Consider the following 57,671-nt stretch of genomic DNA (forward strand, 5'->3'; position numbering starts at 1 on the left):
TTCGAAGTTCCGCAACTTCGTGGCCAACGGCGTGTTGGGCACGGCCATTGTGCCCTTCGATTATTCGGCCAACCGTCTGATCTATGCACCGAAGTTCACGGCATCGCTGGGCGCTGAATATACCCAGCCCACCAGCTTTGGCGATATTGCGGCCAACCTCGGCTGGCGCCATATCTCGCCCTATGACCAGCAGCTTTCGGCAGCCTCGCTCACCCCGGTGATGTCGGGTGGGAACGTGACCAAGGTCATCGTCAACGGCAACGATCCGCGCGTGCGCACCACCACGCAGGATCTGGTCGATGCAGCGCTGACTTTCAACTTCGATCTGAACAGCACCAAGGCTTATGTCCGCGTGTTTGGCCGTAACCTGCTGAATGAACAGACCACCACACACGCCTTCACCGTTGCAGGCCTGTGGTCGTTCGGCATGGCGCTTGAACCGCGCACTTATGGCGCAACGATCGGGTTCAAGTACTGAAGCTGACAGGACAATATAACTGATCCACCTTGCCGGGGGGACAGGGCAGGCGCTTCATGCACCCGTCCTGCCCCCCGCCCTTTTTTCAGGAGTTACCGCGCATGGCTCGTCTTTCCGGCAAAATCGCCCTCATCACTGGCGCAGCATCCGTCCCCGGCCTCGGCAGTGCCACCGCCCAGCGGTTTGCCGAAGAAGGTTGCAAGGTCTGGCTGACCGACCGCGATCTGGCAGGGGCCGAAAAGGTGGCCGAAGCCATCCGCGCAGCAGGCGGGCAGGCCAAGGCGATGCTGCATGATGTGACCGATGAAGCGCAGTGGGATGCGGTTTTTGCCGCCATCGAGGCCGAGGACGGCAAGCTTGACGTATGCGTGAACAATGCCGGCATCGCGGTGCTGCGCCCGATTGAGGATATGACCACGGCGGACTGGGCGCTGCAGAACTCGGTCAACCTCGACAGCGTGTTTCAGGGCACGAAGCGCGCGGTGGCGCTGATGCGCAAGACCGGCATCAAAGGTTCGATCATCAACATTTCGTCAGTCGCCGGGCTGATCGGCGTGCCTGCCTGCGGGGCCTATGCGGCGGCCAAAGGCGGCGTGCGCCTGTTTTCAAAGACCATCGCGGTGGAAACCGCCAAGCAGGGCATCCGCGTCAATTCGGTCCACCCCGGCATGATCCTGACCAATATTCAGGGCGTTGCAATGGAAGACAATGCGGCCAATTATGACGCCACGCTGGCGCTTGTGCCGATGGGCTACATGGGCGATCCGCTGGACATCGCGAACATGAACCTGTTCCTGGCGTCTGATGAAAGCCGCTATGTTACGGGCACCGAACTGGTGGTCGATGGCGGGATGACGGCGCTTTAAGCGGGGCTTCCAGCCCACCCCGCTGCGACTAACTTCGCCTTCGGCTCAGTAAGTCTCGCGGCCCTCCCGCCTGCGGGAGGGCTTGGATCTTGCGCTGATTTGCTCCCCTCCCGCAGGCGGGAGGGGTCGGGGGTGGGCTGCAACACAGCACGGCTCAAGCCACCCAACGAATCGCATTCTCCACCAGCCGCCGGTAATGCGGATCGTCATAGGCCGCCTGCCCATCCCCCGGCTGCAGGTAAACCAGCTTGCTGTTCAATGCCTGCTTGGCCCAGCCGACAAGGTTCGATCCCGGCGGATGCTCCCACCCCTCGCGGCTGAACATCTGCCCTTTCACCGCCAGATCGGCAGACCAGAAATGCTCCCGGTCGAACGTGGCGGATGATCGCAGCAGCGGGGTCACGCCTTCTTCAAACACCTGTCCCAGATACAGTTCATCGGTCAGCGTAAACCGCTCGGGCAATCCCGCCGTCACCGGATGATCTGCCACCACCGAAATGTCGTGCGTCACATCGTGGCAGTAGCCGCTATCGGCCACCGCCTCGCCGGCCCGCCTGCCGGGGTGATAGAAAAACTGCCCGCCCAGCCATTCGTGATACGCGCCCCATGTCGGCCACCCGGCCAGCGCATGATGCAGCGCCACCACGCCCTTGCCCTGCTCCAGCAAGGCCTGAAATCCAGACTTCAAGTCCGCTTCAGGTTCGAGGTAAAGTGGCGGATTCTCAGGGCTTTCAAAGTCCAGTCCCGGCATATCGTACAGGATCAGCACATCGAATCCGCGCATGCCATCGGGGTTCATCAGACGCGCCGCAGCGGGCTGATCCACCATCGTGGCGGAGATCCCGTCCATCGCCTGAAACACCGCGTCGAAGGCGGTGCGGTCAAACGGATGGCCGCGCACGGCAACAAGGCACTGCAACGGCGCGCGGTGTTTGATGATCGGCATTAATCCGCAACCTTTACGATCACCTTGCCAATGGCCTTGCCCGAAAGCATCCGGTCATAGGCGACAAGCGTGTTTTCCAACCCGAAAGTCTCGTCCAGATTCACCGTCAACGTCCCGGCATCCACCCATTTGCGCAACACCGGCAGGAACTCTGCCCCACGATGCAGGAAGTCTGGGATGAAGAACCCCTCGATCCGCAACCGCCGCATCAATACCTGATCGAACCGCGCCGGGCCGGGCAGGGGAGTGTCGCTATCATAAGCCGCCACCATCCCGCACACCGCCACGCGTCCATAATGCGCCATGTTGGGCAGCACGGCATCCAGCATCGGCCCGCCAACATTGTCGAAATAGGCGTGAACCCCGCCGTCGACTTCCGCCAGCCGGGTGGCCACATCCTCGTTTTTGTAGTCAATCGCCAAGTCCACGCCGATCACGTCGCGCAGATAGCGGCACTTGTCCGGCCCGCCCGCAATGCCGATCACCCGCGCGCCCAGATTGCGCCCTACCTGACAGGCCATGCTCCCGGTCGCGCCCGCAGCGGCAGATACCACCAGCCATTCGCCCGGCTGCACCGCCGCCACTTCCTTCACGCCCACCAGCGCGGTCCAAGCGTTCATCCCCAGCGCGCCAAAGTGCTGACGCACATCGGCAAGGCGTTCGTCCACCGCCTCAAGCCCGGCCAGAGCTGACATCACAGTGGCATAATCCGCCCACTGCCCAAACCCGCGCACCAATGTGCCAATCGGAAAGCCTGCGTCCCGGCTCTCGCTCACGCGGCCCAGCACGAGTCCGGCCATCTTCGATCCCAGCGGCAATGGCGGCTGATACCCGTCCGTGCGCGGACTCATCCACATACGGGTGCCGGCGTCCATTGAAAGCCAGCCGACTTTCACCCGCACTTCGCCTTCAGCCAAAGGCGCAAGCATTTCATCCTGCAAACTCAGGGCGTTGGCAAAGTCGGACCCTTGCGGATGGTGGTCCAATTGCCAGAAACGGTTCACGGTCATCGGCACGTCCTCTCATTCAAGGACGTGCCGGTCACACCGGGCAATGGCACCTGTTCAAAGAGTGAGGCGCAAAGCCCTGCGATCAGAAATCGAACCGCAGCGCCGCCGAAATCGTGCGCCCGTTGGCCGCGCGGGCAAAGCCCACCCCGTTGGCCGGAACGGCGGACTGGTTCACTTCGAAAATGCCCAGCGTATCGAACAGGTTCTGCGCGTTCAGCGTCAGCCGCAGGTTATCGGCGGGACGCAACTGTGCAAACGCACTCACCGTGGTGAAGCCGGGCATGACCAACAGGTTCGAATCCTGCGCATAGCTGCTGGTGATCTTCACCACGCTGGCACCTGCGGCCACTTTGCCGAAATCGACCTGCGGCACCGCTATGAACGTCCAGTCGGGCTGGTGGCGCGGTTCCTTGCCAGTCAGCGTCGGGTCCAGCCGGTCGAGCGTGATCTTGCCCTTGGTAAATGTCGCGCCCACCATCATGCTGAAGACGCCGCGCTGCACATTGCCTTCCAGTTCAACACCATCGGCCCTGTATGTGCGGTCGGTGCGGTTGGCCGATCCATTCAACACGTTGTGATCGTCGGCGGTCACGTGGAAAGCCGTGGCGTTTAGTGTCACGCCGCCCATGCGGAATTTGAAGCCGCCTTCGATCTGCTTGACCTTGTCGGCCTTGTCACGGTCAGTTGCCGGTTCGCCGGTGGCGTTGTTGATGACCGGGGTGAACAGGATCTTGTCGGCATTGGCCCGCGCGCCCAGGCTATAGCGCGCAAAGACCGAGAACGGCTCTGCCACGCGATAATTCACGCCCGCCGAATAATTGAGATAGCCGTAGTTGTAGCTGACCGGGGCGGGCCGGTCGAACGGCAGGAAGGCGACGCGCGTTTCGGCGGTGGAGATCACGCCATCGCGGTTGATGTCCATTGACGTCAGCCCGACGCGCCCTTGGCCAAGGTCCGCGCCGACCAGCTGGCCGCGCACGCGCCCGATGTCATACCGCAGGCTGCCGCCAATCGCGATCTTGCCGAAGTGATAGTTCACCGAACCATAGGGCGCGACCACGCGATAATCGACATCGAAGGCGCGGCGGAACAGGCTGCTGGCGCGGCCGAACGAATAGTATCCGTTCAGCGTCTGGTTGACGCCTGCCGCATTGGCAATGTTGACCATCGCGGTTTCGCCGCCGCCATTGGCGTCAATGTTCATCGCGGTGTGCAGCCAAGTGGTGTGCAGCGCCTGCGTTGCCGAATAAAGGCCAGCCGTGGTGGTCAGCTTGCCGCCCGAAAGCTCCCACACCCGCGATGCGCGCAGATCGTTGGTGAAATTGTTCAGGCTGCGCGCGCGCACGTATGACACGAAATAGAGCGCCAGCAGTCCGTTGCCGTTGATCAGGCTGCCACCCGGAATGGCCTGTCCGGCCAGTGGCCCGCTGGCATAGCTGGCGGTTGCGCCCGCGCCCGCTTGCCCTGCGGCAAAGGCCGAGACGGTGTTGGCGCTGTTGGGGAAAGCGCGGTTGAAATCGCCGGTATTGGCGGCATAGCGCGCCCGCTCGGTCACGGTCCAGCCACCCACATCGAACTGTGCTTCAAAGCCGAGCGACTTGGAAACCGCATGCTGCCCGGTATCGAGCGGCAGCGCTGCCAACTGGTTGTTCTGATCCAGCGTGATCACCGGGCCGAGATTGGAAGAAAGCACGGAATCATGGCGCAGATCGAAGCCGGGAAAGCTTTGGTATTCCGGCTTGTCGTTGGTGCCGGTGATGTTGACGAAATAGGGCGCATAGGTGGGCGAACGGTCGTCGAGATACTTAAGGTAGACGCGGACATAGCCGCCGCCTTCGAACTCGCGCGTGACGTTCAGCTTCACCTGCCCACCGCGCCAACCGTCAAAGCCGATGTCGCGCGGGCCTTCGCCCTGCCGGTAAAAGCCGCCGATGTTGAAGCGGGTATTCTTGCCCAGCTTCGCGCCGTAGTTGAAATCAAGGCGCTTTTCGTCAAAATCCAGCCCGGTGGAAACCTGCACGGTGCCGCCTTCCACATCGCCGGTGCGCGATATGAGGTTGATAAGGCCGCCGGGCGAATTGGACGCAAAGGTTGAGGCTGAGCCGCCTCGGATCGTTTCGATCTGGTTGATGGTGAAATCGTTGCGGACATAGACGTCGGTGCCGACATTGAACAGATCGCCGAACTCAAGGACGGGCAGGCCATCTTCCTGAATCTGCATGTATTTCGATCCGCCTGCCGCCAACGGAAGGCCGCGCACGGTGTAGTTGTTATTGCCCTCGCCAATGCCGCTTTCCACGCGCATCCCGGCCATCGCGCGCAGCACGTCGCCCAATGATCGCTGGCCGAACTTCTGGATTTCATCGCCGCGCAGCGCACTGGTCGAAGTGGCGCTGTCCAACCGGTCGCGGCCCTTGGCAACGCCGGTGGAGAAAATCTCCTTCGGGGGCGCAGTGGGCGCGGTCTCGACAGACTTCGCTTTGGATTCAGCCTCTTCGGCAAGCGCGGGTGAAACCAGCGCGATCTGCGCGGCGCATAGAAATAGTGCGGTCTTCTTCACAGGCGATCATCCCCTTCATGTCCGCCGCGTGGATGGGGCGGACAGCCTTTGGTATGATCGCCGGTTTAGGCCGGCTGCGTGTGAAGCTGCCTAAACCGCGCTAGGCATTATTGCGGATCAATGGCTTAGCAGCCTTTGGGTGCGTGCTGACGGTGGATGTTGCGGAAGGATCGCGTCTTGAACAGCCACTGGCCGTCCACTTTGACGCAGGTATCTTCATAGACGCCGCGATCGCGCATGGTGGTGCCGTTCTGGTCATAAACTTCGGCGGTGTAGCTGCGCATCGTGGCGGCATCGCCGGTCACTTCGATGGAACCGGGCCAGGCTTCGAACATGATGCCGGGATAGCCTTTCATCGCCTCGACCCACATCGCCTTGATCGCCGGACGGCCCGTGGTGGTGCCAAGTTCGGGATAGTCGGGGAGAGACCATTCGGCGTCTTGCGCCCATGTGGCGGCCCATGCATCGGCGTCGCAGCGGGTGACGGCATCGGCATATGTTTCAAGCAGTTCGCGGATGGCGAGGCGGTCTTCGGCGGGGCCGGTGAAGGGCATTTTGTCTCTCCCACTGTGTTTTTCTGAACTGCACCTAGATGCACCTAACAACACCTAACGCACACCAAGTGCGCGCGAACCTGCGCTTTGGGTGAGTTCAGAGGACTACGGGAAGCTCATCCATTCCGGGCGCTGCGTCGGGCACGCAAACCTCGATCACGCCGTCTTCGATCCGCACCGGAAAGCTGCGCAGATCCTTGTAGGCCCCGCCGATGCACTTGCCGCCATCCATCTCAAAACGCGCACCGTGCAGCGGACACATCACCGCCCCGCGCCGCACTCGCCCGGTTGAAAGCAGCGCGGCTTGGTGTGTGCAGCGATCATTGACCGCGAAGATCCCGTCGTCGGTCTTGGCCACCAGCACGTGCCAGCCGCCGATCTTGGCGGCGAGCTTGCCCTCGGCGGGAAATTCGGCTTCGGAAACAAGGGTATGCCAGGTCTGGGTCACGAAGGGTCTGCTTTCGTTACGGAGCGTGCCAATAGTCAGATCGATGCGCCGCCGTCCACGCGGAATTCTGCCCCGGTGGCAAAGGCGCTGGCATCGCTGGCGAGGAACACCGCCATCGCGGCGATTTCTTCGGGTTTGCCGAGGCGCCCCACCGGGTGAACATCGACGAAGCTTTGGTAAAGCGCTTGCGGATTATTGCTTTGTGCCAATACCTTGTCGATGATCGGCGTGTGGATTGCGCCGGGGTGGATGGAATTGCAGCGGATGCCGTATCCCTTTTCGGCAAAATGCAGCGCGCACGATTTGGTCATGTGCGTCACCGCCGCCTTGGCCGCGTTATAGGCGCACAAGTTGGCCGAGGCTTTGACGCCCGAAAGTGACGACATGTTGATGATCGATCCGCCGTGCGCCTTCATCCGGGGCAGCGCGGCCTGAATGCCCATGAACACGCCGAGCACGTCGATGTCGAGTTCGTGCCGGAATTGGGCGAGCGTCAGGTCTTCAACCGAGCCGAGCGTGGTGATCCCGGCGTTGTTGACCAGCACATCGATCCGATCAAACGGCGTAACCGCTTGTGCCCATGAGGTTTCCTGCGTCACGTCCAATTGCACGAAGCGCGCGCCGATGTCTGCCGCCAATGCCTCGCCGCCCGCAACGTCGATGTCGGCGATAACCACCGCTGCCCCTTCGGTGGCAAAGGCGCGGGCGATGGTTTCACCCAGGCCCGATGCGCCGCCGGTGACGAAGGCCAGCTTGCCGTTCAGCGCGCCCATCAGATCAGCACCAGCGTTTTGCCGGTGGTCGTGCCGCTCATCAGTTCGATGAAAGCTTGCGGCAGTTTCTCCAGCCCATCGCGCACGTTTTCCAGCGGCTTAAGCTTTCCTTCGGCGAACAGGCGGTCGAGCATGGCTTGCGCTTCGCCCAGCACTTCGGGATGATCGTAAGTGATGAAACCGCGCATTGTCAGGCGGTTGACGACCAGTTGCCACAAGTTGCGGTTGCCGTGGGGATTATCGGCATTGTTGTATTGCGCGATCATGCCGCACACCGCGATGCGGCCATGCAGGCGCATCAGAGGCAGCACTGCGTCGAGCGTTTCGCCGCCGACATTGTCGAAATAGACATCAATGCCATCGGGTGCCGCCTTGTGAATTGCAGCGCTGAGGTCCGGTTCAGCACGGTAATCAATCGCCACATCTGCGCCAAGATCGCGCACGATCTGCGCCTTTGCCGCCCCGCCCGCCATGCCGATCACGCGGCACCCGGCGGCTTTGGCGAGTTGCACAACGGTGCTGCCCGTGGCCCCGGCAGCCGCGCTGACCAGCACGGTATCGCCCGCCTTGGCCTTGCCGATTTCAAACAGGCCGACCCATGCCGTAAGCCCGACCGGGCCGAGCGCGCCCATGTAGTGCTGCAGGGGAACGCCGGGGGCCTGCTCCACGCGTTCGATACCCAGCGCATCTGCGCCAACGACGTAATATTCAGACCACACGGCGAACGTGCGCAGCAGCGTGCCGACCGGCCAGTCTGCGTTGTTTGATTCGACCACTTCACCCAGCGACATGCCGTTGATCGGCGCGCCCAGCGCGACCGGCGGCAGATAACTTGGCCGGTCATCCAGAAAGCCGCGAATGGCCGGATCGCAGGAGCCAACGCGCATCCGCACGAGGATTTCGCCGGGGCCGGGCACGGGGCGCGGCACTTCGACCAGCGCGAAGTCTTCTGGCACGGGAATGCCTGTGGGGCGGCGAACCAGCGTGATCTGGCGGGTGACAGGTGCGGTCATCAGGGCAAAGTCCTCTCTTTGCCCTATCCTTAGCGCGCCGTGACGCGGTGCTGCGCTATTCATATCGCTAGGTTTCGCCGCGCCCCGCATTGGTGGAACGTGCGGGCAAAGAGAGAGGGCCTGAAAATGACCATGACCGCGCAGGAAATGATCCAGTTCGTCGATGACCTTTATGGCGCGACGGCGGTGGGTGACTGGGACAAGGCAGCATCGATGCTGACTGACGACTTTTTCGTGACCGAAGCGCCCGGCCTGCCGATGGAAGGCGTCTATCGCGGAAAGAATGCGCTGCAAGAGCTGTTCGTGAAGGTGATGGGCATGGCAGATGTTGCCGCGCTTGACCGCGTGGAGACCACGGCGGGCAAGGATCATGCGGTGACAATCCTGTCCTTCCGTTTTGCCGATCCTGCGCTGGCCCCGGCTGAGCTGTGCGAGATGTTCCGTTTTCGGGACGGGAAGTGCTGCGAGATCAGGCCGTTCTATTTTGACGTGTCGGTGTTTCGTGCAGCGGCCGAAGCCAAGGCGCGCGCGGCGGCCTGAACCGCAGCGCCGCACATTACAGGCGATCAGGCGATCTTGCGCAGGACTTCCAGCAGTTGCGCGTAAACGTCCGGGCCGATCCCGGCGGCCAGTCTGGCCTCACCTTCCCGTGATGCGGCATGCAATTGCGGCATCATTGCCTGCCCTTGTGGAGACACGGTGATGCCAATGGCCTTGCCGCGCCCCGGGTTGCGTTCGATCCACCCGCGATCTGAAAGACGGCTGATGATCGGGACCATGTTGGACCGCTGAATTTTCAGCATGCGTCCGATGGCGCTTTGGCTGATGCCGGGGTTGGCCTCTATCACCATCATCACCGCCGCATCGGGATGGCGGATGGCAAGATCGCCATAGGCGGCATTGACGGTGCGCAGCCCGATCCCGGCAGTGCGGACGAGCTGAAAGCCGACAAGTTCTTCCAAAGGATTGCGCATTGCGCGCCATTAGCATCTCTGGTGCCAATGTGCATCACTGCGCACGCAATTCTATCCTATCATTCTATGCTATTGACTATAGCATAGAATCGGACTTATCGTCCTGTTTGCAAGGGCCATGATCGAAGGTCACGATTCCGAAAAATCGGACCGTGCCGTCAGGTGAAAAGATCTCAGACCAACTGGGCCGTTGCAGAGGGAGGACAGGATGATGAAACTGCTTTGCGCGGGCGCGAGCCTGCTTGCGCTATCGATTTCCGGCACCGCACTTTCCGGCACCGCACTGGCGCAGGAAGCGAACGAAACCCCGCAACCGGCCCCCACAACTGACGAGATCGTCGTTACCGCACAGTTCCGCGCGCAGAACCTGCAGGATACGCCGCTGGCGATTACGGCGGTCAGCGGTGAATTGCTGGCAGCGCGCGGGCAGACCAACGTTTCCGAAATCGCTGCGCAAGCGCCGAACGTGACGCTGAAGCCGCAGGGCCAGGAATTGGGACCGGGCATCATCGCCTTTATCCGTGGCGTGGGCCAGACCGACCCGAACTTTGCGCTGGAACCCGGCGTTGGCATGTACATCGACGATGTCTATCTGCCGACGCTGACGGGATCGCTGCTGGACCTGACCGACCTTGACCGGGTGGAAGTGCTGCGCGGGCCGCAGGGCACGCTGGCCGGGCGCAATTCGCTGGGCGGTTCGATCAAGCTTTATTCCAAGAAGCCGACCGGATCGAACACCGGATCGATCGAAGTGACATATGGCCGGTACAACCGGCTGGATGCACGCGGATTGTTCGACGTGAAGCTTTCGGACAACCTGTTCATGCGCGTGGCGGGCGTGACCAAGAACGTCGACGGTTATGTAAAGCGGCTGGATTACAACCTGACCCATCCGGGCACCAATGTGCCGACCTTTGCGCGCGGCGCAGACCCTGAACTGGGCACGCTGGGCGGCCAGTCCTATGCCGCTGGCAAGGTTTCGCTGCGGTGGCAGCCGACCGAGACGGTGGATATCAACCTCAGCGGCGATTACACGCGCGAGCGGAACGAGCCGGGTGCGAACGTGCTGTATTTTGCCAATACTTCGGCGGCGTTCGATGGCCCGAACGCCACGTTCACAGGCGGGCGTCCGTTCCTGCAGGGCACCAACGGGGCAGGCATTCCGCTGAACTGCGCCTTCGTGCCCAATGGCGTGAACAGCTGCGACACGCTCAGCGGCTATGACCGGCGCTATGTCTCCTATGCCACCTATGGCGATCCGGCGCGGCCTGACAGCCAGATGCCGTTCAAGCCGACGTTCAACGATCCGCATTCCGATCTGGACAACTATGGCGCGGCGCTGACCATCGATGTGGACCTTTCCGACGAGCTGAAGCTGAAATCGATCTCGTCGTGGCGCAAATATACCGCCGATTGGTCGTATGATTCTGACGGATCGCCCATTGCCAACAACAACCTGAACCAGACGCAGAAGAACCGGCAGTGGAGCCAGGAGCTGCGCCTTTCGGGCAAGGTGATGGATGACCGGCTCGATTTCACCGTAGGGGGGTTCTATTTCGATACGCGCGGCACTTTCACCGGGCGCATCAACCTGAACTATGCCGGGATCGATTTCCTGCACGGACCTGACCCAACGCCTGCCAAGAACAAGGCGCTGTTCGGCAACTTCACTTTTGCGCTGGCCGAAGGGGCGAACCTGACCGGCGGCATCCGCAAGTCCTGGGACGAAAAGGATTATGGCTATGCCCGCCGCAATCCCGATGGGTCTGCAATTCAAGGGCCGTGCAACTTCTTCCTCGGCGCGCCGACTGCAGGCCCGACGGGTCTTGGCAACCAGCCCAACTGCCTGTTGTTTGGCCTGAACGGGCTGACCGCCAGCTTCCGCGATAGCCGCGTGGATTGGCGCGTGGCGGCCGATTACCGCTTCAGCCCCGATCTGATGGCTTATGCGCAGGTTTCCACCGGCTATCGTGCGGGTGGGGTGAACCCGCGTCCGTTCTTCCCGAGCCAGGCGACTGCGTTCACGCCAGAGACGATCACCGCATACGAAGTGGGCTTCAAATCAGACCTGTTTGACCGCAAGCTGCGTGTCAACGTTTCGGCGTTCTTCAACGATTACAAGAACATCATCCTGTCGAGCGTGAACTGCCTTGATCTGGTCAGGGCTGGGCCGGGAGGGTCTTCGCAGGCGACACCTTGCCTGCGGCCTTCAAACGTCGGTTCTGCCCACGTGAAGGGCTTTGAAGTGGAGACGCTGATCCGTCCGGTGGAGAACTTCACCATCGACGGTTCGGTCAGCTATCTCGATTTCCAGTACCAGAACGTGGATACGGCATCGACTGGTGTGACGCTGAACGATGTGACGCCCTACACGCCCAAGTGGAAGGCGGCGGTCGGGTTCCAGTATGACATTCCCGATGTTCTGAAGGGCGATGTCGTGCTGCGTGTTGACGGTGCCTATCAATCGAAGATCTATACCGAGGCGGCGAATATCGACAGCCTTGCCGTGAGCAGCACGGTGGCTGCCGGACAGTTTGGCTTCAACAATCCCGGCGGTGGCGGATCGATTGCCACGCTGCGGCTGTCAAACCGGATCGATGGCTATATCCTTGCCAATGCGCGCATCGGGTGGACTTCGGCGGACAAGGACTGGGGCCTGACGTTTGAAGTGCAGAACCTGACCAACAAGTACTACTTCACAACGCTGCTGCAGGAAGCGTTCGGATCGGGCACCGCATCGGGTGCGCCGGGCCGGCCGCGCACATGGTCTGTCACTGCGCGCCGTTCATTCTGAGGGCGGCGAGGGTGGCGGACTGCGAAAGCTCCGGCAGACCGCCACTCTTCAATCCTCAATTCAGGCCGCCGTCTGCACCCCCGTGCAGGCGGCGGTCAGCGTTTCAAGATCTGCGGGCGTGGGCTGCCATGTTCCTGCGAGCGGGCCATTGCCGGTGAACAGGGCGGTGGCGGCATCGTGCGGGTTTGGGTTGCGGTTGACGATGGCGGTCAGCTTTTCGGCCAGCGGATCGTCTACCGGGCCGTTTGCGCCGGTCAGATGGTGGAGCCATGCGGCGATGGCTTGCAGGATGGCGGGGCAATTGCGGCCTTGGGCGGCGTTTTCGGCGAGGGTTTCGAGCCAGCGCTGGGGGATTTTCTGGCTGCCGTCCATCGCGATCTGGATGAGGCGGTGGTTCAACGCGGGGTTGGCGAAGCGGGCGATCAGGGCGTCGGCATAGGCGGCGAGGTTCTGGTTTGGTGCAGGCGTGATGGTGGGCGCGGCCTCGTGGCGCATCAGCGTTTCGGCCAGATGGTGCAGGGCGGGGTCGGCCACGGCTTCGTGAACGTAAGTGTGGCCGGCCTTGAGGCCGCAGTAGGCGAGCGCCGAGTGCGCGCCGTTGAGCATGCGTAGCTTGGCGGTTTCATAAGGGGCGACGTCTGCAACCAGTTGCGCGCCGACCGCTTCCCATTTGGGGCGGGGGCCAGCGAACTTGTCCTCGATCACCCACTGGCTGAACGGTTCGGTGACGACGCAGGCTTCATCCTGCAGGCCGCCGAGGGCTTGGGCGATGCCTGCGCGGTCCTCGTCGGTCGTGGCGGGCACGATGCGGTCGATCATGGTCGATGGGCAGGTGCAGTTGGCCTCGAACCATGCGACCAGATCGGGTTCGTGGCGGGCGAGGTATTGCCCCATCAGCGCGTGGAGCTTTGCGCCGTTGTCGGCCAAGTTGTCGCACGGGAGCAGCGTCACGCCCGGCAGGCCTGCGTTGCGGCGGCGGAGCAGGGCTTGGGTGACGAAGTAGTAGAAGCTGAGCGAATGCGCCTGCTCGAAATCGAGGTCGCCGCTGGCGGTGCGGCAATAGCCTTTCTCGGTGACGGTGAGGCTGATGATGTGCGTGGTGGGAGCGGCTACGGCGGCGATGACGGCGTCCGGCTCCTCGCTGGCGACGAGGACGTTGCGGACCGCGCCGATGATGCGCAGCGCGGAGCCTTCACCCGATTGCTCGGCCACGGTGTAAAGCCCGCCCTGCGGGTTCATCTGCCGCGCCACGCCGGGGGAGCGGAGCGAGACGCCGGTGATGGCCCAATCGCGCTCGCCCAGATTCCCATTATCCAGATTTAGGGCGGCATCGGTGTACCACGCCTGATGTGCGCGGTGGAACGCGCCGATGCCGAAGTGGACGATGCCCACGGCTTGGGCGTCACGGTCATAGAGCGGGCGGGCGACTTCGGCGGGCAAGCTGGCCAGCGTTTCGGGCGAAAGCCTCACAGCTTGTAGGCCTTCCTGGCAAGGTTGTAGGACAGGTCTTGCGCCAGTTCAGCCGCTTCCCAGTCCTCGATGCGGTGTTCCATCACCAGTTCGGCAAGGAAGCCGCAGTCGATGCGGCGGGCCACGTCGTGGCGCGCGGGGATCGACAGGAAGGCGCGGGTATCGTCGTTGAAGCCGACGGTGTTGTAGAAGCCCGCCGTCTCGGTGGTCATGTGGCGGAAGCGCTTCATGCCCTCGGGGCTGTCATGGAACCACCATGCCGGGCCGAGCTTGAGGCAGGGATAGTGGCCCGCGAGCGGCGCGAGTTCGCGGGCGTAGGCGCTCTCGTCCAGCGTGAAGAGGATGATCGAGAGGTTGCGGTCGTTGCCGAAACGGTCGAGCAGCGGCTTGAGCGCGTGGACAAAATCGGTGCGGGTGGGGATGTCCGCGCCTTTGTCTCGGCCAAAGCGTTCGAAGACGGCGGCGTTGTGGTTGCGGAAGCTGCCGGGGTGGATCTGCATGACGAGGCCATCGTCGATGCTCATGCCCGCCATCTCGGTCAGCATCTGGGCGCGGAACAGTTCTGCGTCGGCGGCTGAGCAACCGCCCGCGATGACGCGGCCAAACAGCGCCTCGGCTTCAGCAGGCGAGAGGTTGGCGGTGGCGGCGGTGGGGTGGCCGTGGTCGGTGCTGGTCGCGCCCATGCTTTTGAAGAAAGCGCGGCGGGTGCGGTGGGCGGCGAGGTATCCGCGCCACGTGAGGCAATCCTCGCCGGTCAGTTCGGTCAGCGAATCGAGGTTCGCGCGGAAGCCTTCGAAGTCCGGGTCCACCACCGGATCGGGGCGATAGGCGGTGATGACGCGGCCTTTCCAGCCCGACTGACGAATGGCAACGTGGTGTTCCAACGTGTCGATGGGGCTTTCTGTGGTGGCCAGCACTTCAAGGTTGTAGCGATCAAACAGCGCGCGGGGGCGGAATGAATCCGTGGCCAGCATCTCGGTGATCGTGTCGAAGTAAAGATCTGAAGTTTCTGCGCAAAGCTGCACGCCCATGCCGAACGCTTCGGCGAACACCCAATCGAGCCACATGCGCGAAGGCGTGCCCCGGAACAGCCAGTACGCTTGCGCAAACAGCCGCCACGCCGCGCGCGGATCGACGGTCTTGTTGCGCACGCCCAGGTCTTCCATCGCCACGCCCTGCGAATAGAGCATGCGGAAGACGTAGTGATCGGGCACCAGCAACAGGTCCGTGGCGTTGCCGAACGTCTCGTTACCCGCAAACCAGCGCGGATCGGTGTGGCCGTGCGGGCTGATGATCGGCAGGTCCCTGACGCTGGCATAAAGCTCCCGCGCCAACGCACGCACCGAGGGTTCGACCGGCAACAGGCGGTCGGGGTGTAAGTCCAGATTGCGGGGCATTAGTCAGTCTTTCGGGTAGCGAAACATTTCAGGCCGTGGCGCGGGCATAGCGGTCACGGCGGGCCTGCGTCGCTTTGCGCGCTTCGGCCAGCGCACGTTCTTCGGTGGCAAAAAGCAGCCCTTCAAGTACGGCGGACAAGTGCGCGCGCATTGCCGCGCGGGCCGCATTGGGATCGCGCGCGCGCAGCGCTTCAACCACTGCGGAATGTTCCTCGACCACAGGTTTGACATTCGCATGCCGCGCCTTTTCGTGCAGGAGAGCCGCTTCGGGCGATGAAGCGCGCAAGTCCCACAGGCGTTCGATGGCATTGAACACGGCCACGTTGCGCGTCGCGCGTGCGATCGCCAGATGGAATTCCCGGTCGGCGCTTTCCGTACCGTTGGGATCCTGATTTTCCTCGGCAATGCGCTGCACCAGCAGTTCGATTTCGGCAACATCAGCATCGGTGACCTGCGTTGCCGCCAGTGCAGCAGCCTCACCCTCAAACAGCAGGCGCGCCTCGGTCAACTCAAATGCGGTGACGTTGAAGCCCGGGCGATCTTCTTCACCCGGCAGGCGCCTGACGTATGCACCCGAGCCGATGCGCACTTCGACCAGCCCTTGCACTTCAAGCGCGATGATTGCCTCGCGCACTGTCGGGCGGCTCACTTCATAGCGGACCGCAAGGTCGCGTTCGGCCGGAAGGCGCGAACCAACCGGATAGCGCCCGCTGGAAAGTTCTACGAGCAGCGAACGCGCAAGATCCTGATAAAGCCGATCGTTCGATTTGGTTGCTGCAAGAGCCATTCGGGAAACTTTCTGGTAATACCAATTCTCGGAACTTGACAGACCGAAATCCGCGCGTCAATCGGTCTTACCACATCGTCAAAGTCAGCGCGAGTTCCTGTTCCATGAAAATCACCGCCGCCCGAGTCATCGTCACCTGCCCGGGCCGGAACTTCGTGACGCTCAAAATCGAGACGGATCAGGGCGTCTATGGCATCGGCGACGCCACGCTGAACGGGCGCGAGCTGTCGGTCGTTGCCTACCTTCAGGAACATGTGGTGCCGTGCCTGATCGGGATGGACCCGCGCCGCATCGAGGATGTCTGGCAGTACCTGTATCGCGGGGCCTATTGGCGGCGCGGGCCGGTGACCATGCGCGCAATTGCGGCGGTCGATATGGCACTGTGGGATATCAAGGCCAAGATGGCCGGCATGCCACTTTACCAATTGCTTGGCGGGCGCAGCCGAGACGGGATCATGGTCTATGGCCATGCCAACGGATCGGACATTGCCGAGACGGTCGACGCCGTCGGCCACTATATCGACATGGGCTACAAGGCGATCCGCGCGCAGACCGGGGTGCCCGGCGTGAAGGATGCCTACGGTGTCGGGCGCGGGAAGCTCTATTATGAACCCGCCGATGCCGCGCTTCCTTCGGTGACCGGCTGGGATACGCGCAAAGCGCTGAATTATGTGCCCAAACTGTTCGAAGAACTGCGCAAGACCTATGGCTTCGACCACCACCTCCTGCATGACGGACATCACCGCTACACGCCGCAGGAAGCAGCCAACCTTGGCAAGATGCTTGAACCGTATCAGCTGTTCTGGCTGGAAGACTGCACACCTGCCGAAAATCAGGAAGCGTTCAAACTGGTCCGCCAGCACACCGTCACTCCGCTGGCGGTGGGTGAGATATTCAACACGATCTGGGATGCCAAGGATCTGATCCAGAACCAGCTGATCGACTATATCCGCGCCACCGTGGTGGGAGCAGGCGGGCTGACGCATCTGCGCCGCATTGCTGACTTTGCCAGCATGTATCAGGTCCGCACCGGCTGCCACGGCGCGACTGATCTGTCGCCCGTAACGATGGGCTGCGCGCTGCATTTCGACACATGGGTGCCCAACTTCGGCATTCAGGAATACATGCGCCACACTGATGAAACCGACGCCGTTTTCCCGCACGACTACTGGTTCGACAAAGGCGAGTTGTTCGTCGGCGAAACCCCCGGTCACGGCGTTGACATCGATGAGGCGCTGGCGGCGAAGTATCCCTACAAGCCCGCCTATCTTCCGGTTGCCCGGCTGGAAGATGGTACGATGTGGAACTGGTGAGATGACGAGGACCGTATTCGTCGGGGAGGCCATGTTGGAACTGTCGCAGGATGGATCCAACTGGCGGCTTGGCTATGGCGGCGATACGCTGAACACCGCGATCCATCTGGCGCGTGCGGGGATTGAAACGGCCTATCTCACAGCGCTCGGCACTGATCCCTTCAGTGCGGATCTGAAGGCGCGCTGGGCGGCTGAAGGACTGGACACAGGCCTCGTGCTGTCGGACCCTGCGCGAAATCCGGGGCTTTATGCGATCACCTGTGACGAAGGTGGCGAACGCAGTTTCACCTACTGGCGGGGCGAAAGCGCCGCGCGGGAAATGTTCGCGTGCGAAGGAATCAAACCGGCACTGGAACGCGCGGCGAGCGCTGACATTCTCGGTTTTTCGCTGATCACCTTGGCGATCCTGCCCGAAACTGGCCGCCTTGCGCTATTGAATCTTGCCCGAACAGTGGCCGATCGCGGCGGCATGGTTGTCTTTGATGGCAACTATCGTCCGCGCTTGTGGCCAGACCGGGCAGAGGCGATGCGGTGCCGCGACGCCGCCATTGCAGCCTCGACCGTCGGTTTGCCCACGCTGGAAGACGAAAGCGCGCTTTCTGGCGAAACGTCCGGTGCCGCAGTGGCCAGCCATTGGGCCAGCCTTGGCTGCCGACAAGTGGTGGTCAAACTCGGAGCCTTGGGCGCGCACCTTCCGGACGGCACGGTCATTCCGCCGCCCGAAGTGCTCCGGCCCGTGGACACATCGGGCGCAGGCGATGCTTTCAATGGCGGTTTCCTTGCCGCACTGGCCGGTGGTGGATCAGTCGCCGATGCGGTGATGGCGGGTCATCGCCTTGCCGGATGGTGCATCATGCATCGCGGCGCGATTCCGCCGAGGCGCGATCCTGGCCGCAAAGCATTTCCCGAACGTACGGTTTAAGCCTTGCGTTCGCGCAGCAGGCTCCACAGCACCACCGCAGCCAGCAGATCCAGCGCAGCCAGCGCGACGAACAGCGGGTTGTAGCCAAACACGTCTGCGCTCTGCCCGATCAGCAGCGTAAACAGCATGCCGCCGATCCACGCCGAAGTGCCCGCCATGCCGCTCGCCGTGCCGACAGTACGGCTGTCGAACACGTCGGCGCACAGCGTGATCAGCGCGCCGTTCAGCATCTGGTGGGCAAAGCCGCCGATGCAGAACAGGGCAATCGCCATGCCCGGCGTCGTGGCAAGGCCGATGCAGGCGGGGCCGACCATGCAGATTGCACCCAGCGTCATCGTGATCTTGCGCGATGACAGCAAGGATTTGCCTCGGGCCATCAACCACGGCGGCAGCAGTCCTGCAGCAAGGCTTCCGAAATCGGCAGCAAGGAACGGAAGCCACGCCCACAGCGCAATGGATTTGAGGTCCAGCTTCCACACCGCCACCAGATAGAGCGGGATGAAGAAGTTGAAAGTCTGCCACGCCGGCTCCGCCAGAAAGCGCGGCACGGCAATGGCCCAGAAGGAACGGCTGCGCAGAACGTCGCCTTTGGTCGCAGGCTTGGTGGCATCGGGCTGGTTCATGGCTGCGATGGCGTCCCGCTCTGCTTGCGACAGCCGGGGATGAACTGCCGGATCGCGATAGCCCCACCACCACATCCCGGCCCAGACAAGGCTCAGCGCGCCGGTCACGATAAACGCCGACTGCCAGTTCCATGCAAGGATGCAGAAGGCCACCAGCGGCGGGGCAATCATGTTGCCTACGCTCGTGCCCATCTGGAACAGGCTGGTGGCCAGCGGGCGTTCCTTTGGCGGGAACCACTGCGCCACGGTCTTGGTGCCTGCCGGTATTGCCGCAGCCTCGCTTGCGCCAAGCAACGAGCGGAAAAACGCAAGGCTCATCCAGCCCGTGGCAAAGGCATGGGCCATGTTGCTCAATGCCCAGCCAACCGCAAACAGGAAGAAGCCTAGCCGCGTGCCCAGTGCATCAAGCACCGCGCCGGCAACCGTCTGCATCACCGTGTAGCTGGCCTGAAACGCCAGCACGACCCAACTGTACTGCTCGGTGCTCATCGCAAATTCGGCTTTGAGCGTGGGTGCCGCCACCGACAGCGTCGAGCGCGCAAGGTAGTTGAGGATCGTGCCAAGCGTGATCAGCGCGATGATCCACCACCGCAGCGGAAGTTTCCTGAGCATGTGTTGTTTCCGTTGCGTCAGCAGATCAGCGCAGCCGCTCAATCTCGATCATCGAGACCCGGGCATCGCCGGTGCCTGCTGTGAAATCCAGCGCAAGACCGCCCTTGGCCTTGACCGTGAAGGTCTTTGCTTCGGCCACAGCACCTGCAGCCGGTGTGGCAGGCTGGAATTTGCGCAGCACCGCCTTCCTGCCGATCGTCACGTCGAATGTGCCGGGTTTCTGCGTCGAAGGCGTCGCGAACCACAGGGTCACACGGTAGCGGCCATCCGCCACCGGCACGCGATAGGCAAAGCTGCCGGTACGAAACGTGGCCAGTGCTTCACGCTCCTGCGTTCCGGTGATCACGGCAGGAACCGAAGGTTTGCCATAGTTGGCGGGTATGTCGAGCGAGCCGACATCGCCGCCCTCGAACCAGTTGTCCGAGCCAAGCACGCGATCGTTGCCTTTCCCGGCCACAAGCGTGCCGGTGTCGATCACCATGTGGCGCTTTGTCAGCGGAGCCAGTGTCCACGCGGCGGTGTCTTCGATCTGACCGCCCGCATGCGTGCCCCGTGCGACAAGGGCATTGGCGCCTTCGTCCAGCGCCACGGCGTTCCAGACGCAGATCTTCTGCGGGCAATCGCTTTTGACGCCCATCGAACGCCCGTTAACCAGCAGTTCGGTGCTCGCCGTGTTGCTGTAAACCTTCACGTCCGTCACCGGATAGGCGCGTGCGGCATAGCGCTTCGACGTGATGTGGACCATCGGTGCCGGGTTCCAGTTCGCCTTGTAGAAATAGTAGGCGTCCTTGCGGGTCTTGTGATCGTAGGCGACAAGGCCCTTGGTGTTGATGTCCTGCGCATCACCTTCGGTGCGGACGGTTGTGGCAAAGTCGAACGAATTCCACAGCCAGGTGGCATAGAGCCAGGGCCGCGCATCTAGCTGCGCCAGTGCGGTTTCGTGGATATAGCTTTCGTATTCCTCGGGCTGCGCCGCCCCGCGTGAATCCACCGGCGCGCCCAGCACGTTGTCAGTGTGGATCGTCAGCGCACCGCCCGCGCCATATTCGGTCACGGCCAGCGGCTGGTCCGGACGCTTTGCACGCAGTCCGTCCAAATGCCCTCCAAGGTCGCCCGCCTGCCCGAAATACCAGCCAAAGTAACGGTTTGCGCCGCCAAGGTCAGCCGCCGGTGCGGTGATCGGAATTTCGATGTCCGATCCAAACAGGCGTCCCTCGCAGCAGGTGGCCAGCGCGGTCGGGCGCGAAGGGTCTTCCTTCTTCGCCAATGCGTGCAATTCGTCCAGCAGGGGCAGGGGATTGATGTCCTTGCCGTCGGCACCGCCGGTAAGGAAGGCCGGGAGGGAATTGCCGAAATCGACCTCGTTGGCGATGCCCCAGATGGCGGATGCTGCGTGGTTCTGGTTCTGGCGGATAAGTTCGGTCAGTTGTGATTTGGCATTGGCGACAAAAGCAGGATCGGCCTCGCGCTTGCCCCCCAGCGTCCACATCGAGACCAGCGGGATCTCGTCCCACACCACGATTCCGGCACGGTCGGCAAGGTCGTGAATGTCCTGCCCATGCTGGTAGTGCGTTAGCCGGATAGAGTTGGCACCCATCTCGCGGATCGTGGCGACGTCTTGCGCAACGTCACTGCGTGAAATCGCCCAGCCTTTGCTGTCGCGATCCTGGTGATAGCCGACGCCTCTGAGGCGATAGGACTGGCCGTTGAGGAAAAAGCCTTGGGCCGGGTCGAATGCCATCGTGCGGACGCCAAAGGGCTGGCGCAAGGCGTCAGTCACCTGTCCGTTGGCCTCGGAAAGCTGGACCACCAGATCGTACAGGTAAGGGTCGGTTGTACCGTGCCAGAGGTGGGGGTTCGACACGGTGAGCTTTGCGCTGACGTTGCCGACTTTGCCCGCAGCAAATGTGGCGGGGATCATGGTGGAGGCGGCTTCGCGGCCCTCGCGGTCAACCAGCGCAATCTTGATCATGGCCTTTGTTGGACGCGCGCCATCGTTGGCCACCTTCACCGCAACATCTACAACTGCCTGCTGTGCATTGGCCGATAGGGTCGTTCCGCGCACGCCCGGCCCTCCGGAATCGGCCATATCGATATGCAGCAGTGCGGTGGTGACAAGGCGAACGGGGCGATACAGCCCGCCGTGCACAAAGAAGTCACCGGTCAGCGGCAGGATGTCTGCCGTGGCACCGGCAGCCTTGGGTTGGCTGCTGTCAACGCGGACCACAAGCACGTTGTCGTTGCCGGGGCGCATTGCCGATGTAGCATCAAGCCGGAAGCGTGAGAAACCGCCACGGTGCTCTCCCAGATACGTCCCGTTGAGCCACACCTTGGCGGTGCGGCTGGCGGCGTCGAATTCCAGCCACTGGCGCTTGCCCGCGCTGCCCGCTGGCGCGGCAAAGTGCAGGCGATACCAGCCGATGCCCTGCCGCTTGTTCACGGTGGCGGGCGTATTGGCACCGCCAAGGTTGTGATGATAGTACCCCACACGGTTCCACGTATGCGGCACGGATACGGCCTCCCACGCAAGGTCACCGAAATCCGGAGCCACTGCTTCGGGAACATCGCCATTGAAGAAACGCCAGCCGGAATCCAGCTCCACAACCGCGCGCGTGTCCTGCGCAAGGACCGGAACTGCGGCGAAAGTGACCGCCAAAGCCGATGCGGCCAACAGCATCGGACGCATCACATTCCTGCGCCGAACTGACGAAAACGTAGGCATCCTGGCTTCTCCGGCGTCACCTGATTTTGGTAAGTCCGATTTGTGGAGGAATTCATGCGGCTTTGCAAGATGCGTTCGTGGATTCAAGAAGATTTGGTAAGACAGGTGGCGTTGCCCGTCGCTCATTGACCGGCCGGGGCTGGCTCTGAAAACCGATCCTTGAAGAATTCCAGCCTGTTCCTGTCCGGCCATGCTTGCTGCGTAACCGACCCGCCAAACTCGACAAGGCGGGGTCGTGACGGCGCGAGCCTTGGCCACAGCATGCCCTGCAGCGCAGGCTTTCCGGTGCGCGCGAATTCGACCAATGCCCGCACCATCGTCTGGCTCATCGCGCGATCCGCACTGGTCCATTCGCGCGTGCGGCGATAACGGTTGAATGCGTCAAGCGTCCCTAGCCAGAACGGCACTTCCGATGTGTGGTACGCCCCCGCCGTTGCAGCATCGAGATCCGGGAACGACACGCCTTCCACAAAGGAATGCGCCCGGGCGAACTCGTAAGAATAGACCGGCGCGCTGCCATAGGCGTGTTGGAGCTCTGCCCAATCCAACATGCTGACGGCCACCGTCCCGTCCCGGTCGGCCGTTCGGGCCTGCACTTTGGCCTGCGCGTCTGTACTTGCTGAATAAAGCGACAGAAACCGCTCCGCTCCGCTGCCAAACTGCGCCCTGGCCTTTTCGCGATAGTCGGCCACGCCACTGACCGCGCCGATGCCGCCAAGGGCCTCGTCACGGGTGAATCCCACGATCAGCGGGACGTCACTGTGTGACTTGCGGGCAAATAGCTCTGCGATCGGCGCGGGCAGCAAATGGCCGTCAATCGTGGGGCCGGTTGTGGGGCCACCCGGCACGCGCGGCACGACGAGGCGGTCTGCCGGCATGGTCCGCAATTGGGCGAGATATTTTGCCTTCCACACCGCCACGAGTCTGGTGCCGTCCTGCTCTGCCTGTTTGAGTGGCGGCATCCGGATGGGGCCGCCGATCATCGCGCCGCTCATGCCGAATGCGCGATGGAACAGCCCTTTGACGAGCGGGCTGGCCTGAAGCGCCAACACCGACATTGATCCTGCGGACTGGCCGACGATCGTGACGTTGCCGGGATCGCCCCCGAACTTTTCGATATTGCGCTGAACCCAGCGAAGGGCTGCGACCTGATCGAGCAAGCCATAGTTGCCTGAGCTTCCATTGGGCGATTCAGCGCTCAGTTCCGGCAGGGCGAGAAAGCCTAGCGGGCCGAGGCGGTAGTTGAGGTTTACGAAGACAGCGCCCTGTTGACCAACGGCTTCCCCACCGTAGATCCCGGTGCTGCCAGAGCCGACAAAGAATGCGCCGCCGTGGATAAACACGATGACGGGCGCCTTTTTGAGATCGGGCCGCGTCCAGACGTTCAGGTAAAGGCAGTCTTCGGATACGGTTTCCGCGCCGGAGTACTGGTTGGCATTGCTGTTGCGCAGCGGCTGGATGCATTGCGGAGCGAAAGCGGCTGCGTGGAGCACGCCGTTCCATGATGCGGGCTGCATCGGCTCTTTCCAGCGCAGGTCGCGCACCGGCGGGGCGGCATAGGGAATGCCAAGATACGCTTGCACGCCCGAAGGCAGAACAGTCCCTTCGATCAGCCCGCTTTCAATCCGGAGTTGATCGGGCGCGGTGTGATCCTGAGCAAGGACTGGCGAAAGTGATGCGGAAAATGCGGCGAGCGCGCCCGCCAACTTTGCAATGCCCACGCCGCTTCCCCTGATCTTCGATTGGACCGCTGCGTTATCGTGCGCTGCGTGTAGAGGCTGTCCAATAGCCAATATTTGGCCTTACCACAAGCCTGCGGTGACTAAGCTCGCGTCGAGGCGGCAGTGCGGATGTTTGGCTGAGCGCTTAAAAAACTGGGCTTTAGCCTAGCTATTTGATGCACCAAATGCCGCACTTTCCAACGATCGAACCTGCCCGGCACGGCTTTGGCTCTTCAAAACGGCACGCCGATCAGTGCGGCAATAAAATTCGGTAAGATGAATTTTCCGGTTGAATGGCCTCTGGTCCTGTGTAATTGGCCTGTCCAAAGCGGTAAAAGAGGGAGGTTCCTGATGTTTACGAAATCACGCCTGATTGCTGGCCTGTCGGCGCTGGCCATTGCCCAGTCTGCCTATGCGCAAGACGTGCCCGAAGGCACGCTGGACGAAATCGTTGTCACCGCGCAGAAGCGCGAACAGAACCTGCAGCAGGTTCCGGTGTCGGTTACCGCGCTTTCTGCCGAAGCGATTGCAAACAAGGGCATCACCCAATTCGAGAACCTGTCGCAAGTGGCACCTGGCCTCACCATCACGCAGGGCACGCAGCGCACCGGCAATAGCATCAACTTGCGCGGCATTGGCACTTCTGCCTTCAGCATCGGCGTGGAACCGGCGGTCGCAGTTGTTGTCGATGATGTGCCGATCCTGAATCAAGGGCAGGCCTTTGCCACGCTGACCGACATCGAGCGCATTGAAGTGCTGCGCGGGCCGCAAGGCACGCTGTTTGGCAAGAACGCTTCTGCAGGTGTGGTAAACATCGTGACCCGTGCGCCCAGCGACACCCTTACCGGCCGCATTGCCGCTTCGGCGACCACCGATGAAGAATATCGTTTCGAAGCTGGCATTTCCGGCCCGCTGGCCGAAAACGTGGGCTTTCGGCTCAACGGCTTCTACAGTGATTTCCGTGGCTACGTGAAGAACCGTGCGACCGGCAACTACCTTGGCGCTGACAAGAACTGGGGCATCCGGGGCAAGTTGGTGGCCGATCTTTCGGACAAGGTGACGATCAGTCTTTCGGCCGAACATTCGCAAACCGAGGGCAATTCGACGCCACGTACCGTGCGCAGCTTCACGCCCGGCAGCACGGTCTTCGGCGCTTCGCTGGCAAACAATTTCGCCGGTGTCCGTGTCGGGCCAGACAACTACGTGGTCAACCAGAACGACGACGGTTTTGCCAAAGGCGAGCAGACCAATGTCAGCGGACGAGTCAGCATCGACCTTGGCGGGGTCGACCTGATCTCTATTACCAGTTACCAGAAATGGGGCCTTGATACCCGCGACGATGTTGAACAGATCAACCTCCCGGTCTTCGGTTCAGCAACAGGTCTTGTGCAAAGCAGCCCTTACGACACGAAGTTCTTCACGCAGGAACTGCGTCTTGTGTCGACGGCTTCAGGCCCGTTCCAGTACATCCTCGGCGCATTCTATGCCGATGGGCAGACGGACCGTTCGTTTGATCGCGGGCCAAGCGGCCCACTGCTTTCAAAGTGGGTTTCCAATGCCGGGACCAAGACATTGGCGGCTTTTGCGCAGGGGACGTATGACCTTGCCGAAACGACCCACCTTGATGCCGGCATCCGCTATAATCATGAGAAGATCGACGTGGCCTTCCAGCGCCTGAATGGCGTTGCGGTGCCGCCTGCCAACAACGCCGTTTGCCTTGCCACCTGCACTGGGAATGCTTCGGATGACCACGTGACGGGCAAGGTTTCCTTGCGTCAGGACGTGGCCGAGCGCGTGATGGTCTACGCCTCGTTCGCCACGGGCTACAAGGGGCAGGGTTACGACGTGTCGTCCGGCTTCAATCCGGCGCGGGCGGCCAACCCGGTCAAACCAGAAACGTCGCACGCCTATGAAATCGGCATGAAGAGCCGCTTCTTTGATAATCGCGTGCAGTTGAATGTCACGGGGTTCTGGACGGATTACAACAACTTTCAGGCCCAGGCTGCCGTGGTGCAGCCGGATCAATCTGTGCAATTCCAGCTGAACAATGTGGGCAAATTGCGCACGCGCGGCGTTGAAGTTGAACTGCAGACCAAGCCGACCCGTGCACTTTCGTTCGATTTTGCCGCCACCTATCTGGATGCCAAGGTGAAGGAATATCCCTTCGCCAACTGCTACACCGGCCAGACGGCTGCACAGGGTTGTTTCGATGTTGACGGCACAGGCCCCGGCACGGCCACGGCCCAGAACCTTGCGGGCAGACCGCTGGCAAACGCGCCGAAGCTGATGTTCAACACTTCGGCAATGTACGACATTTTCATGGACGCGATGCCGTTCGATGCTTTCGTGACTGTCGATTACCGCTACCAGAGCAAGGTCAACTTCGACCTCGCGCAGAACCCGCTTTACGTGGAAAAGGCTTATGGCGTGCTGAACGGCAGCATCGGCATCCGTCAGCGTGAAGATGCCTACCGTGTGACGTTGTTCGTCAACAACCTGTTCGACAAGAACTTTGCCTCGAATGTCGGCGGTCTTGTCGGCGGTCCGGCAAGCGCAGCGAATCAGGTGCTTTCGCGCAATTCACGTCGCTACTTTGGCATTCGCGCGAACTACAACTTTTGAGTGCTTGCCTTGCCGGTCCTTGCTGAAGGGCCGGCAAGACACTTCTGCCAAACCTGCAGGGCAGCCGCACACGGAACAGCCGCAGCAGGCACATCGCCAATCGCTGAATTCACCTGCGTGCGAAAAATCTGTGGCGAGTTGCAAGGCCTGTGGTTGTCCTCCGCCTTGGCGATCTGACGGGCGTTCGCGTATCCAGAGGCGAAGGCTGGCCGGTGATCACGGGCCGTGGCTGCTCAAGCCACGCCGCCTCCCGGGCATGGATGCTACATCGCCCCGTCACCCTTGCGGATAGCTTTGATCGTGCGGATGATCAGGGCGAGATCAAAGATGAATGACATTCGGCGAATATAGCTGATGTCCAGATCGCTGCGCTGATCGAAGCCGATGTTGGCGCGGCCGGAGGTTTGCCACAGGCCGGTCAAGCCCGGCCGGACGGCAAGGCGCGGGAGATGGCGCATGGAATAGGTTCCGGCGTCAAAAGACGTTGGCCGTGGACCCACAAGCGCCATTTCGCCGCGCACGACGTTGAACAGGTTGGGCAGTTCATCAAGGCTTGTGCGGCGGAGGAATCCGCCGATCCGGGTGATGCGCGGATCATCACGCAGTTTGAAGTCGGGCGAGGAATCGCCGTGGATGTTCTGCGCCTGCAGGCTCTGCTTCAACTCTTCGGCGTTCATCACCATTGTGCGAAACTTGAACAGGCGGAAGCGCTTGCCCAGATACCCCGTGCGGTTCTGCACGAACAGGACCGGGCCACCGTCACACAGTTTGATCGCCAGCGCGACTCCGGCCAGAACTGGTAGCAACGCCACGATGGCAGCCAGCGCAACTGCGGCATCGAACCAGCGCTTGAGCGTTGATGCATACGTGGGATTGGCGACTTCAAGGGGCAGGGGCACTGCGTTCATATCGCATTCGAAACGGACGCGTCGTGGCATGTCGGTGCGACGTTCCCCGATCGGCGGTGCCAAAAGCGCGATTTCTTCCTGAATTGCCGATAGTTCAGCCTCATCAGACAGAACCTTTGGCAGCTCATCGCCCGCTGTGGGAAAGCGGGTCGAAAAATCGTTCATGTCGTCTGCTCCATCGAGATTGCGACGCTGCGCTGGCGCGTGGTTTGGTGCGTGCCGACCGTGATCTGTCCGGCTAACCGGACGATCCGGCGGGTGAGTTGCATCGCCAGCAGCACCGGATACCAATAGAGATTGCCGTGCATCGCCCCGATCAGCGCGCGCAGGGCGAAGCCTTCGGCGCGTGGGCTGGAAAATCCAAGTGATCGGTCCGGCACGTGTACGCGGGACAGAATGCTGTCTGCCTCGGCGGTGGCGTTGCGCCCTTTGCCGCCGGTGGTTGCTGCATATCCCATCTGGTGGGCTATTGCCCGCCCGGCGGCGGAGCACTTGTTTTCGGGCCAGCAGAAAATGAGCGGCTGGCGGCCCAGTTCACGCACAAAAGTTGCGTTGCATTGGTCGAGCGTTGCGCGGATGCGTGTCGCCAGATCCGCTTCGGTTTCCATGCCGTTGGCCGACAATCCCGGCGACGCGAGTGCCAGACGGGATGGAGGCACTTCGCTGCCGATTGGCACAGCCCAAGCTGTTGGGCGATCATGCCAATCATGTTTTGGACCCGGCGATGCGGCCCATTGCAGCCAGAGATGATCGCGCCAGTTTTGTGCATTCAGCCGCGCCACCGGGGGGCCTGAAACCGCAATCCGTGCGTGATCGATTCCATGCGGTTCGACTTCCAGCCCCGGGATTGTCTCGATTTCTCTCAGTTCGGCCCAGGACATGTAGCCGGGACGATCAGCGCGCGTGCGCACCTGATCGCCGGGTTCCACGAAGTTCAGCGAGACAAAGAACGTGGCGGGAAATCCGTGCTGGATCAGCAGGGGCACCGCATTGCACCAGTTATCAAAATAGCCGTCGTCAACGTGCAGGACCACGGCGCGGGCCGGAATTGCTTCTCCGCGCTGGCGCATCGCCGCGTAATCACGCGTTGCAAGAACCGGCACGGCCATTGCCTTTAGCGTTTGCAGGTGGGCGGCAAAGCTGGCCCGGCTGACGGTGATGTCGTTTGACCACGGCAACCACGCGGCGTCGTCGCTGATCGAATGATATGTGAGGATCGCCGTGCCCTGTCCAAGAATCATCCGGCTGTGGGCCAGCCCGAGCAGGATCACGGCCAGAAGGATGCCCGCCCACGGGGCGACCGGCCACAGGATTCGGCAGGCGGCCACTGCTGTAGTTGCAGCAAGTAGTGCCTGAAGCAGGCGCAGTCTTCGTTCCGTCTTGCGGCTCATGCGCATTGCCTTGCCACAAACCGCTTAACGCTCCGTAAGCGCAATCGGGCCTGCCACATGAGTTGCAGCAACCGTCCACGCCAACCCGGGGCGAACAGGATCACCCGCCACAGCAGTTCCTGCCGATCCGCATAGCGCAGCAGGTGGGGGGCAGGGCTCAATCCGTTGCCGGTTACATCGTAGAGGCTGACGGTGTCGTCGGCGCAGCAGTGACGGATATGCAAAAGAGCCAGAACATGGCCGGGCGAAAGATCCAGATGCTGCTCGCTGCATGATGTCTTGAGTGCGATCAGGCGGCTGTCCCAAAGCATGCAGAATTCGAAGGCAACAAGTTGCCCCTGACGATCATGGAGCAGTGCGAGCCGGAGCAGGCCTGCAGCGGCAAGGTCTTGTGCCAACTGGCGATAGAAGCGGGCATCATCGGACCGGTCAAGAATCGCGGTGCCTTCGCGGCCTTTCCAACTGGCTTGCTCAAGCGCAAGGCACTGTTCGACAAGCGTTTTGACTTGATCGCCGCCGCTGACGAGGGAGAAGCGAAGCGGGCCGTCGGCTTCGTCTGCCAGTCGCAACAGACGGCGGGTCCGTTGGCGTTCGCGCTTGCTGCGCTGTTCGACAAACTGATCGAAGGCAATGCTGCAGTCGGTGACGGGGATGGCGGCATGCGGCATCGCCAGATGGCGCAAATCTGTGATCTGGCGCGTATCCCTCAGCGCTTCCAAATTGGATTGCGGGAGGTATTCGAAAATGATGCCTGCCGCGCGATGGCGCTTCAGGGCAAGTCTCATGTCGGCGCTGCTGACGAGGGGGGGCAGATGCGCGCTGTGGCGCGGCGTCTGGAGATTGGTGGCGCTGTGCAGCACGCTTTGCGAGATGACGGCTGGGCCATGTCGTCGCCGCACCAGACGCACATTTTCAATGCATACTCCGCCCTCAGGAGCATAGGCAGCGAGCCAGCACTGCATCCACACGGCTTGCGGCTGCGTGTCTTGGCTGTGCGACAACTCTGATCGATCGAGAACGCAGCCAGACTGGGCCGTAGGGGCCGGTGCCAGCGGCGCTTCAACCATAACGGCCCTGCCTTTCCGGCGGCCCTGCCTGCAAACATCGCTCATCTTAAGGGTCCATCAACGGCTGCCTGCTAACCGCTAACGGCAACCTCAAAAGATTCAGTGAACAGTTCAGGGACCGATTTTAGCAATGCCGTCAGAAGCGCTTCTCCTGGACGAACTGGACAATGGCCAACGCGCTGTGCTTGACGATTTCGTCATGGCCAGCCCCCATGCTGCGTATCAGCAGACCAGCGTGTGGGCCGATATTCAGAAACGGCAGTGCGGCGCGCATTACAGGTTCTTTCTATACAAGCAGCACGGGACACTGTGTGCGACAGCGGTGATCCGCGAGGTGCGCATGTCGCCCTTCCACTGGATGGCAAAGATCGTTCGCGGCCCGATTGTCCACGATATTGCCAGGCTGGGCACGGTGGTTGCGGCGCTCAAGGAAACGCTGGCAGGGGCAGGGTGCTGCGCGATCCAACTGGCCCCGCGTGTGCGCGGCAGGGATGTTGCGATGGCTGCAGAGACAATCCGCATCGAGGCGGGCGTGCCGCTGCCGCTGAGCCAGCAATCACTGCATGTGTCGACCGGTATCGTGTGGCTGGACAAGCCTGAAGCGGATATTCTTGCAGGGTTCAAACAGCGCGCCCGGCGGCAATTGCGCAAGGCCGAGGCTTCGGGGCAGATTGTGCGCGTGGCCGATCCTGATGATCCCGCCGACGTTGCACTTTATCAGAACCTGCTCGACAGTTTTTATGCGGCCAAACCGCTCTATGCCAGTCGCGACCTGCCAGATGCTGTAGCTCAGGCCGGGCTGGTGAAACGTTTGGGCGGGGCGCTGCTGATTGCTGAAACAGATGGCGTGCCGACCGGAGGCCATTGTTTCATTCGCCAGGCTGATGAGGCCATCTGGCTGTCCATGCCAACGGTCGATCCCGGAGCGCCGGTTCCGCGCGCCTATGGGCTGTTGTGGGAAGCGATGCGGACTGCGCGCGCGATGGGCTGTGTCGGGTTCGACCTTGCCGGATTGCCGCTGGAGATTGCGCTTGACGAGAACGCCAGCGGCAGGCTGCAATTCAAGCGATCGTTCAATCCGCATCGCCGGATCATGGTGCCGGTCAATTCCATCGTGCTCAAGCCCGCGGCGCACGGACTGCTCTTCAACGCCCGCCGCGCCGCTGTGAGCGTAAGAAACCAGTTGATCCGCACGAGGCAGCAGTGGGCCTGAACGCGCCGTTTCAACGCATGCGCGCGCGCATTGCCAACCAAGGTTTGAAAGCAACGCTGGCCAAAGTGTGGAAGGATCACATCTTTCGCATCACGCATAGCGTCATGGTCGAATTCCGTTCTGAATGGCAGGGAGCAGTGGGCGAAGGCGCGCTACCCCCCGGTGTGACGTGCGTGCGCATTGCCAAAGGCCAGCAATTGCCTGAGCTTTGCGAGTGGCTGGCCCATCGCCAACCGGCTTTTGAGCAGATGCTGGACGACGGCAAGCAAGCGCTGTTCATCGCGCGAGACGGGATTGCTTATGGCTGCGTGTGGATCTCGTTGACATCGCACCGGGACCGCAAGGCACATGAATTTTATCGGGTGCTGCCGGGCGAAGCGTACCACTATTGCTGGCTGCTCGATCCCGACCATCGCAACAGCAGGCTGGGTATGCTGCTGTGTCGGCAGACCATACATCACTTGCGCGATCTGGGCATACGTCGCCAGTTCGGCATCGTCGATCTGACCAATGCCGCGTCGTATCTGGTGCAGTACTATTTCGGCTATCGCGAGTGCGGGCAAAAGGTGACGCACCTTTACGTGCTTGGGACGCAATGGACCGTCACGTCCGCTTATAGCGGCACGCTGGGACCGCAACGCAAATCACGGAATGCCGTGGCGTGAGCGGTAGAGGCAGGCAATCAGGCTCATTTGCGAAATCGACCACGGTGGTGTTTGCCATCCGCGTGGTGGATCTGCTGTTCAGTTTTGCGATGTCGACCTTGCTGGCTTCGCGGTTCGGGGCATCTGCGCAGTTGGACGCTTTCTTTCTGGCGCGGCGCAGCACCAATGGCGTTGCCGATGCCACCGGCAAGCTGGTTCACATGGCGCTGATGCCGCATCTTGTGGCGCGGCTGGATTCCAGCGCTTCGCTGCTTGGCCTGTTCCGCAATCGGCTGGCGGGCGGGGTTGCCGCGATCATCCTGTGCATCGTCAGCATTGCGCTGATCTGGCCTTCGTCGTTTGTGACGATATTTGCCCCCGGATTTTCCGGGGAACGCCACCTGCTGATGGATCAACTGGTGCGCATCATGGCACCATTAGTTGTCCTGACCACGTTGATCTGGATACTCAACGCGATGCGGCAGGCCAGTGGGAAGCATGGGCTGGTTGAATTTGCGGCCATGTCGCAGCGCATCTTGCTGGTCGGGGTTCTCCTGTTCCTTGTGCCACCGCTTGGCATCATCGAAGTTGGCGAAGTGCTGGTGGCAGGGGCCTTTCTGGCGCTGGCCATCATGGTTGCCGGATCCTTGCCGTTTATCCACCGCATGCGTGCCGAAAGGGCTTCGGATCGCGTAGACGGGCGGAAGCCGGAACAGGACGGCGCGGCGGTTCAGCCGCGTGCAAAAGCATCGGCAGCCACCGCAGGGGCCGCCGGTGGATTTGTTGCAGCGGTCGTGTTTGTGGTGTTCAACCAAGCCACCACGCTGATGGATTTCATGGCCGCATCGACTCTTGCCGCTGGCAGCGTTGCGGCGTTGGAATATGGCTCGCGCCTTGCCTCGCTAGTGCCCGGCCTTGTCATGTCCAGCGTTTCGACGGTGATGTTTCCAGACCTCGTTCGGGTAATGCAATCAAGCGATCAGCGCGAAGCGGCGCTGGGGTTTGCCCAACGTCAGCGCAGCGTGTTTGCGATCCAGACAGTGGTGTCGATCAGCATGGCGTTTTCCACCGACTTCATCGTCCGGTTGCTGTTTGGCTACGGCGCGTTTGGCGCAGAGGGGCTTTCCGCGACGATCGCGACCACCATCGGTTACAGCGCTGCCGCGATGTTTCTGACACCGCTTCTGGCAACGACGTCTGCAATCTTTGCCGATGCACGTGGCAATTCTCGCGGAGACATGATCCGTATTGCCGCAACGGGGATCGCGCTGCGGGCAGGGGCGCTGCTTGCGCTGATCCCGCTGCTGGGCGTGGCGGGGATAGCCTGGGGCGCTGCGCTGGCAACTGCGCTTAATCTTGCGCAGGCCATGCGCGTGGCCAAGGGCCGCTTTGCCGACTATCCACTGGCGGGCCAGTTCCGCGCATTTGCAAAGACGCTTGCGGCGGCTGGTTTTGGAAGTCTGCTGGCTTTTGCGCTTCAGCAACTGATGCCGTCGGCTGATACCCAGTGGCTGAGGCTGTTGCTGCTTGGCCCGACAATCGCCACTTTCGCGCTGGGGTATGCCGCTGCGGAACTGGCCTTGTTCCGCGATGAGGAATGCCTTAGCCGCCAAGCCCTTGCACTGGTTTTGCGGCGCACCGGCCGTGCCTGAACATCGCATCAAGGTGGCGTTCCTCCTTCCCCATTTGCGTCCAGGAGGCGCGGAGCGGGTGGTTATCAACTGGCTTGGCGCGCTTGATCGCTCGCGGTTTACGCCGCATCTTTTGCTGGGACGCGTAGAAGGCGCTTTTCTCGAACTGCTCCCACCCGACGTCGAGCCACTGCGCATTGGAGCCAACCGTTCGCTTTGGCGCAGCTTCGATATTGGCAGGCAACTTGATGCACTGGGCATCGATGTTGCGTATTCGGCCACAAATGCGATGAATCTGGCGCTGATGGCAGCGCCAGCCCGCAATTGTGCGCGGATCATTTCAGAGCACACGACGCCGACTGCCTATCTTGCCGGGGCCAAGTGGCCGTGGCTGCGCAAGTCTGCGATGCGGCTGCTCTATCCTTCGGCTGCAGTGGTTGCCGTGCCTACACACGCGATCGCAGCCGAACTGAACACGCTGCTGGGCCGGGAGTTACCGATCCGGTGTCTGTCCAACCCGGTGATCGACGACCATGCACCACAAGCCGCTGCCATTCGGCGAGGGTCTGTCGGGGCAGGGGCTTGGCAGATCGTCAGCGCCGGAAGGCTGGTCAGGGAAAAGGGCTTTGATCTGCTGATCGCGGCGATTGGCAGACTGGTTTTGCGCAACCACGATTGCCGATTGACGATTTATGGCGATGGCCCTGAAAAGGCGCGTCTTGAAGGCCAGATTGCCGCTGCGGGTTTGAGCGACAAGGTGCGGCTGGCCGGCCATGTAGCCGACCCCGGCAGTGCTATGGCGGCTGCCGACCTGTTCGTCCTGGCATCGCGGCGTGAGGGATTTGGAAATGTCCTGATCGAGGCGATGCATCAGGGCGTGCCAGTGCTTGCTACCCGTTGCGGCGGACCAGACAGCTTCATCACCGATGGCGAGAACGGCTGGTTGGTGCCCCCCGGCGAAGCGGAGCTTCTTGCCGCGCGCATCGAACAACTTCTGGGCGATGCGAGCCTTCTGAACCGGACAGTGGCTGCGGGCCGGACCACGGCCGCGCAATATGGCATCCAGCGTTCTACCCGCGCGTTCGAGCGCCTGCTGGAAGGCGTTGCACATGCGTGAGACAGGCTGCTGCCGGAAGTTGAGTTAACGATAAATTTAGCGAGCCTGGCCTAGGAAAACTGACGTTCAGGGGATTATCGAACCGTGTCAGACGACCTTTGCTCCTTCACAGGCAGCGCATTTGCAGCGGCAGCGCTGGCCACGCTGTTGTTGGCGGGCTGCGCCAGTCCCACTCAATATCAGCCGCAAAGCAATATTGCGCTTGTGCCACAACCGGGGGCAGCCGCGCCGCGCGCTGCACTGGGCGATCAAGTGAGCGATACGCTTAACCAATTGCTTGAACGGCCCGGTGATTTTTCGCCCAACGATCTGGTGCGCATCCGCTTCCCCTATATGCCTTTGCTCGACAGTGAGCAGCGAGTGCTGGTGTCGGGCGAAATCAGCCCACCGCTGCTAAAGCCACTGCAGACGCGCGGCTTGACCGCAACCGAACTGCAGGAGCGTTTGCAATCGCTTTATCGCCCTGTGCTGGAGCGGCCGGCGGTATCGGTTCAGGTGCTTGAATACGCGCGCCCGCCATTGCCGCCTGAAATCTTTGTGATGGGCGAAGTCGCCCGTCCCGGGGCGTTTGCCTATCGTGATGGCAGTTCGCTGTTCGAAGCGCTGGCCCGTGCCGGTGGTGCATCGCGTGATGCCGACCTTTCGCAAGTGGTGCTGCTGACCCCGGTCAAAGGGCAGCTTCAGGCAGAAATGATCGACCTGCGCGCCGTTCTTGATGGCAGCAGCGCGCAGCTGCGCGAACTGCGGCCGTTCAGCGTTATCATCATACCGGCAACGCAGGTTGCGCGCATGGCAGATCGCGCCCGGCAGATCCGCCAGATCATCGGGTTCAACGGCATCAATCTGGGTTCCAATGTCACGCTGGTGTCACCCTGATGCCCGTCGGTCTGTATTACTGGCGGCTGATCATGTCGCGCTGGCGGCTGGTCAGCGGCCTCGTTGTCGGCTGCACGCTGGTTGCCTGGCTGTTCAGCGTGGCGGTGCTGGCGCAGCGCCCGAGTTTTGAGGCGGCTGCGCGTCTGAATATCGTGCCGACCAGTGCCGAACTTGGCTTTGCCACGCGGTTTGTGCGCGGCCAGACGTTTGATGGCGGCGCGGTCATGGTCCAGACTTATGGCGAATACGTTTATACGCGCCCGGTGTTGGAGCCAGTCGTCGAGCGCTATCTGGGGTGGGAAGCAAAGCGTGCCAACGTCTCGCTCGAAACCTTGGAGCGCAATGCCTCGGCTCCCAGTTTCTTCACGCCGGGGCAGATCCTGAGCTTTTTGAACTATGGCGAAGTGGTGAAAGTGCCGCTGCGCGAAGATCTGATGCAGTCATTGATTGAGAACACGACCATAGAAATGGTCGAAGGCACTTATCTGATGAAGGTATCGGTCGCATGGGACGATCCGCAGGCCGCCGCGTGGTTGGCCAACGCGCTTTCCCAAGCCATCGTGACAAGAGCGCAGACGCAGTCTGAGGCCAGCGAGCAGCAATTGTCGACCACGCTGGGCCAGAACCTCGTGGCCAAGCGTGCAGAACTTGCCACGCTGCTCAACCAGTCCCGCCTGCTCAAGCAGCGCAGTGGCGTCGTCGATGTCGATACCCAGAAGCAGGGGCTGATGCAGGAACTGATGGCCGAGGAAAGCCGCCTCACCAGCGACCGCGTTGCGCTCGACAGTGCCGAGGCAGAAGTTGCAGCGCTTCGGCGGCAGGCGAGCGGACGCATGAGCACATCACAGCAGGCCGTGGAGCAGGCGCTGGCCATCGCGGCACCCAAAGCCGACGGTCTGCGCCAAGGCATTGCGATCCGGCAGGGACGCATCAGCGCGTTGCGCGGGCAGTTTGGCAAAGTCAGCGGCAGCGAAATGACGATCAAGGAAATCGACGACCGCATCGCTCTTGCCAGCAAGGAAGTTGAGGAACTGGCGCAGCGCGTCAGCTTCAACCTCAATGAAAACCAGTTCAATGCGCCAAAGATCGAGGTGATCGAGCAGGCGACACCACCGCTGGTGCGTTCGTCGCCGAAGGTCTTTTTCAATACACTTGCTGGTTTTGTTGCCGGTGCGGCGCTGGCCGCCATCGCGCTGTTGCTCCTTGGTCCGGGCCAATCGCTGGCAACGGCGCTGAACGGCGCAAATGCGAACGATGACGACGCTGTCGACCACCGTTCCATCGCCGGGGCGGCAAAGCACAGGATGGCTGGCGACGGGCCGGAGGACTTGCCCGAGAACATCTCGATCTTCCGCCAGCGTCCCGGCAGGTCTCCGGTAGAGTCCGCAGCGGTTTTGCCCGTGGTCGGGCCGGGCTCCGGGCCTGCGCGGCACTATGGCGCTACCATGACATCGGGTGCGAACGCGCTGGCCCGTGACGACGAGCTCGCCGGACCCGTCGCCGAACAGATGGACACGGCAACAGCGGTGCCGCAGCCTGCGCCACCAGTGGCCATCGCCGGGCTGATCCCGTCTCCCGCAGATGGCGTGCAGTACAATCTTGGCGAACGCCGTGCGGCCAGTGCCACGCTTGGCGATGCGCTTGTGCGGTCAGGGCTGACCTCCGGCGACATCTGCGTTGCGGTGTCGGTCGGTGGACACACATTTGCTCGGCTGCTGACCCAATGCGCGCTTGAAGTGGCGAAGGGGGCAGGGCGGCCCATGACGGTGGCAGATGCTACGCGCGCCAGCTTCGATCCCGCCAATGTGTTGCCGGGGACGCTGGTCTATGCCGGAGCTGTCGATCAGGAATGTCCGCAAGGCCGGCTTGCTGCGCTGGGCGGGTCAGTGCATTACTTCATCGGCATTCCCGCAAATGCTGCTGCTGATCCGGCTTGGCTGGCTGCAACCGGTGATCGCTGGAAGCAGGACATCGGCGGCGAACCGCACTTCTTCATAGGCTGATCGTGGCGTCGACCGCGCCTTTTGCAACCATGCCTCATGGTGCGCCGGACCGGCTGATGGCGATGCCGGTGCAGCACCTGCTGTTGTTGCTGGCGCTGCTTTATGCTGCGCTTACGCAACTTGATGCCGTGGGCAACAGACTTACCGCCAGCCTGCCCATCAGCGCGGGCGAGATGCTGTTTGCAGGGCTCGTGGCAGGAAGCTTGATCTGGCTCCTGACCATTCGCCTCAACATCCCGGATCAAGGTCTGCACCTGCTGCCCTACGGCGTCCGCCTCATCGCGATCCTTTCGGCATGGATCATCGTGTGCTGGACGATGAGCGCACACAAGTCCGAAGGTGTCGACTATATCATCAAGCTTTCCGGTTCGATCCTTCCGGCGCTGTGCGTGATGCTGGCCATCAGTTCACCACGCCATCTGACGCTGGTCACAGGTTCCATCGTGCTGGCGGGAACGGTCGCAGCTGTGATCGTGTTGATCGAATACAAGACCGGTACGCGCCTCGTTGCCACATCCATCGCTGCCACCACCGCCGAATTCGAAGGCGCGGCCCGCTCCTCGGGCGGATCGGATGAAAACCCGACTACGGCTGCGCAGATGCTGATGGTCAGCACGGTGCTGGCAATGGTTATGACCATTTATGCGTCGCGGCGCTGGCAGCCGGTGCTATTGGGCGCGACGGCGCTGGGCATCGTGGCGCTGGGTCTGATGTCGGCGCGTAGCGCGCTGATCGGGCTGGCGCTGGCTGCTGCTCTGCTTGGATGGCGATTTCGTGGCCATCGCGCGTTTCCGCTGATGATCCTTGCGGGCATAGCGGCCGTGATCGGGCTGATCGCAATTGCCCCGCCCGAACTGGTTGAGCGTTTCATGGCTATCGGCGATTTTGCCAAGGACCGCACGCTGTTTCGCCGCATCACCTATCTGCGCATCGGCGGTGATCTGCTTTCAGGATCACCGATATGGGGCATCGGCCCGGGCAATTTTCCCAGCTATTATGTCGGTTCGGAGTTTCGCTGGTATCCCGGCCGCATTCTGGAACCGCGTGAATTGCACAATACGTTCCTCGATACGGCGGTGGAATACGGACTGGTAGGCCTTGCGCTGTTTGCACTGCTGGTGCGGGAAGTCTTCCGCCAACTGCTGCAGGCCGCCCGTTCCGCCAGCAACGAGCTTTCCGCCATCGCGATTGCCATAATGCTGGCGCTGGCCGCTTTGCTGGCGGCATCGTTTTTCATGCCGCACAAGGATTTGCGCTACCTCTGGCTCCTGCTTGCGCTCGGCTTGCGCGCGGGCATGCTGGCACAGGTTGAGCGGCACAACAGGACTTTACCATGAAGATCGCCGTGATCGTCACCGAGTTTCCCAAGTCGACCGAGACCTTCATTTACCGCGATCTGATGAAGTTCATCGAGCTGGGCCACGAGGTGCGCCTTTATCATGTTGCGGCCTGGCGACACAGCCAGACCCTGCACGGCTTTGCCGAACCTCTGCGCGAGCGGGTGCGATCCATTCCGCTACTGGGCAGGGAAAGCCTTGTCGCCTGTGCATCAGGCGTTGCACGTCGCCCGCTGGCAATGGCGGCCATCGTCTGGCGCATTCTGACAGCCTATGCCCCCCTGCCGCGCATTGCTGCCAAGTCTCTGGCGCTTGTGCCCAAAGCGCTGGCGATTGCAGCAGATGCAAAGGAATGGGGCGCCGAGCATGTCCATGCCGAATTTGCCGGGCACCCCGCAACAGCGGCGTGGATCGGGCGGCGGATGGGCGGCCTGCCCTATTCAGTCAGCTGCCGCGCGCATGACATTTTTCGCACGCAGCGCCTGCTTGATGCCAAACTATCCGAAGCTGGAGGTATCCGAACGGTAAGCGAATTTGGTGCGGCTTTCCTGCATCGGACAGTGCCTGCAATCGCCGAACGCTCGATCCAGGTCATCCATTCCAGCGTCGACACGGCACGCATTGATCCCGTTGACGCCGCGCCCCCAACCGACCCGTTCCGCATACTTTATGTCGGCGCGCTGGAACCCAAAAAGGGCGTCGAATATCTTCTCGATGCGCTCTCCGCTGTTGGTGAGCCGCTTGGCAACTGGCAGCTTGACCTGATCGGTAGCGGTCCCAGCGCCGATGCGCTGAAGGCGAAGGCCGCGTCGCTGGGTGACCGCGTCAACTTTCGCGGTATGCAGCCATTCGAAGTGGTGGCCGAAAGCTATCGCACCGCCAGTGTCTGCGTTGCGCCCAGCGTGATCGGCCCGAGCGGTCGGCAGGAAGGCATTCCCAATGTGATGATCGAGGCTCTTGCCTATCAGCGCCCTGCGATCACCACGGCCATCTCCGGTATTCCGGAACTGATCCGCGATGGTGAAACCGGCTTGCTGGTGCCGCAACGCGATAGCGCGGCGCTTGGCCAGGCGCTGCTGCGCATCTTCTCCGATCCTGCCGCCGCGTTGGAAATGGCCCGGCGCGGGCGACGTCATGTGGAGCAGGAGTTTGATCTTACGGCCAATGCATCGCGCCAGCTGGCCATGATGGCGGCTGCTACGACCTGAACGCCTAATACGCGGTACGGTCCGGCTGGCGGCCAAGCGCCCGCTTGATACCATGCGTCACCGCCTTGAACCCGCGATGCGCGCTGACCTTGGCCTGATCGGCCAGCGGGTTTTGGCCGGGCAGGGCGGGTTGCAGGCCAAGCTTGCGTAACTGGTGGTTCACCAGATGAAGCCGCGCCTCGCCGTCGCTCAACTGCGAACGCCATGTGACGCTGAACGAAACCGACACGGTCGGGCCGTTCTGGACCCAGTGCGGAGCTTTGACCGGGACGTAAACGGCATCACCGGGGTGCAACGAAAAGGGCCGAGCCTGCGCTTCAAACTCGTCGCGGTGCGCCAGATTTCGGTGCGCGCCGCGATGGAATGCTTCATGCGCAAGTTGCGGCACCAGATCGGTGTTGTCCGCCGGATAGACGTTCATCGCCTTGCTACCTTCAAGCTGCAGCAGGATGTTGTGTTCCGGATCGAAATGAAACGGCGTGACCGATCCGGGTGCAGATAAAAACACGAAGGATTCCGGTCGGATGATCGGACCGGTCAGGGGTGTCACTTCAGCTGCGATGTCGGCCAGCAGCTCTTCCAGCAACCGGGCATAGGCGGGAATGTATTCAACCTTTTTCATCACCATCCAGCAGCGGTTGGTGTCGATGGTCCGCACCACTTCCGCTGCCGTCATCGGCACCACCCGGGTGGCCGACGGGTCTTGGTTGACCGGCACATCTCCAATCGAATGCTCGATATGGGTTGCAGGCAGGCTGGCAGCCAGTTGTTCGAGCGCCGCGCGCGTGAACAGCGGATGGCCCACAAGCCCGTGGTTCAGGCCACAGGGCAGGGCGGGGTAGGCGCAAGCGAGAGCATCGTGCCCGGTCGCTGTGAAAAGGGCGGTGGTCTTGGTCATGTTTCAGCTCGTTGCCATCTCTGGAACAGTTGCGGTTTCCGTCGGCGATTTGGCCTTGCGCCGGTCGAGCAGCGCGGTCAGCCCCACGATGCCGCGACCGACCAGTGTGGGCTGGCCGATCACCACCGAGCAGACCGGCATGCGATCTACCCATAGCCGGTTGATCATCGGATGGTCCGGGCGGGCGCAACTGTCGCACTTGGTCAGTCGGTCCCCGTCTAGCAGCGCCTGCAGATATTCCAGTTCGAGCAGCACGCCCGGTGAACTGGCGGCGTGAAGCTCGTCATAGCTGATCTTGTACTGAAAGGCCTGACCCTGCCCGTTTTCGAGGCAGGCCAGCATCGATAGCGGCGCGCCATCCAGCGTCATACGCCAGAAGTCCAGGCGGCCTTGCCGGTGCGCATTGTCCAGCAAGTGATGAACGCAAGCCTGCAACACCGGGTCGCACGCGGCGGCAACGCCATCGCGGCCCTTCCATCCTGCCGCTTCCATTTCGAGCAACTGTTCGGTCCAACCGGTCGCGGCAATTCCTGGGGCAAGCTGCTCTACGCGCAAGTCACCCCGGTCGGCCAGTCGTCGCTTCAACCGGCGATATTCCTTGAGCACCTTGCCGCGGATGTTGGTGGCGCAATAGTCTGTCGCGGATGGCCCCCGGTTCAGGACTGCCCGCTCCAGCCTCCGACTGATCCGGTGCGGCCAACGACCGTCGCCCAGAATATCGAGCAGGGCGCGCCCGACCGGGCCTTGTTCGTCCAATGTGGAAAGCCGCAACGTCGGCTGCCGTCCGTCCTGCGCGAGCATCGCCAGCATGGCTTGCCATACCTCGGTCTCGTGGCCGTTCACGATCAGCGGATCGCCCAGTGCCCGCACGCGCTGGTCCCAGTTCTGCCAGCCGATAGTCACCCCTCCCGCGCGCCACGGCATCAGCGGCAGCAATCCAGCCCATTGACCATCGCTGTGTTCAACAAGCAGCAGCTGCAGGCCAGTGCCTTCGGGTAGGGCCTGACAGGCCTCGACCGCCCAGTGTTCAAAGAACACGTTCGCATTGGCACATCCCGCCGCCAGCGCCTGCCAGCGCGATGCATCAGCGAGCGCCTCGTGCGGGTCTATCCAGCGGGCCTGCAGCATCACCGGGCTTTCCCGACAGGTGCAGCTACATTGATCTCCACATTGTCGATCCACAGTTCAGCCGGTTCAGGATTGGAATTGGCGGTCAGGCCCACTTGCACCCGATCAATCCACTTCATCCGGTTGGCCATCATCGTGCGCCCGGTGCCGCCAACGACTTCGCGCCCGTCAAGAAAGGCCCGCGCCCAGCCATCTGCTCCTGCCGAAACGTGCGTTTCATAGTCGATATGATGCCACTGGCCGTGCCTCATCTGCGGCCCGGCATCGTTCATCCACGCCCGCGCAACATCAATTTTCGACCGGTCTATCCGCAACCTTCCATGCCGCAAATAGAGGCGGACGCCCGGATTGTGCGACCACCCGCAGTCCGCGCATTCCAGATCCACCAGTTGCAGCGAATTGCCGGGGCGGCCATGCGGCACCATCATGTCAAACGACACGCGTATCACGCTGCCCGTGCCCGCAGGCGCAATGCGGGCCACCAGCGCCGCCTTGGCAACCGTCTCGCCCTGCTTCGGACCCGCCAGCGCATGCAGCGCAAGCCCGCCGCGTTCCGGGACCGGATCGGCACGAACCTCGCCATTGACGCGCTGCTGAATATACCAAGGGCAGTTGTCTGATCGGGCGCACAGGCCATTGTCGAACGTATCGGTGATGTGCTGATCGTGCTTTGCGGGCTGGGCCGATCCGGGCGCAAGCATAAGGCCGAAGCCGATCACGGCAGCAGTGCCGATAAGCGCAAATCCCCACTTCACTTTGCCGGTGTCCACTGGCTATAGCGGCGGCCCGTGGCGAACTGCCACACGCCCGTCAACTGCCCGGCAAGGTGCAGCGCAAGCCCGTGCAGCATGCGCACCGGGCGCGGCCAGCCAATGCCCTCGGCCAGCCCGGCAAGGCCGCATAGCACAAGCAGGCTGAGGCCGCTGCACGTGGCCGCCCAGAACCATACTGCAAACCCCTGCGCTTCCACTGCCGCCATCAGCGAAAGCGGCCACAGCGCGACGAGGAACAGCGGGGCCAGCCGCCGCAACAGCTTGTGAACGATAAGGCCAATGGCATAACCGCCGGTAACGAGGGGATTCATCAGCCGCCGTCGCCGCCAAAGTCCGGTCATGCCGCGCACGGTAATACGCACGCGGCGCCGGAAGTTGCGGCGGCTGCCCGCAATGCTTTCCTCCACCACGCGCGCGGCAGGTTCAAACACGATACGCTGCCCGGCGGCTACAGCGGCTGTGCTGATATAGAAATCATCGGTGACATCGCCCGGCACCACCGGAAACAGCGTGCGCCGAATTGCAAAAAGTCCACCGTCAGCGCTGCTGCATCCGATCAACTGGCTCTCTGCCCTGCGCAGCGACGATTCATAGACACGGAAAAGACTGTCGAACTGTGCCAGTCGCCGCTTTCCATCGCTCGCACGGTTGACTGCAACCGACCCGGCGACCGCACCAACGGCAGGATCGGCAAAGGGCCGGATGATCGCACCAATGGTGTCGGGCAGGAACAATGGGTCGGCGTCCGTCAGGACCACAATGTCGCCCTGCGCGATGTCGATGATCCGATTCAGGACGGATGCCTTTCCTCCGCGCGGGCAACGCACCACTGTCAGGCGCGGATCATCAATGCTTTCTGCCAGCAAAGCGGTGGCATCGGTAGAGCCATCATCACCAACTATGACGGCAACCGGCCAGGGGCTGTTGTCTGCTGCTGTCAGCACGGTCTGCAACTTGTGAAGGATGCTGGCCTGCTCGTTATAGGCGGCGATCAGCACAGTGACGGAAAAGCCGTGAGGCAACGCAAGGCTTGCGCTATCGCGGTGCGTCGGCTTGAAACTGTGCAGCAGGAAAAGCACCAGTGGATAGCCGACATAAGTCGCAGCCAGCAGAAGCACTAGCGCTGAGGAAACGGCAGCCGATGTCATGCAATTGCGTTAGCCGGGCAGAGTTGAAAAGCGCTTAACATCCGGGCGCAAACGCGCAACCTGCTGCTCCTTATTGAAAGCTGGATTTCACACGTGAAGATGAATGCCGCAACCCATCGCCTTGCCAGCCGAACCCACAAATGGCTGGCGCTTGTCATCGGATTCCAGTTGCTGCTGTGGTTTGCCAGCGGTGCCTTGATGGCGTGGCTGCCGATTGGCGAGGTGAGGGGCGAGCATCTGCTGGATCGCAATGCGCACGCTGTCCTTCCCGCCGAGATTGGCCGGATTGACCCGGCGAGCCTGATGAAAGCTGCTGCGGGAAATGCTCATGCCGTGACCTTGCGCGTCGTCGACGGACGGTTGCTGGCCGAGGCCAGCAGCCGTGATCAAACGTGGCTGTTTGATCCGCTCACTGGCAAACGCATCGGCATGGTGGATGCAGCCACGGCGCGCAAGATTGCCACCGCCGCGTGGAAGGTGCCTGTTCCGGGGGTGGCGAACGTCGGCCTGATTCGGGCCGAAAGCACAGAATACCGCGCCGCTCTGCCCGCGTGGAAAATCACCTTTGCCGATCCGGACAAAACCTCGGTCTATGTCGCGGCAGCCACCGGGCGGATTGCGGCCGTGCGGAACGGCACGTGGCGGCTGTATGATTTCTTCTGGGGCCTGCACATCATGGACTGGAAAAACCACGAAGACTTCAACTCGCCTTGGCTGCTGGCGTTTGCCGTCGGCGGGTTGGTGATGAGTATTACGGGGACGATTCTGTTGCTGGCACGGTGGCCGATACGGCGCAGGCGCAGGCCGGCGTGATCGCGATTGGCCATCGGCAATATCCGCGTTCCATCAATAGGACGCTATCGACCGAATGACTTTGATTTTCGCTTTCAAGGCCATCTACCGAAAGCCTGTCAGTCTTTGCGCAGGAGAGGGCTGCGTCGCTTGGCGTGTCAATGCTTCTGCGCTTTGCAACAGAGGAGCCATTAGTGGAACTGTCCGATTCCGGCCTGCCGCCGGTCCAGCGTGTTGTTACCGGCCACGATGCCAGCGGTCGCGCCGTGTTCAAAAGCGAAGACATCAGCCCCACGCGGATGATCCCGTCTGGCGATGCGTCTTTCCTGCTCATCTGGACTACGCCGACGGTTCCGGCTGACAACAATGATGAGACCGACGGCCGTCATCGTGACGCAGGACTTACGCTCGATGGCGGCTCAGTCATCCGGATTGTCGACATGCTGCCGGGCAAGGAAAGCCCGATGCACCGCACCAATTCGATCGACTACGGCATCGTGCTGGAAGGCGAGATCGAGCTTGAACTGGAAGATGGTGCGAAGAAGGCGGTGAGGCAGGGCGGCATCATCGTGCAGCGCGGCACCAACCATTTGTGGCGCAACATCACCGACAAGCCATGCCGCATTGCCTTCATCCTTATCGAAGCTCCGGCCTATCTGCACAATGGCGAGCCGCTGCCTGAGGATAGGCCCGAACACAAATGAGCAGCCCGTTCGACCTTGCAGGGAAGGGCGCGATCGTCACCGGCTCCACGCGAGGGATAGGCTTGGCAATTGCCGAGGCGCTGATTGCGGCGGGTGCGCGCGTCGTCATATCGAGCGAGGATGCCTTGGACACTGCGCAGGTGGCGGACAAATTGGGGATGCCAGGCATTGCCTGCGACGTGACCGATCATGCTGCGATTGCTGCGCTTGTCCACAACGGGGCAGCCGCGCTCGGCGGGCTGGACATTGTGGTCTGCAATGCCGGGATCACTGGCCAGCCGGGACCGTTCGCAGAGATCGACATGGGCGATTATGAGCGAGTTATGGCGGTGAACCTGACCGCGCAAGTGGTGCTGTGCAACCATGCCCTGCCGCTGATCGCAGCGCGCGGCGGAGGGGCGGCGATCCTTGTTTCAAGCCTGTCCGGGCTGCGCGGCAACGGGCGGATCAATGCCTATGCGCTGAGCAAGGCTGGCGTGGCGCAGCTTGCGCGCAACCTTGCGGTGGAATGGGGGCCGGAGGGTGTGCGAGTGAACGCGATTTCACCGGGCTTCATCGCCACCGAGCTATCGCGTCCGCTGCTTGACGATGCCGCATTCATGGCGCGGCGCATGGCGATGACCCCGTTGCGGCGGCCCGGAACGCCGGCCGAAGTGGCGGGGACCGTCGTGTTTCTGGCCTCGGCTGCTGGCGGGTTTGTGACCGGTCACAATCTTGTGGTCGATGGTGGGACGCTGATCACCGACGGTTCTTGACCGGATACGCGCCTCCCTTGCCAATCTTGCCGGGAAGACGGTCAGCCATGCGCGGTTTTGCGCAAGGCCAGCAGCGAGAGCGCAGCCCCTGCGGCGGCGGCCCAGCTCAGCATCTGGAAGCTGTTCATCAACCCGCCAGTGCGTAGCGCCAGGAACGTGACGACCAGCGGGCTGAGCCACTGGCCCAGCGAGAACGCCGATTGCCAGAAGCCCGTGCCACGGCTGCGGAATTCGAACGGCAGGATGCTCATTGACCACACCAGCAGCGTTGGCAGCAGCATGCCTGCGCCCAACTGGTTGATGAAGCAGCCGATAAGGAAGCCGGTGACCGTGCCGCTGCGCCCCATCAGCAGGAACCCGACGGCGAGCAGTGCAAATTCGGCCAGCAGCAGCTTGCCCACGCCAATACGGCCGATCCGCGAATAGACCAGCGTCCCCAGCGGCACGCCGATGCTGGCGACCGATGCGAGAAATCCGATGCGCGCCGCGCTTGTCAGCCCGAGTTCGGTAAGGCCGCTCGCCGCCTGAATCTGCATCGTGTAGAAGAACACCGAGCCGTAGATCGTGATTGCCACGATCATCGCCATGCGGCTCCACGGGAAGCCCTGCCACCCCAGGTTGCGCGGTGGGGCCAGCGCTTCGGCGGCGGGATGGGCGTCGTCCGAAGGCTCCCAGGTGTAGCGCCAGACCAGCACGAACATCGCCAGTGCCGAAAGGTATACCCAGAACGGCGCACGCCAGCCGAATTCCCCAAGCATCCCGCCCACGTTGAAGAAAAGCAGGGCCGACATCGAGGCGAATGCAGTCTGCCCGGCAAGCCACCGGTCACGCTGCTGGCCCTTGAAGTAATCGCCGATCATCGTGGTGGACAGCACATAGATCAGCGCTTCGGCAATCCCCACGCCCACGCGCGAAATCAGGATCGATGTAAGCCCGGTCAGGAAAACCGGTGCGACGCCGACCAGTGCGTAGATGATGAAGGACGCCAGCAGCAGCTTTCGCCGCCCGAAATAGTCGCCCAGAATGCCTGCGAACGGGCAGAGAATGGCCACGCAAAGTGCGGGCAGGGTAAGTACCATCGGCACGAGGTATTCATGGTGCGGGACGTGCGAAAATTCTGCCATCAGTTGCGGCACGATCGGTGCCAGCAAGACAATCGCCATCGTCGTCAGGGTGATCGGCAAGAGCAGCGCGATACCCGTCATGAAGCCCGGTTCGTGGTGCCTTGTCATGGCCGTATCCTCATCCCAAAGGAGGGTTCGGCCCTCCGTATTGTGTTTTGAAAAGCGCTGTCAGAACGGCTCGTTGAGACGGCTGAGCGCGCCTTCGAGCATCTTGGCATGGATCTGTGGATCGCCGTGATCGAGTTGCAACTGGCCAACCGCGACACTGGTTTCTATCACATCGCGGCACCGGCTGTAGCGGCGGTCCTGATAGGCGCGCAGGGCCGTGGATACATCATCGGTCCGGGCCAGTTCTTCGGCCAGCACGATGCCGCTTTCCACCGCCATACCCGCGCCAGATGCTAGGTGCGGCGTGGTGGCGTGAACGGCATCGCCAAGGAGCACAATGCGCCCATCAAACCAGTTCGCCGGTTGCAGGGCAGCGGCAAGCGGGCGGTAGTTGATCCAGTCACTGCGCGTCATGTTATCGCGAATCCAGCCAGCATTGCCGCCGAAATCGGCCAGCAGCAGCTTCAGTGTATCGAATAGTTCGTCATCCGACATGAAGCTCTCGCGCTCTTCATGCGCGGTGAGCATCCACATATAGACCATATCAGGTGCACAGGCGGTGATGCCGCAGGGATTGGCGTGGCCGAGGAAAAACTCGCCCATTTCCAGCCCCGGTGGCTTGCGGATCGAGATGCGCCAGCAGCCCTGCCCGGTGGGCTGCGCCTGCCCCATGTGCGGAAAGGCCAGATCGCGCACTTTCGAAAACACGCTGTCGGCACCGACGACGAGATCGTAACTGCCGCAGGTTCCGTCTGAGAAGCCGACGTTCACATGGTCATCCATGTTCTGAAGCGCATCGACAGTCAGCCCCAGCCGCACCGGGATGGCCAGTTCACGCACGCGTTTTTGCATGATGTGATGCAGCACCGGGCGCATTATCCCGCCCGTGGCGGGGAGGCCTTCCTCGATCACCGGTTCATCCAGATCGAGCATGTGCGTGCCATCATAGCGGAACAGGCGGGTCTTGCTGGTGATCGCGCCCTGCTGCTTGATTTCCTCAAGCAGGCCAAGCCGCCGGTATGCGCGTAGTGTCGGCCCGGTGATCGTGATGCCTGCGCCATAGACGCGCCATTCGGCATCAAGATCGATCAGATCGACCGCCACCCCGCGCTCGGCAAGGCTGATCGCCGTTGCCATGCCGCCAATTCCTCCGCCCACGACAAGCGCCGTTGCGATGCTGCTGATGTTCTCCCCGGTCATGGTGTCATGAACTAGCGAAAGCCGCTGCGGGCACAAATCCGAACGGTGGATAGGAACCCATCCATACAAACGGCGGGCGTTGGCCGGGTAATGGACGTAGGGCGAAACATGCAGGCTTCGCTCTTGTGGCGCATGAGGACGCACAGGTTCCGGCTATGGAAGCATAGCGAGAATGGGTGTTTTCCTTTTGGCTGAGGCTGTTCAGGTAGATGCAGTGATCGCGGCCCGGCCGGGCTGCGGTTTGGGCTGGGGTCTTTTGCCCGGCGGCAACACAGTTTGGATTATTCGACCGGCAATCGCAGGCGAACATTTGGGGAGGATCATCATGAAGTTTCGCAACACCCTTCGGTTGATGGCATCTGTCGGGGCCGTGGCGGTCGCCTGTTCCGGCGCGATGGGCCAGGCCTTCGCGTCAGATGTGGAAGCCGCCGATCAGGCCCAAGCTCGTGACGACAGCGATGCCGCCATCATCGTGACCGCACGCAAGCGTGAGGAAAACCTGATCGACGTGCCGCTGCCGGTGACGGTCGCCACGCAGGAACAGCTGCAGCGCGATCAGGTCTATTCGATCACCGATCTGCAGCGCACCACCGCATCGCTGGAAATCAGCCAGACGTCGGGCGGCGAAGTCAACGGCGGCGCACGCCTGCGCGGGCTTGGCACCGGCGTGTTCAACGCCAGCGTTTCGCCATCGGTGGCATTCGTGGTCGATCAGGTGCCGCAGGGCAACCTGACCTTCCCGCTGCTGTTCGATCTGGCGCAGGTTGAAGTGCTGCGCGGCCCCCAAGGCACGCTGTTTGGCCAAGGCGCATCGGCAGGCGTCATCAACATCACCACCGTTGCGCCATCGACCGATGCTTTTGCGATTTCGGGCGGGATCAACGCTGCGGACAAGGGCACAGCCGGTTCGGAAGTGAGCGAGTTGACCATCCGTGGCGGCGTGAATGTGCCGCTGGGTGAGAAGGCAGCATTGCGCGTTGCCGGCCAGTTCAAGCGTGAAGCCGGGCTGCAGCGCAACACCTTCCTCGATCTGGACAACCGCACCAAGGAATACGGCCTGCGCGGCAAGCTGCTGCTTGAACCTTCAGAGACGGTGACAATCAACCTGTCGGCTGAAATGACCGAACAGAAGATCAACGGCTGGAACTTCTTTGCCATCGCCATTGCCCCGTCAAGCGGCACGCTGGTCGATCCAGATGGTCCGGGACCGGCGCCACGGCTTCCCGTCTCGGTCTTTTCCAATGGCGCGTTTACCGATCCTGCCGGTTGCGGGATTCCGGTCATCAACGAACGGGCCGAGTTTTACTGCGAGGATACGCAGGCAACGATGCGCAACAGCGCAAGGGGCTTTTCGGGCGCGGTCGATTTCGAGCTGAACGACAACCTGTCGCTCACCTCGGTCACGGCTTATCGCATGCTTGATCGTGAAACCGACACGGTCAACTTCTCGCGCCGCTTGGGTGTTGCCGCCCGCAATGAGAACATCGAAAGCGAATCCAAGCAGTTCAGCCAGGAACTGCGTCTCGATTATCAAAACGAAGGCCTCAACGTGCTGGTCGGCGCGCTCTATTCGCGGTTCGATCTGGAAACGACGCCGGTCAATGGCAACACCTTTGGCAATGTCACGCTGGGCAACCGCACCGGCTTTAGCGTGTGCCAGAACCTCGGCATCTTCTGCGCGGTCCCGCTTTCATTCAGCTATGAAGACACCAACAATCGCATCTTCGCGCTGTTTACCGATGTAACCGTGCCAGTGTCCGATCAGGTCGATCTGTTCGGCGGTCTGCGCTATTCGAACTATCGCAATACCACGGGTGTCGGCGTGAATACGCTGACGGCCACCCGCACGGTCGAACTGAAGGACAACGACGTTTCGGGGCGTGTGGGCGTAAGCTTCAAGCCAAGCCCGGATTCGACGATCTTCCTGTCCTACGCCCGTGGATACAAGCCGCCCGCTGTGGTGGTGCCGACCATCGCCACTGATCCGGTGGTGCTGCTGAAGCCTGAAAAGGCCGATGCCATTGAATTCGGCGCGAAGGTGCAACTGGGCCGCGTGCAGCTTTCGGGCAATGCGTTCTGGAACAAGGTGGCGAACTTCCAGACGCAATCCAGCGTGTTCAACGCCGCAGGCGCGCTGATCTCGGTCACGCAGAACATCGACAAGGTGGTGTCAAAGGGCTTTGAACTGAACGCGCTGGGCACGCTGATGCCGGGCCTGACGCTGAACGCCGGTTATCAGTTCAACGATGTCCGCTTCCCCACGGGCTTTGTCGGCAATGATGGCGTTTCGCTTTCGAACAAGCAGTTCATCAACGCGCCAAAGCACAAGTTCACAATCTCGACCGAGTATTCGGCAGCGGTCGGCGGCAATCTGGAAGCGTTCATCAACGCCAACCTGGTCTACAAGAGCAAGGTGCTGCTGGGCCAATACGGCAGCGATGCCTACCGCTATCCGGCGCACGAGCTCATCAACACCGGCATCGGGGTGCGTGATGCGGACGGAAAGTGGAGCGCTTCGATCTTTGCCCGCAACCTGACCAAGGAGCGCGAACCGACCGCCTATCTTGCCAGCGACTTTGCCGGAACTGCCGATGGCGGCATCCGCGCATGGCCAGCAGCGGGCATCACATCGCGCGTGATCGGGTTGACGGTAGACTTCAACTTCTGATGGTGAAGCAGGGGCGGTGACCAGCCGGTTTGCCGCCCCTGTTCTTTCCTGCAAAAGCAAGGATCAAGGCTGTGCGCGTTGTCGTTACCGGTGCGGGTGGGTTTGTCGGCCGCGAAATTGTCGGGCTGTTGCTGGCGCGCGGTGACGAGGTTGTCGGTATCGATACAGCAGCGGGCGGCATTGCAGCAGGCGCGCGCGCGATTGCAGGCGATCTGGGCGATCCGGCAGCGCGGGCCGCTGCGCTTGATGGTGGGTGCGATGCGCTGATCCATCTGGCAACGGTGCCGGGCGGTGCGGCAGAGGCAGACCCGGCTGCATCGCGGCGGATCAACATTGATGCGATGTACGACCTGCTGCTTGAGGCATCGGCGCTGAAACCCGGCGTGCGCGTGGTCTATGCCAGTTCCATTGCTGTGTTCGGCGATCCGCTGCCGCCATTGGTTGATGATGCGACGCCGCTTAGCCCGAAGATGATCTATGGCGGGCACAAGGCGATGATGGAGCATGCGGTGGCCATGCTGTCCAACCGAGGCATGATCGATGGCGTCACCGTGCGCCTGCCCGGCATTCTGGCGCGGCCAAAGGGCCCATCGGGCATGAAATCGGCGTTCATGTCCGATATGTTCCATGCACTTATGGCGGGTGAGGGCTTTACCTGTCCAGTTTCAGCCACAGGCACAATCTGGGCGCAATCGGTGCGCCAGTGCGCAAAGAACTTTGTCCATGCGCTGACGCTCGACAGTGCGCTTCTGCCACCGGGCCGCGCCGTGACGTTGCCAGCGCTGCGCATCGCGATGGGTGATCTTGCGGGCGAGATTGCAAGCCAATGCGGCGTTTTGGCCGATCTGGTCAGCTATGCCCCGGATGGCGCGCTTGAAGCGGCCTTCGCCGCGCAGCCGCCCTTGCTGACGCCTGCTGCCGAACTTGCGGGTTTTGCACATGACGGAGACACTGCTACACTCGTCGCCAACGCCCTGCTCGCGATCAAAAGCGCAACGAATTGAAGGGCGAGGGAGATGGCGATGCGCTTCGGACGGCTTGACCTCAACCTGCTGGTTGCGCTCGATGCACTGCTGACGGAACGCAGCGTCAGCCTTGCGGCAGACCGGCTGTGCCTTTCGCAGTCCGCCACGTCGAGCGCGCTGGGCAGGTTGCGGGAATACTTCGGCGATGAATTGCTGGTGGTGAAGGGGCGCAACATGATCCTCACCGCCCGGGCAGAGGAACTGATCGAACCGGTGCGCACCGTGCTCGAACAGATCCGCACCACGGTGGCCGTCGCCCCACCGTTCGATCCCGCCACGGCGGAGCGCACCATCCGCATCATGGCATCGGACTATTCAACCGAAGTCCTGCTGGCGGGTGTGCTGGTTGATCTGGAAAGCGAAGCGCCCAACCTGCGCTTTGAAATCCAGCCGATGCACGATGCCCCGATCGAGGCGATAGAGCGCGGCTATATCGATCTGCTGCTGACCATCGATCTGGCGATTTCCGCCGATCATCCCAGCCAGCTCCTGTTTCAGGACGATTACGTGGTGGTGGGCGACCGCGAAAATCCGGCGATGGCAGAGCCGATGACGCGCGACCTCTATTTCAGCCTTGGCCATGTCACTGCCCGCTTTGGCAAGGCGCGCGTGGCCGCGTTCGACGATTGGTTCGTGCGCCGCCAGAAGCAGCAGCGCCGGATCGATGTGGTGGCGCCCACATTCCTTTCGCTGCCCGGCCTGATCGTTGGCACAAAGCGCATTGCCACGATGCACCGCCGCATGGCCGAGAAGGTTGTGCGCAACATGCCGCTGGTGCTGCGCGATGTGCCGTTCGACATTCCGCCGATCCGTGAGACGATCCAGTGGAACCTGACCAACAACAACGATCGCGCCCTGCGCTGGGTGGTGGAGCGGCTGCATGCGGCGGCGAGCAGCGCTCCGACAGAACCGCTGCAGGTGGCGAGCAATGTCATTTCGCTGGCTTCTGGTGAAGCCATCGGCCGGGACGAAATCGAGGTCGAATACCGGATGAACCATCCCCAACACTGACCGGCAGCATTGAGCGGCGTTCAGTCCTCGCTGCGGTCAAAACCTTCGCGCGCATGGTGGATTGCACTGGCGCGCGCGTTGATCCAGTCTATCAGCCGACGCGCTTCGCCCTGCAATTCGCTCCCCAGCGGTGTCAGCTCATAGCTAACCTTTGGCGGCACCTCCGCGCTGGCGGTGCGCGCAACAAAGCCATCGCGTTCCAGTGTGCGCAGTTTCAGCGTCAGCACGCGCTGCGAGATAGCCTGTTCGGCTGACAACTGCCCCAGCATGCGGCGCAATTCGGCATGACGCCACGTACCGGTTGCCAGCACCAGCAGGATCAGCGTGGACCAGCGGTCACCCAGCAGGCCCATCACTTCGCGCACGGGCGCATCACGCTCCTTGCCGTGCCGCTCCATATCATCGGCCAGCACGGCGATCTTGTTCCCGGGTTGTGAATTCTCGATTTTCAAGCCCGCCTAGCCCCCGATCACGGCACAAAAAAGTGCCGTCTTCCGCATTGTAACCGCGATCCTATGACGTTGCAGGAGACAATAACAGAGGGAGATGGCCGTGGCTGGCGATGCAATCCGCATGGACGGCAAGATCGCAGTGGTGACCGGTGGCGCAGGCGGCATCGGGGCAGCCACCGCACACCTTTTGACGGCGCGTGGTGCGCGCGTGGTGATTGCCGATATTGCGGCGGACCGGGCACAGGCGCTGGCCGCACAATTGCCCGGCGCGCTGGCGATTGCGCTCGATCTTGAGCAGGAATCGTCCATCGAAGCGCTGATCGCCCAGACCGTGCAGCATTTTGGCAGGATCGATGTGCTGCACAACAATGCTGCACTGCTCGGGCCAGACATTGCGCAGGCCGATGGCGATATTGAGCATATGAGCACGGCGCTGTGGGACCGCACCTTTGCGGTGAATGCACGCGGCACGATGATCGCTTGCCGCGCCGCGTTGCCGCATCTGGTTCGCACGCGCGGATGCATCGTCAACACGGTCAGCAATCTGGCGCTGCAGGGGCACCTGATCCAGGCCGCCTATTCCAGCAGCAAAGCCGCCGTGATCCAGATGACGCGCGCGATTGCGGCCAGCCACGGCAAGCAGGGCGTGCGCTGCAATGCGGTTGCGCCGGGCATGACGATGACGCCTGCCCTGCGTGAGGCGTTCCCACCCGCCTTGCGCAAGGTGGTGGAGGACGAAACCCTGCGCGATCAGTTGGGCGATCCGCAGGACATTGCCGAAGCGGTGGCGTTCCTTGCCAGCGATGCGGCACGCAACATCACCGGACAGGTGCTGGTCTGCGATGGTGGCGGGGCCAGCCACGTGCCGGGCATTTCCGGCTTCCGCAGCTTCTTTTCCGGGGAACATTGAGATGAGCCAGTACGATATCGTCGTCATGGGTGCGGGCCACAACGGCCTGGTTGCCGCAGCATACATGGCCAAGGCGGGGAAGAAGGTGCTCGTGCTGGAACGCAAGCCCCACTACGGCGGCGGCGTTTCCACGCGGGAATTGCTGCACCCCGGCTTCTGGCATGACGAGCATTCCAACGTCCACATCATGATCCAGGGCAACCCGATGCTGCGCGAGGACGAACTGGGTTTGCTGTCCCGGTTCGGGCTGGAATACATCTATCCCGATCTTGTCCATGTATCGATCTGGGAGGATGGCACCGTCATCCGGTCCTACAAGGATCTGGATAAGACGTGTGAGGAACTGGCCCGCGTGGCCGGTGCGAAGGACGCCGAGGCCTATCGCAAGTTCGTGGGCATGAGCACCACTGCACTGCCCATGCTGATGAGCGGCATGTATGCCCCGCCGTTCCCGTTGGGCGCGTTCGTGGCGATGATGGATCAGTCCGATGAAGGGCGCTTCCTGCTCGATCTGATGCAGCGCTCCGCGCTCGACATCGTGGACCAATATTTCGAAAGCGACATGCTCAAGCTGCATATCGTGCGGATGGTGACCGAGAACCTGCAGATGCCTGATGAGCTAGGCACTGGCATGGGCGCGTTTGTGATGCCGGGGATCATCCACACGTTCGGTTGTTCCATGCCCAAGGGCGGCTCCGGCCAGCTTAGCCATGCGCTGGTCCGCGCGATCGAGCATTTCGGCGGCGAAGTGCGCTGCAATGCCGAAGTGCGCCGCGTGATCGTTTCTGGCGGGAAGGCCACCGGGCTGGAATTGGTCGACGGTGAAACCTTCATGGCCCGCGATGGCGTGATCGGTGCAATCCACCCGCATGTGTTGCGCAAGTTCGTGTCCGAAACGCCAGAACCGGTGCTGCAACGCGCCGAACGCGTGACGCAATCGACCTTCTCGATCAACCTGACGCACATGACGCTGAAAGAGCGGTTGAAGCTGAAGGTCGGCAATGAATGCAACGCGATGATGACCGAACTGATGGACTTCTATTCAGTGCGCGACATGCAGCTGGAATATGACAAGCTGCGCCGGGGCGAGGTGAGCCATCGCCTGATCGCGGGTGGTGATAACACCATCTTCGATCCCACCCGCGCGCCGGAAGGGGCAGGGGTGTTTTATGGCGTGAACTTTGCACCCTACAACCTCCATCCCGGCGGCCCACAATCGTGGGATGCGTGCAAGGAGGAAGTCGCTGACAAGGCGCTGGCCCAGTACCGCAAGTTCTTCGTCAACCTTACCGATGACAACATCACCGGCCGCCTGATCCGATCACCCATCGACCACGAGCGTGACAGCCCGGCCAGCTTTGTGCGCGGCGACATCCACGGCTGCGCGCCGTTTTTCTACCAGTCTGCCGGCCACCGCCCGACCCCTGACCTTGGCTCGCTCCGCGTGCCCGAGATCGAGGGCCTCTACCTTGTAGGCCCATTCATGCATCCCGGCGGCGGGGTGTTTGGGGCAGGGCGCGCCACGGCGATTCAGATGATGGACGATATGGGCATCGATTACGACAAGGTCTGCGGGAGGGCCGTGCAGTGAGCAACGCGCGCAACAAGGTGCCGGTGGCACGCATCCTCGATGCCAATGACAAGGAACTCATGGCGATCCGCAAGATCGAGCCGGACGGCAATACGCTGGTCATCCGGGGCAAGATCTTCGGCGCGATGCCGATGGTGGCAAAGCTGACGCCCGAAGAAGCGCGTGCGGCGCTGAAGCTGCTGGATTTCAGAACGGTGATCTTCCTGCTCACTCTGCTTTTCCGCAAGAGCTGATCCATCGGCATTATCGATAGCAAGGCAGCGGAAACTTCGGTTTCCGCAAGCTTGCTGCGGCGGGCATGAGGGGGGCTTGTAGAATTCCGGGAGATTTCATGCCCTTTTCCAACGCGCCCCTTGAGGCCACACCCGCCGTCCTTGGTGTTGAAAGCGTGCTGTTCGGCGTGGCCGATCTGGCCGAACACACGCGCTTCTGGGCCGATTTTGGCCTGCCGCTGGAGAGCAGCAGCGAACACGAAAGCGTGTTTCGCCTGCAATCGGGCAGCCGAGTGGTGATCGTGCAGCACGGCGATGCACGCCTGCCTTCGCCCGATCCTTTTGCCGGTGATGGGGTGAAGGAAACCGTGTGGGGCGTTGATACAGCGGAAAATCTCGGGAAGATCGCCGCCAGCCTTGCCAGCGAAGTCCCGGTGACGCGCGATGCCGATGGCACCGTTCACTGCCTGTGCCCCGATGGTCAGCCCATCGCGTTGCGGGTGTGGGACAAGCGGCAGGTCGTTTCCAAAGCCAGCCCGGTCAACACGCCATCAAGCTGGCCGCGCTTCAACCAGCACCGCATCTGGCGCAAGAAGGCCATCCCCAGCACTATCAACCACGTGGTATTTTTCAGCCCCGATTATGTCGGCAGCTTCGAATTCTACGAACGGCACTTGGGCTTCCGCTATGTCGATCATTCGAAAGGGACAGGCATCTTTGCCCGCGCAGGCGGCACGTTCGAACACCATTCGATCTTCTGGGTGAATTGCGACCTGCCAATTGCACCAGACCACTTCAAGTTCATGCACATCGCGTTCGGTTGCGACGATATCGACGAGGTCATGCTCGGCGCGAACATCATGGACAACAAGGGCTGGAAGAACACCACCATGAACACCAGCGGCGGCATTTCCCGCCACCGCATTTCCAGCGCGATTTACTACTACTGCGAAATTCCCGGCCACGCGGGAGAGGCGGAATACCACGCAGATACAGACTATGTGGACGACAACTGGGTGCCGCGCGCGTGGGACTTCAAGTTTGGCTCACTGCTGTGGTCGCACAACGCACCTGCGATCTTCCGGGGTGACGACATTCCGTGGGACATGGCATTCGACCATGATCGCAAAAGCTTCGACCCGTTCCGCCGCGCAACGCCGGGAAAGCAGCCG

49 protein-coding genes (2 of these 49 cut by a window edge) are annotated in these 57,671 nt (G+C 61.9%); 25 read left to right on the forward strand and 24 right to left on the reverse strand.

Going from position 1 to position 57,671, the window contains the following annotated elements; all coding sequences use genetic code 11:
* Together Q8R81_RS05900 and Q8R81_RS05905 are read left to right on the forward strand one after the other, a co-directional pair.
* A protein-coding gene (locus tag Q8R81_RS05900) for a TonB-dependent receptor (protein ID WP_305616514.1) crosses the window boundary here: on the forward strand, positions 1-478 show its end. The gene continues 1,859 nt to the left of window position 1, outside the view; the window shows 478 of its 2,337 coding nt (coding positions 1,860-2,337); its start codon lies off the left edge, out of view; its stop codon occupies positions 476-478.
* 101 nt (positions 479-579) lie between these two features.
* Complete coding sequence (locus tag Q8R81_RS05905) at positions 580-1,344, forward strand: SDR family NAD(P)-dependent oxidoreductase (RefSeq protein ID WP_305616515.1); 765 nt, start codon at positions 580-582, stop codon at positions 1,342-1,344.
* A 154-nt stretch (positions 1,345-1,498) separates the two neighbouring features.
* Here Q8R81_RS05905 and Q8R81_RS05910 read toward each other — a convergent pair whose 3' ends face one another.
* The 7 genes from Q8R81_RS05910 to Q8R81_RS05940 all read right to left on the reverse strand — a co-directional run bounded on the left by Q8R81_RS05910 (position 1,499) and on the right by Q8R81_RS05940 (position 8,648).
* Positions 1,499-2,290, reverse strand: coding sequence for a ThuA domain-containing protein (locus Q8R81_RS05910; protein ID WP_305616516.1), 792 nt, complete (start codon positions 2,288-2,290; stop codon positions 1,499-1,501).
* The gene (locus Q8R81_RS05915) at positions 2,290-3,300 is read right to left on the reverse strand and encodes an NADP-dependent oxidoreductase (RefSeq protein WP_305616517.1); all 1,011 of its coding nucleotides are present in this window, start codon (positions 3,298-3,300) and stop codon (positions 2,290-2,292) included. Before Q8R81_RS05915 ends, Q8R81_RS05910 begins: the two co-directional genes overlap by 1 nt.
* A gap of 82 nt (positions 3,301-3,382) precedes the next feature.
* On the reverse strand, positions 3,383-5,860 hold the full coding sequence (locus tag Q8R81_RS05920; RefSeq protein ID WP_305616519.1) for a TonB-dependent receptor domain-containing protein: 2,478 nt from the start codon (positions 5,858-5,860) through the stop codon (positions 3,383-3,385).
* A 125-nt stretch (positions 5,861-5,985) separates the two neighbouring features.
* Positions 5,986-6,414: a nuclear transport factor 2 family protein gene (locus Q8R81_RS05925; RefSeq protein ID WP_305616520.1), complete on the reverse strand. Its 429-nt coding sequence runs from the start codon at positions 6,412-6,414 to the stop codon at positions 5,986-5,988.
* Between the two features lie 97 nt (positions 6,415-6,511).
* Positions 6,512-6,862 (reverse strand): Rieske (2Fe-2S) protein, encoded by a 351-nt coding sequence (locus tag Q8R81_RS05930; protein ID WP_305616521.1) that lies wholly within the window; start codon positions 6,860-6,862, stop codon positions 6,512-6,514.
* A gap of 35 nt (positions 6,863-6,897) precedes the next feature.
* Positions 6,898-7,635, reverse strand: a complete 738-nt coding sequence (locus Q8R81_RS05935) for a glucose 1-dehydrogenase (protein WP_305616522.1) — start codon at positions 7,633-7,635, stop codon at positions 6,898-6,900.
* Complete coding sequence (locus tag Q8R81_RS05940) at positions 7,635-8,648, reverse strand: NADP-dependent oxidoreductase (protein WP_305616523.1); 1,014 nt, start codon at positions 8,646-8,648, stop codon at positions 7,635-7,637. Before Q8R81_RS05940 ends, Q8R81_RS05935 begins: the two co-directional genes overlap by 1 nt.
* Positions 8,649-8,774: 126 nt before the next feature.
* On the opposite strand from Q8R81_RS05940, the gene Q8R81_RS05945 reads away from it, so the two are divergent.
* A complete protein-coding gene (locus Q8R81_RS05945; protein ID WP_371135313.1) occupies positions 8,775-9,188 on the forward strand; it encodes a nuclear transport factor 2 family protein in 414 nt (137 codons plus the stop codon).
* 26 nt (positions 9,189-9,214) lie between these two features.
* Here the strand turns inward: Q8R81_RS05945 and Q8R81_RS05950 are convergent, their stop codons facing one another.
* On the reverse strand, positions 9,215-9,622 hold the full coding sequence (locus Q8R81_RS05950) for a MarR family winged helix-turn-helix transcriptional regulator (protein ID WP_305616524.1): 408 nt from the start codon (positions 9,620-9,622) through the stop codon (positions 9,215-9,217).
* A 208-nt stretch (positions 9,623-9,830) separates the two neighbouring features.
* Here Q8R81_RS05950 and Q8R81_RS05955 point away from each other — a divergent pair, with 208 nt between their 5' ends.
* Positions 9,831-12,416, forward strand: a complete 2,586-nt coding sequence (locus Q8R81_RS05955; RefSeq protein WP_305616525.1) for a TonB-dependent receptor — start codon at positions 9,831-9,833, stop codon at positions 12,414-12,416.
* 60 nt (positions 12,417-12,476) lie between these two features.
* Here Q8R81_RS05955 and Q8R81_RS05960 read toward each other — a convergent pair whose 3' ends face one another.
* Genes Q8R81_RS05960 through Q8R81_RS05970 form a run of 3 tightly spaced genes read right to left on the reverse strand, consistent with a single transcriptional unit; the run spans position 12,477 to position 16,070 of the window.
* Complete coding sequence (locus Q8R81_RS05960; RefSeq protein WP_305616526.1) at positions 12,477-13,886, reverse strand: mannitol dehydrogenase family protein; 1,410 nt, start codon at positions 13,884-13,886, stop codon at positions 12,477-12,479.
* Complete coding sequence (uxaC, locus tag Q8R81_RS05965) at positions 13,883-15,283, reverse strand: glucuronate isomerase (protein ID WP_305616527.1); 1,401 nt, start codon at positions 15,281-15,283, stop codon at positions 13,883-13,885. The genes Q8R81_RS05960 and uxaC overlap by 4 nt, the downstream gene beginning before the upstream one ends.
* A 28-nt stretch (positions 15,284-15,311) precedes the next feature.
* Complete coding sequence (locus tag Q8R81_RS05970) at positions 15,312-16,070, reverse strand: FadR/GntR family transcriptional regulator (protein WP_305616528.1); 759 nt, start codon at positions 16,068-16,070, stop codon at positions 15,312-15,314.
* 104 nt (positions 16,071-16,174) lie between these two features.
* Here Q8R81_RS05970 and manD point away from each other — a divergent pair, with 104 nt between their 5' ends.
* Both manD and Q8R81_RS05980 read left to right on the forward strand, forming a co-directional pair.
* Positions 16,175-17,383 carry a mannonate dehydratase gene (gene manD, locus Q8R81_RS05975; protein WP_305616529.1) on the forward strand — a complete coding sequence of 403 codons (1,209 nt, stop codon included), beginning with the start codon at positions 16,175-16,177 and terminating at the stop codon, positions 17,381-17,383.
* Between the two features lies 1 nt (position 17,384).
* Positions 17,385-18,305 (forward strand): sugar kinase, encoded by a 921-nt coding sequence (locus Q8R81_RS05980; RefSeq protein ID WP_305616530.1) that lies wholly within the window; start codon positions 17,385-17,387, stop codon positions 18,303-18,305.
* Here Q8R81_RS05980 and Q8R81_RS05985 read toward each other — a convergent pair.
* The 3 genes from Q8R81_RS05985 to Q8R81_RS05995 all read right to left on the reverse strand — a co-directional run bounded on the left by Q8R81_RS05985 (position 18,302) and on the right by Q8R81_RS05995 (position 23,983).
* Entirely contained in the window at positions 18,302-19,540 is a 1,239-nt protein-coding gene (locus tag Q8R81_RS05985) for an MFS transporter (protein WP_305616531.1), read from the reverse strand. The two genes, Q8R81_RS05980 and Q8R81_RS05985, sit on opposite strands and share 4 nt — an antisense overlap.
* A 25-nt stretch (positions 19,541-19,565) precedes the next feature.
* Positions 19,566-22,217, reverse strand: a complete 2,652-nt coding sequence (locus tag Q8R81_RS05990) for a glycoside hydrolase family 2 TIM barrel-domain containing protein (RefSeq protein ID WP_305616532.1) — start codon at positions 22,215-22,217, stop codon at positions 19,566-19,568.
* A gap of 167 nt (positions 22,218-22,384) precedes the next feature.
* A complete protein-coding gene (locus Q8R81_RS05995; RefSeq protein ID WP_305616533.1) occupies positions 22,385-23,983 on the reverse strand; it encodes a carboxylesterase/lipase family protein in 1,599 nt (532 codons plus the stop codon).
* Positions 23,984-24,334: 351 nt separating this feature from the next.
* Between Q8R81_RS05995 and Q8R81_RS06000 the strand changes: the two genes are divergently transcribed.
* Complete coding sequence (locus Q8R81_RS06000) at positions 24,335-26,605, forward strand: TonB-dependent receptor (RefSeq protein WP_305616534.1); 2,271 nt, start codon at positions 24,335-24,337, stop codon at positions 26,603-26,605.
* 263 nt (positions 26,606-26,868) lie between these two features.
* On the opposite strand, the gene Q8R81_RS06005 is transcribed toward Q8R81_RS06000, so the two are convergent.
* From Q8R81_RS06005 to Q8R81_RS18370, 3 genes are read right to left on the reverse strand one after another with little or no spacing between them, the layout of a single operon-like run.
* Complete coding sequence (locus Q8R81_RS06005; protein WP_305616535.1) at positions 26,869-27,678, reverse strand: sugar transferase; 810 nt, start codon at positions 27,676-27,678, stop codon at positions 26,869-26,871.
* Positions 27,675-28,904 carry a polysaccharide deacetylase family protein gene (locus Q8R81_RS06010; RefSeq protein WP_305616536.1) on the reverse strand — a complete coding sequence of 410 codons (1,230 nt, stop codon included), beginning with the start codon at positions 28,902-28,904 and terminating at the stop codon, positions 27,675-27,677. Before Q8R81_RS06010 ends, Q8R81_RS06005 begins: the two co-directional genes overlap by 4 nt.
* Positions 28,901-30,016: a GNAT family N-acetyltransferase gene (locus Q8R81_RS18370; RefSeq protein ID WP_371135314.1), complete on the reverse strand. Its 1,116-nt coding sequence runs from the start codon at positions 30,014-30,016 to the stop codon at positions 28,901-28,903. The genes Q8R81_RS06010 and Q8R81_RS18370 overlap by 4 nt, the downstream gene beginning before the upstream one ends.
* Positions 30,017-30,101: 85 nt before the next feature.
* Here Q8R81_RS18370 and Q8R81_RS06020 point away from each other — a divergent pair, with 85 nt between their 5' ends.
* The 8 genes from Q8R81_RS06020 to Q8R81_RS06055 all read left to right on the forward strand — a co-directional run bounded on the left by Q8R81_RS06020 (position 30,102) and on the right by Q8R81_RS06055 (position 40,000).
* A complete protein-coding gene (locus Q8R81_RS06020) occupies positions 30,102-31,184 on the forward strand; it encodes a peptidoglycan bridge formation glycyltransferase FemA/FemB family protein (protein WP_305616537.1) in 1,083 nt (360 codons plus the stop codon).
* Positions 31,185-31,201: 17 nt separating this feature from the next.
* On the forward strand, positions 31,202-31,849 hold the full coding sequence (locus Q8R81_RS06025; RefSeq protein ID WP_305616538.1) for a GNAT family N-acetyltransferase: 648 nt from the start codon (positions 31,202-31,204) through the stop codon (positions 31,847-31,849).
* Positions 31,846-33,480, forward strand: a complete 1,635-nt coding sequence (locus tag Q8R81_RS06030) for a lipid II flippase MurJ (protein ID WP_305616539.1) — start codon at positions 31,846-31,848, stop codon at positions 33,478-33,480. Before Q8R81_RS06025 ends, Q8R81_RS06030 begins: the two co-directional genes overlap by 4 nt.
* Positions 33,419-34,576 (forward strand): glycosyltransferase, encoded by a 1,158-nt coding sequence (locus tag Q8R81_RS06035; protein WP_305616540.1) that lies wholly within the window; start codon positions 33,419-33,421, stop codon positions 34,574-34,576. Before Q8R81_RS06030 ends, Q8R81_RS06035 begins: the two co-directional genes overlap by 62 nt.
* Positions 34,577-34,660: 84 nt before the next feature.
* A complete protein-coding gene (locus Q8R81_RS06040) occupies positions 34,661-35,452 on the forward strand; it encodes a polysaccharide biosynthesis/export family protein (RefSeq protein WP_305616541.1) in 792 nt (263 codons plus the stop codon).
* The gene (locus Q8R81_RS06045; protein WP_305616542.1) at positions 35,452-37,455 is read left to right on the forward strand and encodes a hypothetical protein; all 2,004 of its coding nucleotides are present in this window, start codon (positions 35,452-35,454) and stop codon (positions 37,453-37,455) included. The genes Q8R81_RS06040 and Q8R81_RS06045 overlap by 1 nt, the downstream gene beginning before the upstream one ends.
* Positions 37,456-37,511: 56 nt before the next feature.
* Positions 37,512-38,792, forward strand: a complete 1,281-nt coding sequence (locus tag Q8R81_RS06050) for an O-antigen ligase (protein ID WP_305616543.1) — start codon at positions 37,512-37,514, stop codon at positions 38,790-38,792.
* Positions 38,789-40,000, forward strand: coding sequence for a glycosyltransferase family 4 protein (locus Q8R81_RS06055; RefSeq protein WP_305616544.1), 1,212 nt, complete (start codon positions 38,789-38,791; stop codon positions 39,998-40,000). Before Q8R81_RS06050 ends, Q8R81_RS06055 begins: the two co-directional genes overlap by 4 nt.
* Before the next feature lie 4 nt (positions 40,001-40,004).
* On the opposite strand, the gene Q8R81_RS06060 is transcribed toward Q8R81_RS06055, so the two are convergent.
* The 4 genes from Q8R81_RS06060 to Q8R81_RS06075 are packed head-to-tail and all read right to left on the reverse strand — an operon-like array spanning position 40,005 to position 43,947.
* Complete coding sequence (locus tag Q8R81_RS06060; RefSeq protein WP_305616545.1) at positions 40,005-40,898, reverse strand: JmjC domain-containing protein; 894 nt, start codon at positions 40,896-40,898, stop codon at positions 40,005-40,007.
* Positions 40,899-40,901: 3 nt separating this feature from the next.
* Positions 40,902-42,026, reverse strand: a complete 1,125-nt coding sequence (locus Q8R81_RS06065; RefSeq protein WP_305616546.1) for a GNAT family N-acetyltransferase — start codon at positions 42,024-42,026, stop codon at positions 40,902-40,904.
* Complete coding sequence (locus Q8R81_RS06070) at positions 42,026-42,781, reverse strand: heparin lyase I family protein (protein WP_305616547.1); 756 nt, start codon at positions 42,779-42,781, stop codon at positions 42,026-42,028. Before Q8R81_RS06070 ends, Q8R81_RS06065 begins: the two co-directional genes overlap by 1 nt.
* Entirely contained in the window at positions 42,778-43,947 is a 1,170-nt protein-coding gene (locus tag Q8R81_RS06075) for a glycosyltransferase (RefSeq protein ID WP_305616548.1), read from the reverse strand. The genes Q8R81_RS06070 and Q8R81_RS06075 overlap by 4 nt, the downstream gene beginning before the upstream one ends.
* Positions 43,948-44,046: 99 nt before the next feature.
* Here Q8R81_RS06075 and Q8R81_RS06080 point away from each other — a divergent pair, with 99 nt between their 5' ends.
* The 3 genes from Q8R81_RS06080 to Q8R81_RS06090 all read left to right on the forward strand — a co-directional run bounded on the left by Q8R81_RS06080 (position 44,047) and on the right by Q8R81_RS06090 (position 46,198).
* Entirely contained in the window at positions 44,047-44,760 is a 714-nt protein-coding gene (locus Q8R81_RS06080) for a PepSY domain-containing protein (RefSeq protein ID WP_305616549.1), read from the forward strand.
* 173 nt (positions 44,761-44,933) lie between these two features.
* Positions 44,934-45,443, forward strand: coding sequence for a cupin domain-containing protein (locus Q8R81_RS06085; protein WP_305616550.1), 510 nt, complete (start codon positions 44,934-44,936; stop codon positions 45,441-45,443).
* Positions 45,440-46,198 (forward strand): SDR family NAD(P)-dependent oxidoreductase, encoded by a 759-nt coding sequence (locus Q8R81_RS06090; protein ID WP_305616551.1) that lies wholly within the window; start codon positions 45,440-45,442, stop codon positions 46,196-46,198. The genes Q8R81_RS06085 and Q8R81_RS06090 overlap by 4 nt, the downstream gene beginning before the upstream one ends.
* Positions 46,199-46,239: 41 nt before the next feature.
* On the opposite strand, the gene Q8R81_RS06095 is transcribed toward Q8R81_RS06090, so the two are convergent.
* Both Q8R81_RS06095 and Q8R81_RS06100 read right to left on the reverse strand, forming a co-directional pair.
* The gene (locus Q8R81_RS06095) at positions 46,240-47,430 is read right to left on the reverse strand and encodes an MFS transporter (RefSeq protein ID WP_305616552.1); all 1,191 of its coding nucleotides are present in this window, start codon (positions 47,428-47,430) and stop codon (positions 46,240-46,242) included.
* Positions 47,431-47,490: 60 nt separating this feature from the next.
* Entirely contained in the window at positions 47,491-48,630 is a 1,140-nt protein-coding gene (locus Q8R81_RS06100; protein ID WP_305616553.1) for an FAD-dependent monooxygenase, read from the reverse strand.
* Positions 48,631-48,955: 325 nt separating this feature from the next.
* Between Q8R81_RS06100 and Q8R81_RS06105 the strand changes: the two genes are divergently transcribed.
* The 3 genes from Q8R81_RS06105 to Q8R81_RS06115 all read left to right on the forward strand — a co-directional run bounded on the left by Q8R81_RS06105 (position 48,956) and on the right by Q8R81_RS06115 (position 53,334).
* The gene (locus Q8R81_RS06105; RefSeq protein ID WP_305616554.1) at positions 48,956-51,298 is read left to right on the forward strand and encodes a TonB-dependent receptor; all 2,343 of its coding nucleotides are present in this window, start codon (positions 48,956-48,958) and stop codon (positions 51,296-51,298) included.
* A gap of 71 nt (positions 51,299-51,369) precedes the next feature.
* Entirely contained in the window at positions 51,370-52,302 is a 933-nt protein-coding gene (locus Q8R81_RS06110; RefSeq protein ID WP_305616555.1) for an NAD-dependent epimerase/dehydratase family protein, read from the forward strand.
* A 12-nt stretch (positions 52,303-52,314) separates the two neighbouring features.
* Positions 52,315-53,334 carry a LysR family transcriptional regulator gene (locus tag Q8R81_RS06115; RefSeq protein WP_305616556.1) on the forward strand — a complete coding sequence of 340 codons (1,020 nt, stop codon included), beginning with the start codon at positions 52,315-52,317 and terminating at the stop codon, positions 53,332-53,334.
* A 20-nt stretch (positions 53,335-53,354) separates the two neighbouring features.
* Here Q8R81_RS06115 and Q8R81_RS06120 read toward each other — a convergent pair whose 3' ends face one another.
* Positions 53,355-53,747 (reverse strand): helix-turn-helix domain-containing protein, encoded by a 393-nt coding sequence (locus tag Q8R81_RS06120; protein WP_305616557.1) that lies wholly within the window; start codon positions 53,745-53,747, stop codon positions 53,355-53,357.
* Positions 53,748-53,886: 139 nt separating this feature from the next.
* Here Q8R81_RS06120 and Q8R81_RS06125 point away from each other — a divergent pair, with 139 nt between their 5' ends.
* From Q8R81_RS06125 to Q8R81_RS06140, 4 genes are all read left to right on the forward strand, one after another.
* Entirely contained in the window at positions 53,887-54,696 is an 810-nt protein-coding gene (locus Q8R81_RS06125; protein WP_305616558.1) for an SDR family NAD(P)-dependent oxidoreductase, read from the forward strand.
* 1 nt (position 54,697) lies between these two features.
* A complete protein-coding gene (locus Q8R81_RS06130) occupies positions 54,698-56,287 on the forward strand; it encodes an NAD(P)/FAD-dependent oxidoreductase (protein WP_305616559.1) in 1,590 nt (529 codons plus the stop codon).
* Positions 56,284-56,520, forward strand: a complete 237-nt coding sequence (locus tag Q8R81_RS06135; RefSeq protein WP_305616560.1) for a hypothetical protein — start codon at positions 56,284-56,286, stop codon at positions 56,518-56,520. The genes Q8R81_RS06130 and Q8R81_RS06135 overlap by 4 nt, the downstream gene beginning before the upstream one ends.
* 98 nt (positions 56,521-56,618) lie before the next feature.
* Positions 56,619-57,671, forward strand: the 5' portion of a protein-coding gene (locus tag Q8R81_RS06140) for a VOC family protein (protein WP_305616561.1). 51 nt of this gene lie beyond the right edge of the window; 1,053 of the gene's 1,104 nt are visible here — the first part of the coding sequence; it begins with the start codon at positions 56,619-56,621; its stop codon lies off the right edge, out of view.

The sequence above is a fragment of the Novosphingobium sp. genome (genome assembly GCF_030696665.1).
Taxonomy (GTDB): Bacteria; Pseudomonadota; Alphaproteobacteria; order Sphingomonadales; family Sphingomonadaceae; genus Novosphingobium.

Coding starts and splice junctions, on each gene's coding strand:
- Q8R81_RS05905 (WP_305616515.1), top strand. CDS start 580: ATGGCTCGTCTTTCCGGCAAAATCGCCCTCATCACTGGCGCAGCATCC.
- Q8R81_RS05910 (WP_305616516.1), bottom strand. CDS start 2,290: ATGCCGATCATCAAACACCGCGCGCCGTTGCAGTGCCTTGTTGCCGTG.
- Q8R81_RS05915 (WP_305616517.1), bottom strand. CDS start 3,300: ATGACCGTGAACCGTTTCTGGCAATTGGACCACCATCCGCAAGGGTCC.
- Q8R81_RS05925 (WP_305616520.1), bottom strand. CDS start 6,414: ATGCCCTTCACCGGCCCCGCCGAAGACCGCCTCGCCATCCGCGAACTG.
- Q8R81_RS05935 (WP_305616522.1), bottom strand. CDS start 7,635: ATGGGCGCGCTGAACGGCAAGCTGGCCTTCGTCACCGGCGGCGCATCG.
- Q8R81_RS05940 (WP_305616523.1), bottom strand. CDS start 8,648: ATGACCGCACCTGTCACCCGCCAGATCACGCTGGTTCGCCGCCCCACA.
- Q8R81_RS05945 (WP_371135313.1), top strand. CDS start 8,775: ATGACCATGACCGCGCAGGAAATGATCCAGTTCGTCGATGACCTTTAT.
- Q8R81_RS05950 (WP_305616524.1), bottom strand. CDS start 9,622: ATGCGCAATCCTTTGGAAGAACTTGTCGGCTTTCAGCTCGTCCGCACT.
- Q8R81_RS05955 (WP_305616525.1), top strand. CDS start 9,831: ATGATGAAACTGCTTTGCGCGGGCGCGAGCCTGCTTGCGCTATCGATT.
- uxaC (WP_305616527.1), bottom strand. CDS start 15,283: ATGCCCCGCAATCTGGACTTACACCCCGACCGCCTGTTGCCGGTCGAA.
- Q8R81_RS05970 (WP_305616528.1), bottom strand. CDS start 16,070: ATGGCTCTTGCAGCAACCAAATCGAACGATCGGCTTTATCAGGATCTT.
- manD (WP_305616529.1), top strand. CDS start 16,175: ATGAAAATCACCGCCGCCCGAGTCATCGTCACCTGCCCGGGCCGGAAC.
- Q8R81_RS05980 (WP_305616530.1), top strand. CDS start 17,385: ATGACGAGGACCGTATTCGTCGGGGAGGCCATGTTGGAACTGTCGCAG.
- Q8R81_RS05985 (WP_305616531.1), bottom strand. CDS start 19,540: ATGCTCAGGAAACTTCCGCTGCGGTGGTGGATCATCGCGCTGATCACG.
- Q8R81_RS05990 (WP_305616532.1), bottom strand. CDS start 22,217: ATGCTGTTGGCCGCATCGGCTTTGGCGGTCACTTTCGCCGCAGTTCCG.
- Q8R81_RS06000 (WP_305616534.1), top strand. CDS start 24,335: ATGTTTACGAAATCACGCCTGATTGCTGGCCTGTCGGCGCTGGCCATT.
- Q8R81_RS06005 (WP_305616535.1), bottom strand. CDS start 27,678: ATGAACGATTTTTCGACCCGCTTTCCCACAGCGGGCGATGAGCTGCCA.
- Q8R81_RS06010 (WP_305616536.1), bottom strand. CDS start 28,904: ATGAGCCGCAAGACGGAACGAAGACTGCGCCTGCTTCAGGCACTACTT.
- Q8R81_RS18370 (WP_371135314.1), bottom strand. CDS start 30,016: ATGAGCGATGTTTGCAGGCAGGGCCGCCGGAAAGGCAGGGCCGTTATG.
- Q8R81_RS06020 (WP_305616537.1), top strand. CDS start 30,102: ATGCCGTCAGAAGCGCTTCTCCTGGACGAACTGGACAATGGCCAACGC.
- Q8R81_RS06025 (WP_305616538.1), top strand. CDS start 31,202: ATGCGCGCGCGCATTGCCAACCAAGGTTTGAAAGCAACGCTGGCCAAA.
- Q8R81_RS06035 (WP_305616540.1), top strand. CDS start 33,419: ATGAGGAATGCCTTAGCCGCCAAGCCCTTGCACTGGTTTTGCGGCGCA.
- Q8R81_RS06045 (WP_305616542.1), top strand. CDS start 35,452: ATGCCCGTCGGTCTGTATTACTGGCGGCTGATCATGTCGCGCTGGCGG.
- Q8R81_RS06050 (WP_305616543.1), top strand. CDS start 37,512: ATGGCGATGCCGGTGCAGCACCTGCTGTTGTTGCTGGCGCTGCTTTAT.
- Q8R81_RS06055 (WP_305616544.1), top strand. CDS start 38,789: ATGAAGATCGCCGTGATCGTCACCGAGTTTCCCAAGTCGACCGAGACC.
- Q8R81_RS06060 (WP_305616545.1), bottom strand. CDS start 40,898: ATGACCAAGACCACCGCCCTTTTCACAGCGACCGGGCACGATGCTCTC.
- Q8R81_RS06065 (WP_305616546.1), bottom strand. CDS start 42,026: ATGCTGCAGGCCCGCTGGATAGACCCGCACGAGGCGCTCGCTGATGCA.
- Q8R81_RS06075 (WP_305616548.1), bottom strand. CDS start 43,947: ATGACATCGGCTGCCGTTTCCTCAGCGCTAGTGCTTCTGCTGGCTGCG.
- Q8R81_RS06080 (WP_305616549.1), top strand. CDS start 44,047: ATGAATGCCGCAACCCATCGCCTTGCCAGCCGAACCCACAAATGGCTG.
- Q8R81_RS06090 (WP_305616551.1), top strand. CDS start 45,440: ATGAGCAGCCCGTTCGACCTTGCAGGGAAGGGCGCGATCGTCACCGGC.
- Q8R81_RS06095 (WP_305616552.1), bottom strand. CDS start 47,430: ATGACAAGGCACCACGAACCGGGCTTCATGACGGGTATCGCGCTGCTC.
- Q8R81_RS06100 (WP_305616553.1), bottom strand. CDS start 48,630: ATGACCGGGGAGAACATCAGCAGCATCGCAACGGCGCTTGTCGTGGGC.
- Q8R81_RS06105 (WP_305616554.1), top strand. CDS start 48,956: ATGAAGTTTCGCAACACCCTTCGGTTGATGGCATCTGTCGGGGCCGTG.
- Q8R81_RS06115 (WP_305616556.1), top strand. CDS start 52,315: ATGGCGATGCGCTTCGGACGGCTTGACCTCAACCTGCTGGTTGCGCTC.
- Q8R81_RS06130 (WP_305616559.1), top strand. CDS start 54,698: ATGAGCCAGTACGATATCGTCGTCATGGGTGCGGGCCACAACGGCCTG.